Annotated in this window: 53 protein-coding genes (1 of these 53 running past the window's edge); 15 read left to right on the top strand and 38 right to left on the bottom strand. The window is 72.6% G+C overall.

What is annotated here, in order from left to right:
* Positions 1–996 carry the 5' end (the start) of a discoidin domain-containing protein gene (locus H9641_RS13830; protein ID WP_191804727.1) on the bottom strand. It extends 1,677 nt beyond the left edge of the window, so 996 of the gene's 2,673 nt are visible here — the first part of the coding sequence; it begins with the start codon at positions 994–996; its stop codon lies off the left edge, out of view.
* Between the two features lie 310 nt (positions 997–1,306).
* Here H9641_RS13830 and H9641_RS13825 point away from each other — a divergent pair, with 310 nt between their 5' ends.
* Together H9641_RS13825 and H9641_RS13820 are read left to right on the top strand one after the other, a co-directional pair.
* Positions 1,307–1,852: a YbhB/YbcL family Raf kinase inhibitor-like protein gene (locus tag H9641_RS13825; protein WP_191804725.1), complete on the top strand. Its 546-nt coding sequence runs from the start codon at positions 1,307–1,309 to the stop codon at positions 1,850–1,852.
* Positions 1,849–2,442, top strand: coding sequence for a YbaK/EbsC family protein (locus H9641_RS13820; RefSeq protein WP_191804723.1), 594 nt, complete (start codon positions 1,849–1,851; stop codon positions 2,440–2,442). The genes H9641_RS13825 and H9641_RS13820 overlap by 4 nt, the downstream gene beginning before the upstream one ends.
* 44 nt (positions 2,443–2,486) lie before the next feature.
* Here H9641_RS13820 and H9641_RS13815 read toward each other — a convergent pair whose 3' ends face one another.
* The 6 genes from H9641_RS13815 to H9641_RS13790 form a co-directional block, all read right to left on the bottom strand.
* Positions 2,487–3,437 (bottom strand): siderophore-interacting protein, encoded by a 951-nt coding sequence (locus tag H9641_RS13815; protein WP_191804878.1) that lies wholly within the window; start codon positions 3,435–3,437, stop codon positions 2,487–2,489.
* A gap of 117 nt (positions 3,438–3,554) precedes the next feature.
* Positions 3,555–5,717 (bottom strand): iron ABC transporter permease, encoded by a 2,163-nt coding sequence (locus H9641_RS13810; protein WP_318244589.1) that lies wholly within the window; start codon positions 5,715–5,717, stop codon positions 3,555–3,557.
* Positions 5,714–6,703 carry an ABC transporter substrate-binding protein gene (locus tag H9641_RS13805; protein WP_191804721.1) on the bottom strand — a complete coding sequence of 330 codons (990 nt, stop codon included), beginning with the start codon at positions 6,701–6,703 and terminating at the stop codon, positions 5,714–5,716. The genes H9641_RS13810 and H9641_RS13805 overlap by 4 nt, the downstream gene beginning before the upstream one ends.
* A gap of 104 nt (positions 6,704–6,807) precedes the next feature.
* Entirely contained in the window at positions 6,808–7,674 is an 867-nt protein-coding gene (locus H9641_RS13800; RefSeq protein ID WP_191804719.1) for an ABC transporter ATP-binding protein, read from the bottom strand.
* An 87-nt stretch (positions 7,675–7,761) separates the two neighbouring features.
* The gene (locus tag H9641_RS13795) at positions 7,762–8,631 is read right to left on the bottom strand and encodes a universal stress protein (protein WP_191804716.1); all 870 of its coding nucleotides are present in this window, start codon (positions 8,629–8,631) and stop codon (positions 7,762–7,764) included.
* 100 nt (positions 8,632–8,731) lie between these two features.
* Positions 8,732–10,018: an APC family permease gene (locus H9641_RS13790; protein WP_318244588.1), complete on the bottom strand. Its 1,287-nt coding sequence runs from the start codon at positions 10,016–10,018 to the stop codon at positions 8,732–8,734.
* 329 nt (positions 10,019–10,347) lie between these two features.
* Between H9641_RS13790 and aspS the strand changes: the two genes are divergently transcribed.
* Positions 10,348–11,661, top strand: coding sequence for an aspartate--tRNA(Asn) ligase (gene aspS / locus H9641_RS13785; RefSeq protein ID WP_191804711.1), 1,314 nt, complete (start codon positions 10,348–10,350; stop codon positions 11,659–11,661).
* A 69-nt stretch (positions 11,662–11,730) separates the two neighbouring features.
* Here aspS and H9641_RS13780 read toward each other — a convergent pair whose 3' ends face one another.
* From H9641_RS13780 to H9641_RS13755, 6 genes are all read right to left on the bottom strand, one after another.
* On the bottom strand, positions 11,731–13,167 hold the full coding sequence (locus H9641_RS13780; RefSeq protein WP_225220491.1) for a sodium/solute symporter: 1,437 nt from the start codon (positions 13,165–13,167) through the stop codon (positions 11,731–11,733).
* A gap of 29 nt (positions 13,168–13,196) precedes the next feature.
* A complete protein-coding gene (locus H9641_RS13775) occupies positions 13,197–13,622 on the bottom strand; it encodes a heavy metal transporter (RefSeq protein ID WP_191804708.1) in 426 nt (141 codons plus the stop codon).
* On the bottom strand, positions 13,619–14,368 hold the full coding sequence (locus H9641_RS13770; RefSeq protein WP_318244598.1) for a LytR/AlgR family response regulator transcription factor: 750 nt from the start codon (positions 14,366–14,368) through the stop codon (positions 13,619–13,621). The genes H9641_RS13775 and H9641_RS13770 overlap by 4 nt, the downstream gene beginning before the upstream one ends.
* 83 nt (positions 14,369–14,451) lie before the next feature.
* Positions 14,452–15,660: a sensor histidine kinase gene (locus H9641_RS13765; RefSeq protein ID WP_191804705.1), complete on the bottom strand. Its 1,209-nt coding sequence runs from the start codon at positions 15,658–15,660 to the stop codon at positions 14,452–14,454.
* 156 nt (positions 15,661–15,816) lie between these two features.
* On the bottom strand, positions 15,817–16,014 hold the full coding sequence (locus H9641_RS13760) for a YbdD/YjiX family protein (RefSeq protein WP_318244587.1): 198 nt from the start codon (positions 16,012–16,014) through the stop codon (positions 15,817–15,819).
* Positions 16,015–16,024: 10 nt separating this feature from the next.
* Positions 16,025–18,310 (bottom strand): carbon starvation CstA family protein, encoded by a 2,286-nt coding sequence (locus H9641_RS13755; protein ID WP_191804701.1) that lies wholly within the window; start codon positions 18,308–18,310, stop codon positions 16,025–16,027.
* 226 nt (positions 18,311–18,536) lie between these two features.
* Between H9641_RS13755 and H9641_RS13750 the strand changes: the two genes are divergently transcribed.
* The gene (locus tag H9641_RS13750) at positions 18,537–20,141 is read left to right on the top strand and encodes an ABC-F family ATP-binding cassette domain-containing protein (protein WP_191804699.1); all 1,605 of its coding nucleotides are present in this window, start codon (positions 18,537–18,539) and stop codon (positions 20,139–20,141) included.
* A gap of 1 nt (position 20,142) precedes the next feature.
* Here H9641_RS13750 and H9641_RS13745 read toward each other — a convergent pair whose 3' ends face one another.
* Positions 20,143–21,039 (bottom strand): glycosyltransferase family 2 protein, encoded by an 897-nt coding sequence (locus tag H9641_RS13745; RefSeq protein ID WP_191804697.1) that lies wholly within the window; start codon positions 21,037–21,039, stop codon positions 20,143–20,145.
* 93 nt (positions 21,040–21,132) lie between these two features.
* On the opposite strand from H9641_RS13745, the gene H9641_RS13740 reads away from it, so the two are divergent.
* Positions 21,133–21,726 carry a DUF4240 domain-containing protein gene (locus H9641_RS13740; protein ID WP_191804695.1) on the top strand — a complete coding sequence of 198 codons (594 nt, stop codon included), beginning with the start codon at positions 21,133–21,135 and terminating at the stop codon, positions 21,724–21,726.
* Between the two features lie 117 nt (positions 21,727–21,843).
* Here H9641_RS13740 and H9641_RS13735 read toward each other — a convergent pair whose 3' ends face one another.
* Complete coding sequence (locus H9641_RS13735) at positions 21,844–22,434, bottom strand: hypothetical protein (RefSeq protein WP_191804902.1); 591 nt, start codon at positions 22,432–22,434, stop codon at positions 21,844–21,846.
* Positions 22,435–22,724: 290 nt separating this feature from the next.
* Between H9641_RS13735 and H9641_RS13730 the strand changes: the two genes are divergently transcribed.
* Positions 22,725–23,654, top strand: coding sequence for a ketopantoate reductase family protein (locus tag H9641_RS13730; RefSeq protein ID WP_318244586.1), 930 nt, complete (start codon positions 22,725–22,727; stop codon positions 23,652–23,654).
* 86 nt (positions 23,655–23,740) lie between these two features.
* Here H9641_RS13730 and H9641_RS13725 read toward each other — a convergent pair whose 3' ends face one another.
* The 8 genes from H9641_RS13725 to H9641_RS13690 are packed head-to-tail and all read right to left on the bottom strand — an operon-like array spanning position 23,741 to position 32,809.
* Complete coding sequence (locus H9641_RS13725) at positions 23,741–24,166, bottom strand: hypothetical protein (RefSeq protein ID WP_191804691.1); 426 nt, start codon at positions 24,164–24,166, stop codon at positions 23,741–23,743.
* Positions 24,167–24,172: 6 nt separating this feature from the next.
* Positions 24,173–24,427 (bottom strand): MoaD/ThiS family protein, encoded by a 255-nt coding sequence (locus H9641_RS13720; protein WP_191804689.1) that lies wholly within the window; start codon positions 24,425–24,427, stop codon positions 24,173–24,175.
* A 41-nt stretch (positions 24,428–24,468) separates the two neighbouring features.
* A complete protein-coding gene (gene moaA, locus H9641_RS13715; protein WP_404821950.1) occupies positions 24,469–25,545 on the bottom strand; it encodes a GTP 3',8-cyclase MoaA in 1,077 nt (358 codons plus the stop codon).
* A 38-nt stretch (positions 25,546–25,583) separates the two neighbouring features.
* Positions 25,584–26,054, bottom strand: a complete 471-nt coding sequence (locus H9641_RS13710; protein ID WP_318244585.1) for a molybdenum cofactor biosynthesis protein MoaE — start codon at positions 26,052–26,054, stop codon at positions 25,584–25,586.
* Complete coding sequence (gene narI / locus H9641_RS13705; RefSeq protein ID WP_191804685.1) at positions 26,051–26,758, bottom strand: respiratory nitrate reductase subunit gamma; 708 nt, start codon at positions 26,756–26,758, stop codon at positions 26,051–26,053. The genes H9641_RS13710 and narI overlap by 4 nt, the downstream gene beginning before the upstream one ends.
* A gap of 3 nt (positions 26,759–26,761) precedes the next feature.
* The gene (gene narJ / locus H9641_RS13700) at positions 26,762–27,520 is read right to left on the bottom strand and encodes a nitrate reductase molybdenum cofactor assembly chaperone (protein ID WP_191804682.1); all 759 of its coding nucleotides are present in this window, start codon (positions 27,518–27,520) and stop codon (positions 26,762–26,764) included.
* Complete coding sequence (gene narH / locus H9641_RS13695; protein WP_191804680.1) at positions 27,517–29,043, bottom strand: nitrate reductase subunit beta; 1,527 nt, start codon at positions 29,041–29,043, stop codon at positions 27,517–27,519. The genes narJ and narH overlap by 4 nt, the downstream gene beginning before the upstream one ends.
* 1 nt (position 29,044) lies before the next feature.
* The gene (locus H9641_RS13690; RefSeq protein WP_225220473.1) at positions 29,045–32,809 is read right to left on the bottom strand and encodes a nitrate reductase subunit alpha; all 3,765 of its coding nucleotides are present in this window, start codon (positions 32,807–32,809) and stop codon (positions 29,045–29,047) included.
* 185 nt (positions 32,810–32,994) lie between these two features.
* Between H9641_RS13690 and H9641_RS13685 the strand changes: the two genes are divergently transcribed.
* Positions 32,995–33,783 (top strand): helix-turn-helix transcriptional regulator, encoded by a 789-nt coding sequence (locus H9641_RS13685; RefSeq protein ID WP_191804678.1) that lies wholly within the window; start codon positions 32,995–32,997, stop codon positions 33,781–33,783.
* 113 nt (positions 33,784–33,896) lie between these two features.
* On the opposite strand, the gene H9641_RS13680 is transcribed toward H9641_RS13685, so the two are convergent.
* From H9641_RS13680 to H9641_RS13665, 4 genes are all read right to left on the bottom strand, one after another.
* On the bottom strand, positions 33,897–35,201 hold the full coding sequence (locus H9641_RS13680) for an MFS transporter (protein WP_191804676.1): 1,305 nt from the start codon (positions 35,199–35,201) through the stop codon (positions 33,897–33,899).
* Between the two features lie 792 nt (positions 35,202–35,993).
* Positions 35,994–36,845 carry a TrmH family RNA methyltransferase gene (locus tag H9641_RS13675; RefSeq protein WP_318244584.1) on the bottom strand — a complete coding sequence of 284 codons (852 nt, stop codon included), beginning with the start codon at positions 36,843–36,845 and terminating at the stop codon, positions 35,994–35,996.
* Between the two features lie 391 nt (positions 36,846–37,236).
* Positions 37,237–38,472: a glycosyltransferase family 2 protein gene (locus H9641_RS13670; RefSeq protein WP_191804674.1), complete on the bottom strand. Its 1,236-nt coding sequence runs from the start codon at positions 38,470–38,472 to the stop codon at positions 37,237–37,239.
* 6 nt (positions 38,473–38,478) lie between these two features.
* Positions 38,479–39,486 (bottom strand): phosphodiester glycosidase family protein, encoded by a 1,008-nt coding sequence (locus H9641_RS13665; RefSeq protein WP_191804672.1) that lies wholly within the window; start codon positions 39,484–39,486, stop codon positions 38,479–38,481.
* Between the two features lie 203 nt (positions 39,487–39,689).
* Between H9641_RS13665 and H9641_RS13660 the strand changes: the two genes are divergently transcribed.
* Positions 39,690–40,133: a hypothetical protein gene (locus tag H9641_RS13660; RefSeq protein WP_157257392.1), complete on the top strand. Its 444-nt coding sequence runs from the start codon at positions 39,690–39,692 to the stop codon at positions 40,131–40,133.
* A 203-nt stretch (positions 40,134–40,336) separates the two neighbouring features.
* On the opposite strand, the gene H9641_RS13655 is transcribed toward H9641_RS13660, so the two are convergent.
* The 6 genes from H9641_RS13655 to H9641_RS13630 all read right to left on the bottom strand — a co-directional run bounded on the left by H9641_RS13655 (position 40,337) and on the right by H9641_RS13630 (position 47,946).
* Complete coding sequence (locus H9641_RS13655) at positions 40,337–42,271, bottom strand: ABC transporter ATP-binding protein (RefSeq protein WP_377617039.1); 1,935 nt, start codon at positions 42,269–42,271, stop codon at positions 40,337–40,339.
* 200 nt (positions 42,272–42,471) lie between these two features.
* Complete coding sequence (locus H9641_RS13650) at positions 42,472–44,211, bottom strand: ABC transporter ATP-binding protein (RefSeq protein ID WP_191804670.1); 1,740 nt, start codon at positions 44,209–44,211, stop codon at positions 42,472–42,474.
* A 146-nt stretch (positions 44,212–44,357) separates the two neighbouring features.
* Positions 44,358–45,131, bottom strand: a complete 774-nt coding sequence (locus tag H9641_RS20235) for a TetR/AcrR family transcriptional regulator (RefSeq protein WP_318244583.1) — start codon at positions 45,129–45,131, stop codon at positions 44,358–44,360.
* A 129-nt stretch (positions 45,132–45,260) separates the two neighbouring features.
* Positions 45,261–46,493, bottom strand: coding sequence for an SPFH domain-containing protein (locus H9641_RS13640; protein WP_191804668.1), 1,233 nt, complete (start codon positions 46,491–46,493; stop codon positions 45,261–45,263).
* A gap of 61 nt (positions 46,494–46,554) precedes the next feature.
* A complete protein-coding gene (locus H9641_RS13635) occupies positions 46,555–47,004 on the bottom strand; it encodes an NfeD family protein (protein WP_191804666.1) in 450 nt (149 codons plus the stop codon).
* Between the two features lie 156 nt (positions 47,005–47,160).
* The gene (locus H9641_RS13630) at positions 47,161–47,946 is read right to left on the bottom strand and encodes an ABC transporter ATP-binding protein (RefSeq protein WP_191804664.1); all 786 of its coding nucleotides are present in this window, start codon (positions 47,944–47,946) and stop codon (positions 47,161–47,163) included.
* Positions 47,947–47,973: 27 nt separating this feature from the next.
* On the opposite strand from H9641_RS13630, the gene H9641_RS13625 reads away from it, so the two are divergent.
* The gene (locus tag H9641_RS13625; protein ID WP_191804662.1) at positions 47,974–48,813 is read left to right on the top strand and encodes a hypothetical protein; all 840 of its coding nucleotides are present in this window, start codon (positions 47,974–47,976) and stop codon (positions 48,811–48,813) included.
* Here the strand turns inward: H9641_RS13625 and glgA are convergent.
* On the bottom strand, positions 48,777–49,997 hold the full coding sequence (gene glgA / locus H9641_RS13620; protein ID WP_191804660.1) for a glycogen synthase: 1,221 nt from the start codon (positions 49,995–49,997) through the stop codon (positions 48,777–48,779). The genes H9641_RS13625 and glgA overlap by 37 nt on opposite strands.
* Positions 49,998–50,133: 136 nt before the next feature.
* On the opposite strand from glgA, the gene H9641_RS13615 reads away from it, so the two are divergent.
* From H9641_RS13615 to H9641_RS13605, 3 genes are read left to right on the top strand one after another with little or no spacing between them, the layout of a single operon-like run.
* A complete protein-coding gene (locus H9641_RS13615; protein WP_056647129.1) occupies positions 50,134–51,372 on the top strand; it encodes a glucose-1-phosphate adenylyltransferase in 1,239 nt (412 codons plus the stop codon).
* Entirely contained in the window at positions 51,365–52,042 is a 678-nt protein-coding gene (gene serB / locus H9641_RS13610) for a phosphoserine phosphatase SerB (protein ID WP_225220472.1), read from the top strand. Before H9641_RS13615 ends, serB begins: the two co-directional genes overlap by 8 nt.
* Before the next feature lie 14 nt (positions 52,043–52,056).
* Positions 52,057–52,563 (top strand): HAD domain-containing protein, encoded by a 507-nt coding sequence (locus H9641_RS13605; RefSeq protein WP_191804656.1) that lies wholly within the window; start codon positions 52,057–52,059, stop codon positions 52,561–52,563.
* Positions 52,564–52,607: 44 nt separating this feature from the next.
* On the opposite strand, the gene H9641_RS13600 is transcribed toward H9641_RS13605, so the two are convergent.
* From H9641_RS13600 to fabG, 4 genes are all read right to left on the bottom strand, one after another.
* Positions 52,608–52,913 (bottom strand): thioredoxin family protein, encoded by a 306-nt coding sequence (locus tag H9641_RS13600; protein ID WP_191804654.1) that lies wholly within the window; start codon positions 52,911–52,913, stop codon positions 52,608–52,610.
* A 141-nt stretch (positions 52,914–53,054) separates the two neighbouring features.
* A complete protein-coding gene (locus H9641_RS13595) occupies positions 53,055–53,624 on the bottom strand; it encodes a SixA phosphatase family protein (protein ID WP_318244582.1) in 570 nt (189 codons plus the stop codon).
* Between the two features lie 14 nt (positions 53,625–53,638).
* Positions 53,639–54,406 carry an enoyl-ACP reductase FabI gene (fabI, locus tag H9641_RS13590; RefSeq protein ID WP_191804652.1) on the bottom strand — a complete coding sequence of 256 codons (768 nt, stop codon included), beginning with the start codon at positions 54,404–54,406 and terminating at the stop codon, positions 53,639–53,641.
* A 130-nt stretch (positions 54,407–54,536) separates the two neighbouring features.
* Positions 54,537–55,265: a beta-ketoacyl-ACP reductase gene (gene fabG, locus H9641_RS13585; RefSeq protein ID WP_191804650.1), complete on the bottom strand. Its 729-nt coding sequence runs from the start codon at positions 55,263–55,265 to the stop codon at positions 54,537–54,539.
* Positions 55,266–55,437: 172 nt separating this feature from the next.
* On the opposite strand from fabG, the gene H9641_RS13580 reads away from it, so the two are divergent.
* Genes H9641_RS13580 through H9641_RS13570 form a run of 3 tightly spaced genes read left to right on the top strand, consistent with a single transcriptional unit; the run spans position 55,438 to position 57,183 of the window.
* Positions 55,438–55,875, top strand: coding sequence for a DUF3099 domain-containing protein (locus H9641_RS13580; protein WP_318244581.1), 438 nt, complete (start codon positions 55,438–55,440; stop codon positions 55,873–55,875).
* The gene (locus H9641_RS13575) at positions 55,868–56,116 is read left to right on the top strand and encodes a hypothetical protein (protein ID WP_056647148.1); all 249 of its coding nucleotides are present in this window, start codon (positions 55,868–55,870) and stop codon (positions 56,114–56,116) included. The genes H9641_RS13580 and H9641_RS13575 overlap by 8 nt, the downstream gene beginning before the upstream one ends.
* Positions 56,113–57,183 (top strand): SURF1 family cytochrome oxidase biogenesis protein, encoded by a 1,071-nt coding sequence (locus H9641_RS13570; protein WP_318244580.1) that lies wholly within the window; start codon positions 56,113–56,115, stop codon positions 57,181–57,183. Before H9641_RS13575 ends, H9641_RS13570 begins: the two co-directional genes overlap by 4 nt.
* Positions 57,184–57,263: the final 80 nt, after the last annotated feature.

The following is a 57,263-nucleotide window of genomic DNA, read 5'->3' as shown; positions in this document are numbered from 1 at the left end:
CGGCGCGAACTCGGTGAAGATCGACTTCATGACCGCCGTCGCCTCGGGCTTGCTCAGGTCCAGGTGGTCGGAGTTGCCGCCGTTCGTGCCGAGCTCGGGCTTCCAGCGGACGACCGAGCGCGCATGGGCGGGCCCCTCGATCTCCGGGATGATCGTCACGGCGTGGGCTGCGGCGGTGTCCTCGAAGGACTGCCAGTCCGCCCGGTCGTAGGCTCCGTCGGTCGACGCGAGACCCGCGAACGCGGGGTTGTCGGACTGGAGCCGGAAGCCGGCCTGAGCGTCGGCCCAGTTGCCGCCCGCGGGGCTGATCTCGTTGTCCATGAGGTGGATCTGGAACTCGTTGAGCTTGAACCAGCTCATCATCGAGATGTAGTCGCGGACGAACTCGGGCGTGAAGAAGCGCCGCCCCACGTCGAGCATGAAGCCGCGCGAGGCGTAGTCGGGCCAGTCGACCGACTCCCCGACGGGCACGCTTCCGCGGCCCGGGCTCTGGACCAGCACCTGCAGGAGGCTCCGGGTCCCGTAGAAGGCCCCCTGCTCGGTCGGTGCGGCCACGGTCACGCGTCCCGGGTCGACGTCGAGGACGTAGCCTTCCTCGTCGAAGCGCTCGCCGCCCGCGGCGTGGACGAGCGTCGGGTCGACGACCAGCACGATGTCGCCCTCGTCCGGTGCCGCGTCCACGGCGACGGGGACCGTGCGGGCCGTGAGGTCGGCGATGTCCGCCGCGACCTGCGCGCCCATCTCCTCGAGCGCGGCAGGGACGACGATCCGGGTCGAGGAGTCGAGATCGAACGACCCGCTGCCTCCCGTCCACTCCTTGAGCGTCGGGACGACCGCGGGCTTGGCGTTGGTGGCGTCGGCGGCCGCGGGAGCCGTCAGGGCGACGCTCCCGGCGGCCGTGCCGAGCGCGAGGGCGAGGGCGGTGGCCGAGGCGACCGCCCGTCGTCGGGCACCGGACGACCTGCGTCCGGACAGGGGCCCTCTGGTGGGGCTCACGGGTGGTGGGACTGCGTGCATGGCGACCTGCTCTCTGGTCGGCGATGCGCCCGGGGGTCTGCCGGGACCGGTGGCGATCGACGCTCGTGACATGGCATCTGTGGCACTCACTGCGTGGCCCGAGGATCGCCCGGGCAGTCACCAGATTTGCAGTGGTGACGGAGTTTGTCAATAGCGGGGCCTAAACAAGCACAATCCTGCAAAGTGTGGTTCGCTGGGCGGGCAAGGGGGGACAATTCACCGCGCGCTTCCGACGCCACCGACGACCCCGCACCTGGCCCCTCCCCCGCCCACCGGGCACGATGGGACGATGAACCTCGCCGACCGGCCCCTCGCTCCCGACCCCTACTCGCTCCTGCCCCAGGTCCCACGCTTCAGCGTCACGAGCGACGACGTCGCGCACGGCGAACCCATGGCACGCACGCACGCGGCCGGCGGCGACAACCGGTCGCCCGAGCTGTCCTGGAACCACTTCCCCGCGGCCACACGCTCGTTCCTCGTGAGCTGCTTCGACATGGACGCGCCGACCCCGGCGGGCTACTGGCACTGGACCGTCGTCAACGTGCCCGCGTCCACCGTGACGCTCGCGCAGGGCGCAGGGTCGCCCGGAGGCGGTTACCTCCCGCCGGGAGCGGTGCAGACCCGGCACGACGGCGGTGGGCCGGGCTACCTGGGCGCCGCACCCCCGCCCGGCGACAGACCACACCGGTACGTGTTCGCGGTGCACGCACTCGACGTCGAGACGCTCGACGTCACCCCCTCGACGACCGCGACCGCGGTCGCCATGGCGGCCGTGTTCCACACGATCGGGCGAGCGACCATCACGCCGACCTACCAGGTCCTGGTCGCCGCATGAGCCACGACGGGATCGACCGCCTCACCCTTCCGACCCTCGGCGACCTCGACTGGGTCCCCGCGACGACCCGGCCCGACCTGCTCGCACCGGCGGTCGCCGAGGCCCTCGCCCGGTGGACCGCTCAGGACCCCCGCGTCGCCGAGCAGGTCGCCGTCGTCGAGATCGACCCGGACCTCGCCGACACCGCGACGCTCAACGCGGCCCACGACCTGCCGCCCGCGGTCTCCGCGAACTGCGTCCTGGTCGCCGGGCGGCGCGGCGGCGACGAGCGGATCGCCGCGGCCGTCGTGCGGGCCACGACCCGGGCCGACGTGAACACGCGCGTGCGGTCGCTGCTCGACGTGCGCAAGGCCTCGTTCCTGCCCATGGACCGCGCGGTCGCCGAGTCCGGCATGGAGTACGGCGGGATCACCCCGATCGGGCTCCCCGAGGGATGGCGCGTGCTGCTCGACGCCGCCGTCGCCACGGACGGCGAGGCCGCGCTGATCGGGAGCGGGCTGCGCCGCTCCAAGCTGCTGCTGCCGGGGGCCCTGCTCGCGCGGCTGCCCGGGGTCGAGCTGGTCGAGGGGCTGGGCGTGCCGGTGGGGTGAGCAGCCCTCACGGCCGTCAGCCCTCGGCGCGGCCCTCACGACCGTCAACCCTCGGCGCGGCCCTCACGCCAGTAGCCCATGAACGCGACCGACCGACGGTCCACACCGCGCTCGGACACGAGGTAGCGCCGCAGCGTCTTGATGACCGAGGCCTCCCCGGCGAGCCACGCGTAGAGCTCGGCGCACGCGACCAGGGGTGCGCCGTCGTCGTCCACGGGAACCTCCCAGAGGATGTCCGTGTCGACGTCGACATCCTCGAGCTCGGCCACCTCGCCGGCCGTGCCGGGGCGCGCCGCGAGCCCGCGCGCGGCGCAGGTCAACGAGTGGGTCGCACCGCACACGTTGCGCTCGAGCAGGCGGTCCGCGGCCTCGCGGACGGCGGGCACGAGCAGGTCGCCGTGCACCCGGCCCTCGCGGGCGAGCCAGGTGACGTTCACGCCGGCGGGCGCCGTGACGGGCAGGACGTCACCGGCGTGCGGGACCTCGAGGAAGACCTCGCCGACCTCGTCGGCCGGGAGGGACTCGAGGATCGAGGCGATGGCCGGGACCGCGGTCTCGTCCCCGGCGAGCAGCAGCGCGTGGCTGCGGACCGGGCGCGAGAACTCGACGCCGCCGTGAGCACCGTGCCACAGCCCGTTGGGGCCCAGCAGGACGACCTCGGTACCGGGGCGCGCAGCGAGCGCCCACCGGGACGCGGGGCCCGCGTCGCCGTGCAGGACGAGGTCGACGTCCACCTCGGAGACCTCAGGACGCACCGCGCGCACGGTGTAGGTGCGCAGCGGGTTGCGACGCTCCTCGGGCTGGGCGCGCCACGCGGCGTACCACTCTCCCGTGCGGTCGAGGTGCTCGAAGCCGCCGTCGGTCGCGGGCAGGACGAGCTTGATGCGCTGGTCCAGGCCGTTGTCGGCGAACTCGTGCAGGTCGTGGCCCGTGAAGGTCACGCGCAGGAAGCTGGGGGCCAGGCGCTCGACCCGTCGCACCTGCACGTCGAACATGCGGAACGGGGAGATCTCCTGCTCGGTCACGACACTGGTCTGGCTCACGTAGGCGAGCCTAACCAAACATCGGGCTCGGGTGAACCCCCGGACCCGTCCCTGTGGTCGGGATCACTCTCACGCCTCACGGCCGCGGCTGCGCCACAGGAGCCACACGAAGTACGGCGCACCGATGAGCGCCGTCGTCAGGCCCGCGGGGATCTGGGCGGGTGCGATGACCGTGCGGCCCACGGTGTCGGCGACGCTCACGAGGACGGCCCCGAGCAGCATCGAGACCGGGATGACGCGACCGTTGCGGGACCCGACGAGGGCCCGCGCGGCGTGCGGGGCGACGAGACCCACGAAGCCCACGACGCCGACCGCGCACACCGCCGCGGCCGTCAGCACCGCGCTCGCGCCCAGGAGCAGCAGGCGCGTGCGGTCGAGGCGCAGACCCAGGACCCGCGGGGTGTCCTCGTCGAGCGCCAGGACGTCCATCTCGCGCCGGTGGAGCACCGCGACGGGCACGACCACGAGCAGCGCGAGCACGACGGGGACCACGTGCTCGAGCGTGCGCCCGTACGTGGACCCGGACAGCCAGGTGAGCGCGAGGTTGAGGTTCCACGGGGCCACGACGACGATCACGAGCGTGGTCAGGGCCGTGGCCCCCGCACTCATGCCGATACCGATGAGCACGAGGCGGTCCGAGCTCAGCCCGCCCCGGTACGCCAGGCGGTAGACGATCGCGAACGTCCCGAGCGCGCCGACGACGGCCGCCACGGACATCCCCACGATGCCGACGCCGGGCACGAGCAGGACGACCGCGACGGCCCCCAGGCCCGCGCCCGCGGTCACGCCGAGCAGCCCCGGCTCGGCCAGCGGGTTGCGGCACACGGCCTGCACCACGGTTCCCGCCAGGCCCAGCGCGGCGCCCGCGAGGATCGCGGCGAGCGCGCGCGGGAAGCGCTGGTCGAGCACGAAGCTCACCTGCTTGCCCGCCCGGTCGGCGGCCCAGTTGAGGACGTCGCCCGTGAGCAGGAGCCGGTCGCCCAGCAGGAGCGCCGCGATCGTGGCCGCGACCAGGAGCGCGACCAGGACGGCCATGACCACCAGCGCGCGGCGCGAGGTGCGCGGCCGGACGTGCGCGGCCCGGGTCCCCGCAGCAGGTCCCGAGTCCTTGAGGCGGCGCGCGAGCCACACGAGCGTCGCGGCGCCGAACACGGTCGTGATGACGCCCGTCGGGACGGCGACGCCGTAGGTGCCGGGCAGCACGAGGCGCAGCAGGACGTCGGCGCCCAGGATGACGATCACGCCCGCGATCCCCGAGAGCGGGATGAGCACACGGTGCCGGTTGAGGCCCGGCACCTTGCGCGCCACGAGGCGCACGATCACCGGGGCGCACAGCCCGACGAACCCGACCGGGCCCGCGACCGTGACGGCCGTCGCGGACAGCAGGACCGCGAGCAGGATGGTCACGACGCGCGTGGCGCGCACGTCGATCCCGAGCACGGTCGCGGTGTCGTCGCCCAGCGCCAGGAGGTCCAGCCGGTGGGCCACGAAGACCAGCCCGCCGAGGCCCACGACCACGAGCGGGGCCGCGAGCGCGACCTGCGACGTGCCGGACTGGACGATCGAGCCGCTCCCCCACGCGAAGAGCCCCATGGTCTCCTGCTGGAACAGCACGAGCAGCACGGTCGTCAGCGAGTGCAGGGCCAGGGTGATCGCGGAGCCCGCGAGGATCAGCCGGGTGGGCCCTGCCGCACCGCCGCGCGCCAGGACGAGCACCAGGCCCGAGGCCGCGAGGCCACCGATCAGCGCCAGGGTCCCCGAGAGGTAGAACGGGAGCGTCACGCCGACCACGGCCGCGCCCACGACCGCGACGTAGGCGCCCGCGTTGACCGCGAGCGTGTCGGGCGAGGCCAGCGGGTTGCGCGCCACGGACTGGAGCGCGGCTCCGGCCGCGCCGAGCGAGACGCCCACGAGGAGGCCCGCGAGCAGGCGGGGCAGGCGCGAGGCGACCAGGACGGCGGCCACGGTCCGGTCCGCGTCGGCATCGCCGCCGGTCCCGCCCACGACGAGCCTCAGCAGGTCGCCGAGGCCGACGTCGGCCGTCCCCTGCGTGAGGTGGATCGCGGCCAGCACCAGGACGACGAGGATCGCGACGACGAACGCCGAGGCGACCGTCAGGCGGAACCGGACGCGCGAGCGCCCCAGGGGAACCGGCGGGGCCAGGAGCCCCGAGGAGTCGTCCGGGACCTCGCTCTGGGCCGTCGAGAGTCCCCCCGGGGCGCTCGTGCTCACTGGGTCAGTGCCGCGACGAGCGCGTCGACGTAGGCGCCCGCCGAGGCCGGGCCGCCGAACATCCAGATGCCGTCGGGGATGCGGTGCACGTCACCGGCGACGACGAACGGGAGCTGCTGCCAGATCGCGTTGTCCTTGAGCCCGTCCGCGAACGGGTCGGCCTCGGAGTCGCTCGCGGCGTAGACGAACTGGACGTCGCTCAGCGCCGTGAGGCCCTCGACGTCGGTCTGCGCGAGGCCGTAGTCGGGGTCGCCCTCGCCGGTCCAGGCGTTCTCGAGGCCCAGCTCGGCGCCGACCGCCCCCAGGAACGAACCGGGCGTGTACATGCGCACCGAGACGGTGCCGTTGTTGACCCAGCCGTCGGCCATGACGTACGAGGCGCCCGCGACGCCGGCCTCGTCGAGGGCCTTCTTGCCCTCGGCGACCTTGGTGTCGAAGCCCGCGAGCAGCTCGGCACCCTTGTCCTCGGTACCCGTCGCGGTCGCGAGGGTCTCGACGGTCTGACGCATGTACCCGATCGGGTCGGTGCCGTCCGAGCCGCGCAGGGTGACGACGGGCGCGATGTCCTCGAGCTGGTCGATCACGTTGTCGGCCGTGTCCGTGGTGACGGCGATGAGGTCGGGCTCGAGCGCGGAGATCGCGTCGAGGCTCGCCTCGCCGCGCGTGCCGACGTCCGGGGTGGAGGCGTCGAGGGGCACCGAGGTGTCCCAGGTGTTGTAGCCCTCGACGTCGGCCTGGCCGACGATGTCGACGCCGAGCGCGAGCAGGTTCTCGGTCAGGCCCCACTCGAGCGAGACGACCTCGGTCGCAGGAGCGTCGAGCGTCTGCTCGCCGCGCTCGTCGGTGAAGGTGACGGGGCCCGCGTCGGAGGCGGCGGTCGCGTCGGCCGTGCCGGCGTCGGCCTCCTCCGTGGTGCCGCACGCGGTGAGGGTGAGCGCTGTCACGAGCAGGACGGCGGGCAGGCCGGTCCGGAGGGTCGTTCGCATGGGGGTCCTGTGTCCTTGAGGTGCGGCCCGCGCCGGGACGGCGTCGGGCTCGGTGGGCCACCGCGCGGGGGTGCGCGGCGGCACGGGGTGCGTCGGCCCGGCCGTCAGGGGACGGCGACGAGCCTGCGGGTCGTGTGCCGCCCGACGGGCGCGGTCTGCACCGTGCCGGTCAGCGGGTCGTGCGTGACCTCGATCCGGATGCCGTAGGTCTCGCTCAGGGCGTCGGCCGTCAGGACGTCCGCGGCCTCGCCCGCGGCGCGGACGACGCCGCGCTGGAGCAGGACCACGTGGTCGGCGACCGCGGCCGCCTGGTTGAGGTCGTGCAGCACGACGCCCACGGCCACGCCGTGGTCGTCCGCGAGGTCGCGCACGAGGTCGAGGATCTCGACCTGGTAGCGCAGGTCCAGGTAGGTCGTGGGCTCGTCGAGGAGCAGCACGCCCGTGTCCTGCGCGAGGCACGTCGCGAGCCACACGCGCTGGAGCTCGCCTCCCGACAGCTCGTCGACGCCGCGCCCGGCCATGGCCGCGACGCCCGTGACGTCCATGGCCCACGCGATCGCGCGGGCGCCGTCGGGGTCCGTGGAGCGGAAGCGCGCCCGGTGCGGGTGCCGTCCGTACCCGACGACGTCGCGCACGCTCACGCCGTTGGGCGTGGGCCTGCTCTGCGAGAGCAGCGTGACGCGGCGCGCGAAGTCCTTGGGGTGCAGCGCGAGCGCGTCGGGTACGTCGGGCAGGCTCACGGTCCCGTCGAGCGGCTTGTGCAGCCGGGCGAGCGAGCGCAGGAGCGTCGACTTGCCGCTCCCGTTGGGCCCGATCAGCGCGGTGACCTGTCCGGGGAGCAGACGCAGCGAGGCGTCGTGCACGACGGCGTTCCCGTCGTACCCGAGGCTCAGCCCGGTCCCGGCGAGGGCCGGGAGGGCGGGGTCCTGGGCTGCCGTGGTGTCGTCGGCTCCCGATAAGGTCTGGCTCACGGAGGTGAGCCTAACCAAACATCCCCACCGGGTGAAAGTCTCAGGACCGAACCTGTGGCGGGGATCACGCGACCGTGGACGCCGGGGTCAGCGCACGATCGTCACGGGGCAGTGCGCCTCGCGCACCAGCGCGTGGCTCACCGAACCCAGGACGAGCGCCGCGAACCCACCCCGGCCGCGCGAGCCCACGACGAGCCGCTCGGCCCCCTCCGAGGCCCTGACCAGTGCGGGAGCCGGGTAGGCCTCGACCGTCTCGCCCTCGACGTCGATCCCGTCGAACGCCTCGCGCACCTGGGCGAGCGCCGCGGCGAGCTGCCGCTCGGCGCCCTGCTCGGCGCGCTCGCGCGGGAACTCCGCGGCGACATAGCTCTCGAGGTGGGCCGAGGCCCGCGTCCACCAGGCGACCACGACACGCAGGGACGCCTCGCGCGAGACGGCCACCTCGGCCGCGTGCAGCAGCGCGTCGGTCGAGGCCGCAGACCCGTCGACCCCCACGACGACGGGCAGGTTCACGTCGCGCAGCGCCTCGACGTCGCCGTGCACCACGACGACCGGGCAGTGCGCGTGCGCCGCGACCGCGAGCGCCACCGAACCGCCCAGCTCACCGCGCACCCGACCGTGGTCCCCCGATCCGACGACCACGACCGAGGCGTCGAGCGACGTCCCGACCAGGGCCGCGGCCGGCGTCGCGTACTCGAGCGACGCCTCGACCTCGACGTCCGGCTCGACCTCGAGCGCCTTGCCCCGACCCCGCTCGGCCAGGGCGCGGGCGCCGGCCTGCGCGTTCTCGCCACCGCCCGGCAGGGAGGGTTCGAGGTGGGTGTCGTGCGCGTCACGCGCGAAGACGACGTCGAGCCGCGTGCTGCGCCGTCGGGCTTCACGCGCAGCCCACCGCACCGCGGAGGTCGCCGAGGGCGACCCGTCATACCCGACAACGACCGGTCCGACGCTGGACATACGTCCATGGTCACCCCGCGGGCGCCCCGGCGCCAGGCGCGACGGCCGCGCGCACCGGTGGCCTGGTCCGGCGGCGACGCCCCGGGCGGGCTGCCGCCGGTCACGCCCCCGGCTCTCGGTGGACCGCCGCCCGAGCGACGGCACGTCCGACCAGTCCCCCGACGAGCACCGCCGCCCCCGCGAGCACGGACGCGAGCGGGAGCGAGGCCGCGAGCGTCAGGCAGCCGACGAGCCCCAGGACCTGGAGGGCGCGGGGCCACCGACGGTCGTCGGGCCCCTGCGTGAGGGCCGCCAGGTTGGCGACCGCGTAGTACGTCAGCACCGCGAAGGACGAGAACCCGACGGCCGCGCGGAGGTCTGCCACCAGGACGAGGACGACGAGGACGGTCCCCAGCACGGCCTCGGCCCGCGCCGGCACCCGATGCACCGGGTGCACCGCCGCGAGCGGGCCAGGCAGGTCGCCCTCGCGAGCCATCGCGAGCGTCGTCCGTCCCACCCCGGCGACCAGCCCCAGGAGCGCTCCCCCGCAGGCTGCGGCGGCACCGACCCGCACGACCACGTCCCCTCCGGGCCACCCGGCCGCGCCGACGACGTCGGCGAGCGGCGCCGTCGACCCCGCGAGGCCGTCCGCGCCGAGCGCCCGCAGCGCGCCGAACCCGACCACCGCGTAGACGACCACCACGATCCCGAGCGCGAGCTGGATCGCGCGCGGGATCGTCACGCGCGGGTCGCGCACCTCTTCCCCGAGCGTCGCGACCCGCGCGTACCCGGCGAACGCGAAGAACAGCAGCCCGGCGCTCTGGAGCACGCCGTGCGACCCCTGCGGTGCCCCCACCTCCGACGGGGACTCAGCGACAGGAACCTGCCACGCGACGACGACCACGAGCACCAGCACGAGCACCGTCACGGCGACCAGGACGCGCGTGACCTGGGCCGTGCGGGTCACCCCCCGGGCGTTGACCGCGACCAGCGCCACGACGACGAGCGCGGCCACGGGGCGCTGCGCGCCGGGGGCGGCATAGGCCGCGAAGGTCAGGGCCATGGCCGCGCACGAGGCCGTCTTCCCGACGACGAACGACCACCCCGCGGCGAACCCCCACCACGGTCCCAGGCGTTCACGCCCGTACGCGTAGGCCCCGCCCGACGTCGGGTAGCGGGCCGCGAGCTGCGCGGTGGACGTCGCGTTGGCGTAGGCGACCAGGGCCGCGACCGCGAGCCCCGCGAGCAGCCACCACCCGGCCGCGGCGGCCGCCGGGGCGAAGACCGCGAACACCCCGGCGCCGAGCATCGAGCCGACGCCGATCACGACGCTGTCGGCCAGCCCCAGGCGGCGGGCGAGCGCGGCGGGACGAGGGGGCTGGGCGGGCTCTGCGGGCTGTGCGGTCACGGTGCGACCGTAGCGAGAGCGGGTGAACGGAAGGTGCCGCGCACCGCTGGGTGCATGGTTCCGCTGCTGCTCGCCGAGCATGTCGCAGCCGAACCACGCGCTCGACGTCCGCCCGGAGAATTCCCGCGACGAACGGATGCACCGTGGGTAGGGTCGGAACCGGTGGACGTGAGGCGTGACGACCCTCGGCCCGGCTCTCGCAGCACGGGCGGACGTGCCCCGCGCGTGCGGCGTACCGACGAGAGGTCGGGACCTCCCGGCGAAGGAGTGGTGGCACAGCGACCTAGCCCCCGCCCGCTCCTCCAGGGCCTTCGCCTGCTGGAGGAACCATGAGACCACCCACCCCACCCGTCGCGCTTCCCGGCTCCCGCACCCTCGCCGCCGACCTCTCCTCCGTGCCCCCTGGCACGTCCGTGACGCTCGACGGCTGGGTGCACCGCCGCCGGGAGCTCGCCACGGTCACCTTCCTGGTGCTGCGCGACCGGTCGGGCCTGGCCCAGGTCGTCGTGCGTGCCGGCGACGAGCAGGACGTGCCGCCCGAGGAGACCGTGGTCGAGGTCACGGGCACCGCCACGGCGAACGCCCAGGCGCCCGGCGGGATCGAGGTGACCTCACCGACCCTCGTCCTCCTCACCGACCCCGCGGTGACCCCACCCGTCGAGCTCTGGCGCCCCACGCTCGACGTGGCGCTGCCGACGCTGCTCGACCACGCGGCCGTCGCGTGGCGCCACCCCGCCCAGCGTGCGCGGTGGGAGGTCGCGGCCGCGTCGTTGCGGGGCTTCCGCGAGGTGCTCGACGCGCAGGGGTTCACCGAGGTCCACTCGCCCAAGATCGTCGCGTCGGCGACCGAGTCGGGGGCGAACGTGTTCGCGGTCGACTACTTCGGCGGTCCCGCCTTCCTGGCGCAGAGCCCCCAGCTGTACAAGCAGCAGCTCGTCGGGGTGTTCGAGCGCGTGTACGAGGTGGGACCGGTCTTCCGCGCCGAGCCGCACGACACGGTCCGCCACCTCGCCGAGTACGTCTCGCTCGACGTCGAGCTCGGGTTCGTGCACGACCATCGCGACGTGCTGCGGGTCCTGCGCGACGTCCTGGCGGGCATGGTCGCGGGGGTGCACGAGCTCGCGGCCGGGGCGGTCGCGGCCCAGGGCTTCACCGTCCCGGTCGTGCCCGACGAGATCCCCGTGATCCACTTCGCCGAGGCGCTGGCCCTGGTCGGCGCACCCTCGGACGAGCCCGACCTGGCCCCCGAGCACGAACGCGCCCTGGGGAGGTGGGCGCTCGCCGAGCACGGGAGCGACTTCCTCGCCGTCGAGGGCTATCCGATGGCCAAGCGCCCCTTCTACACGCACCCTCAGCCCGACGACGCGCGGTGGAGCAACAGCTTCGACCTGCTCTTCCGCGGTCTCGAGCTCGTCACGGGCGGTCAGCGGCTGCACCGGCACGCCGACTACGTCGCGGCGATCACGGCCCGCGGCGAGGACCCGGCCGCCTACGCGACCTACCTCGAGGCGTTCGAGCACGGCATGCCGCCGCACGGCGGCTTCGCGATCGGCCTCGAGCGCTGGACGGCTCGCCTGACCGGGGCGACGAACGTCCGGGAGGTCACGCTGCTCCCGCGCGACCTGCACCGGCTCGTGCCGTAGCCCACCGCCCGACGTCGAGTGCATCGTTCGGCCGCGACACGCCCGGCGAGTCGCGGCCGAACCACGCACTCAACGCTCGGGCGCCCGCTCCGGCACGTGCAACCGTCGCAGGAACCGGTCGGTGCGGGGCTGCGGCCCGCGCCGGTCGCGCAGGGACACGACGACGGTCGTGGCGGTCGCGAGCGGGATCGTCCAGGCCGCGGGCTGGGCCAGGAGGCTGCGCGCGAGCCCGTCGCCCGGACCGAGCGCCGAGGTCACGAGCAGCGCACCGGCGCACAGCGCGCTCCCGACGACCATGCCCGCGATCGCGCCGCGCGCGGTGAGCCGACGCCACCACACGCCCAGCAGGATGGTCGGGGACAGCGCCGAGGCCGCGAACACGAACACCGTCCCGACGCTCGTCACGAGCCCCTGCGGGATCGTCACGAGCGCGAACGCGAGCGGCACGAGCGTGCACGCGACCGCGGACCACCGGAACGAGCGGACCGTGCCGCCGAACAGGTCCTGGCTCACGACGCCCGCGAGCGAGACCACGAGCCCGGACGAGGTCCCGAGGAACGCGGCGAACGCCCCCGCGATCACGAGAGCGGAGAGCAGCTCACCGCCCAGGCCGGGCACCAGGCGCGCGGGCAGCACGAGCGCCACCGTGTCGGCGACACCGGGCGCGGCGAGGTCGGGCGCGACGACGCGGGCGACGAGCCCCATGGTGCTCGAGACCATGTAGAAGACGCTGATCATGCCGATCACCACGACCGTGGTCCACCGCGCCGAGACCCCGTCGGGGCTCGTGTAGAAGCGCACGAGGACGTGCGGCAGGCCGATCGTGCCGAGCAGGAGAGCGAGCAGCAGCGAGGCCGTCGTGTAGGTGTCGTAGGAGCGCGGCCCGGCCTCGGGCGGGAAGACCTGGGCCGGGTCGAGCGCCAGGTCCTGCCCGCCGAGGACGACCAGCAGGAAGACCACGGGGATCGCGAGGGCCGTGAGCTTGACCCAGAACTGGAAGGCCTGGACGAACGTGACCGAGCGCATGCCGCCCGCGGCGACCACGGCGCTCACGACCGCGGCAACCCCGACCGACCCGACCCACGGCGGCACGGGGGCCACGGTCGTGATGACGAGCGCGGCCCCGTGGAGCTGCGGGACGACGTACAGCCACCCGATGACGAGCACCAGGACGCTCGTGACGCGCCGGGCGGCGAGCGAGTCGAGCCGCGCCTGGACGAAGTCGGGGATCGTGTAGGCCCCGCTGCGGCGCAGCGGCCCGGCGACGAACAGCAGGACGAGCAGGTAGCCCGCGGCGTACCCGACGGGGAACCAGAAGGCCTCGGCCCCCGAGAGCAGCACGAGCCCGGACAGGCCCAGGAACGTCCCGGCCGACAGGTACTCACCGCTGATGGCCGAGGCGTTCCACACGGGTTGCACGGTGCGCGAGGCGACGAAGAAGTCGCTCGTGGTCCGCGAGATCCGCAGCCCGTAGAACCCGATGAGCCCGGTCGCGAGCAGGAGCATCCCGACGGCGACGAGCGGCAGCGCCGAGGTCACTCGTCCTCCACGAGGGCGCGGAAGCGTCGTTCGTTGCGCGCCGCGGCGAGCGCGAACACGAGCGCGAACGCCGCGATGACGGGGTAGAACCCGTAGGCGTGCAGGAGCCACGGGAGCGGCACGCCCAGCACGTGCACGTCGCCCAGCGTGGGCACGGCGCTCATGGTGACCGTGAGCAGCGTGACGACCGCCAGGAACGACACGACGCACGCGAGCGCGAGCCGCAGCTGTGCCCGCGCGAGGCTGCGGGCGTACACGGCCGCGGGTTCGCTCGCGTCGTCGGGCCCGGAGGCCTGTGCGCCGCGGGGTGCCCCGCTGCCCGACGGCGCCCCCTCCCCTGGTCCCGTCGCGGCGGCCGGGTCGCTCGCCGGGTCGTCCGTCGAGCGGACGACGACCCGCGGCGGCGCCTCGTCGCTGCTCACGGACGTCCCCCGGGGCGGCCCAGGAACGCGTCGCGCACGGCCGGTGCCATGCGTCGGCTCACGGGGACCTCGTGCCCCGCGACGACCACGACGGGGTGCGCGCCGCCCAGGCGGACCGCGGTCACGGCCGAGCGGTCGACGAGGTAGGAGCGGTGCACGCGCAGGAACCCCGCGGGCGCCCACCGTTCCTCGAGGTCGGAGAGGGGCTCGCGCACGAGGTAGCTGTCTGTGCCGGTCACGAGGCGCGAGTAGTCCCCCTGCGCCTGGACCCACCGCACGGCCGAGCGCAGCACGACGCGCGTCGTAGTGCCGACCGTCACGGCGATGGTCTCGTCGGCCGGGGCGCGGTCGTCGGGCACCGCCCGGCCCGCATCGCCCCGCGAGGAGCTTCCCGCCGCGGCGTGCCCCGCGACCGCACGCTCGACCGCCCGTGCCAGGCGCTCGCGCCGCACGGGCTTGAGCACGTAGTCGACGGCCTCGACCTCGAAGGCCTCGATGGCCCGGGCCTCGTCGGCCGTCACGAACACCACGGCGGGCCGGACCGAGAACCGTGACAGCGCGCGGGCGAGGTCGAGCCCCGTGAGGCCGGGCATGTGGATGTCGAGGAACGCGACGTGCACGGGGTGCTCGGACAGCCAGCGCAGAGCCTCGGACCCCGACGCGACGGCGTGCACCGAGCGCACGTGCGGGTCGCGGCGCAGGAGCTGGACCAGCTCGTCGAGCACCGGCCGTTCGTCGTCGGCCACGAGGACGTCGACGCCGTCGGGCCGGACCCCGCCCGGGCTCTCGCCCGGCGCACCGGACCCGGTGGCCCGGGGACCGTCGTCGTTCACGGCCTGCTCACCTCGGTCTCGTGCTGGGGCTGGGACTTGGGGACGCGCATCCGCACGAGGGTACCCGCGCCCTCGTTCGTCTCGATCTCGAGCGCATGCTGGTCGCCGTAGAGCTGGCGCACGCGCGTGTCGACGTTGCGCAGCCCGACGTTGGTCGCGCGCGAGCCCGAGGCGAGCAGGGCCCGCAGCCTCTCGGGCGACATCCCGACGCCGTCGTCCTCGACCGTGATCTCCGTCTGGGTGCCCTCGTCACGCGCGCTGATGACGATCGTGCCCCCGGCCTCGCGGGGCTCGAGGCCGTGCCGGACGGCGTTCTCGACGAGCGGCTGCACGCTGAGGAACGGGATGACGGTCGAGAGCGACTCGGGCGCGATCTGGAGCGTCACGGTGAGCCGGTCGCCGAACCGGGCTCGCTCGAGCTCGACGTAGGAGTGGATGCTGTGCAGCTCGTCGGCGAGCGTCGTGAAGTCGCCGCGACCCCGGAACGAGTACCTCGTGAAGTCCGCGAAGTCGAGCACCAGGTCCCGCGCCCGCTCGGGGTCGGTGCTGATGAACGAGGCGATCGCGCCGAGCGAGTTGTAGATGAAGTGCGGGCTGATCTGGGCGCGCAGGGCGCGCAGCTCGGCCTGGGCCAGCGCGGTGCGCGAGGCCTCGAGCTCGCCGAGCTCGAGCTGGGCCGCGCACCACTGCGCGACCTCGCCCGTGGCGCGCACGAGCGGCGGGCGCACGCGTGTCGCGAACGCGACCACGGCGCCGGCCACGGCTCCCCCGGCGAGCACGGGGGCCCCGACGGCCTCGAGCGGTGCGTCCTGCACGGACGTGCCCGACGACGGCTCGCGGCTCCCGTAGACCTGTCGCCTGCCCGTCCCGACGGTCCGCGCCCCCACCCGCTCGGCCTCGGCCCGGAGGGTGGCCGGGCCGTCGAGCGCCACGACGCCGTCGGCCGTCACGACCGCGAGCGCGTCGCAGCCGAGCAGCGCACGCAGGTGGCGCGCCGCTCGGCCGACGTCGTCGCCCTCGAGGCCGTCCCGCAGGTGCGTGGCCGCGCGCGACGCGAGGTGCAGGGTGCGGAACGTCGCCCGCTCCGAGTCGCTGCCGAGCTCGCGGGTGCCGCGGGCCAGCCGCCAGGCGAGGACCAGCGCACCCGTGAGGAAAACGCCGACGACCAGGCCGACCACGGCACCGGTGAACGCGGGTCCGGACATGTCGAGATCCTCTTCCGGAAGGTCGCAGGGCGAGCGGGCTCGGCGACGACGCCGGGCTCGGGAGGACCCCCCACCGCGGGCGGGGGGCCCCCCCGACGATATCGCCGTCGCGCCTCTTGTCGGGGCGGGACGGTGGCCGTTGCCGCCCGCTCCGGTTCAGCAGCAGCGCGCGCCGGGGTTGCGGTCCTGGTCGTCCATGCGCTGGCGCCAGAACTGGCGCTCGGTCACGACGGCGACGTCGGGCCCGTGCGCGGCACGGCGGTGCTCCACGTAGACCCGGTAGGCGTCGTCGCCCATGAGCTGGCGGACGTACCAGGCCGTGCCCCTCGCCGCGCGGGCGAGCGCGTCGCGCACGGGCCCCACGTCAGTGCCCCGCGCCCGAGGACACGGGCTGCTTCTCGGGCGGGAGCTGGGCCCACTCGGCCTCGATCTCCTTCTCGGTCGCCGTGGTCAGGAGCCCAGCGGGGGCGAAGCGGCGCGAGGCCACGGGCTCGTCCTCGTGGTTCTCCCCGCCGCCCGCCCGCAGCGCCTTGACCGTCGTCACGAGGGCCGCGATCATCACGACGATCGCGAGGACCACGAAGATGATCGACAGCGTGCCCTGGACGAACGTGTTGCGCACGACCGCCTCCATGGCCTCGACCGACTTCGCGGTGCCGAACGACGTCTCGCCCGCGGCGAGGGCCTCCTTGAACGCGTTGTGGTTGGCCCAGTACCCGACCGCCGGGACGGGCGAGAAGATCTTCTCGAACGACGCGGTGATGGTCACGACCGCGGTGAACGCGAGCGGCACCGCGACGATCCAGAGCCAGCGGAAGTACGACCGGCCACGCTTGGCCACGATCGCCAGGACGACCGCGAGCGCGATGGCCGCGAGGAGCTGGTTGGCGATGCCGAACAGCGGGAAGAACGTGTTGATCCCGCCGAGGGGGTCGGTCACGCCGAGGTAGAGGATGCTCCCCCACCCCGCGACCATGACCAGGGTGCAGAACCACACGCCGGGGCGCCACGTGACGTCCCGGAACTTCGGGACGACGTTGCCGAGCGAGTCCTGGAGCATGAAGCGCGCGACGCGCGTGCCCGCGTCGACCGCCGTGAGGATGAACAGCGCCTCGAACATGATCGCGAAGTGGTACCAGAAGCCCATCATCGAGGCGCCGCCGAACAGCTGCTGCATGATGTGCGCGAGGCCCAGCGCCAGGGTCGGGGCGCCACCCGTGCGGGACACGATGGACTCCTCCCCGACGGCCGCCGCGGTCGAGGACAGCATGTCGGGCGTGAGGTTCACCCCTGCCAGGCCGAGCGAGTTGACGAACGCGACCGCGCCCTCGATGGTCCCGCCGGTCGCGGCGGCCGAGGCGTTCATGGCGAAGTAGATGCCGCGGTCGAGCGAGATCGCCGCGACGAGAGCCATGATCGCGACGAACGACTCCATGAGCATGCCGCCGTACCCGATGAAGCGCGTCTGCCGCTCCTTCTCGAGCAGCTTGGGCGTCGTGCCCGAGGCGATGAGCGCGTGGAAGCCCGAGAGCGCGCCGCACGCGATCGTCACGAACAGGAACGGGAAGAGCGACCCGGAGAACACCGGACCGGTCTCGCCGCTCGCGAACTCGCTGACCGCGGGGACCGAGATCTCGGGGCGCACGATCACGATCGCACCCGCGAGCATCACGATCACGCCGACCTTCATGAAGGTCGACAGGTAGTCGCGCGGTGCCAGGAGCAGCCACACGGGCAGGACCGCGGCGATGAAGCCGTAGACGATGATGCCGATCGCGATGGTCGTGCGGTCGAGGTGGAACAGGTCCGCGCCCCACGGGGTGTTCGCGACCCAGCCGCCGCCCACGATCGCGGCCATGAGGAGCACGAAGCCGATGATCGAGACCTCGGTGATGCGCCCGGGGCGCAGGTAGCGCAGGTAGACGCCCATGAACAGGGCGATCGGGATGGTCATCGCGACGCTGAAGACGCCCCAGGGGCTCTCGCCCAGGGAGTTGACGACCACGAGCGCGAGGATCGCGACGATGATCAGCATGATGAGCAGCGACGCGACGATCGCGGCCGTGCCACCGATGCGCCCGAGCTCCTGGCGTGCCATCTGACCGATCGTGCGGCCGCCGCGGCGCATCGAGAAGAACAGGACGACGTAGTCCTGCACGGCTCCGGCGAAGATGACGCCGACGATGATCCAGACCGTGCCGGGCAGGTAGCCCATCTGCGCGGCCAGGACCGGGCCGACCAGCGGGCCGGCGCCCGCGATCGCGGCGAAGTGGTGCCCGAACAGCACGCGGCGGTCGGTCGGGACGTAGTCCTTGCCGTCCGAGCGCACCTCGGCGGGTGTCGCACGCCGGTCGTCGGGGCGCGTGATGTACCGCTCGATGACCTTCGAGTAGAAGCGGTAGCCGATGAGGTAGCTGCACACCGCGGCGAACACGAACCAGATGGCGTTGACGGTCTCGCCGCGCACGAGCGCGAGCATGACCCAGGCCACGCCGCCGAGCAGCGCGGTCCCCGTCCACAGCGCGATCTTCTGCCAGGTCCAGCGAGGCTTGAGCGCGGACTCCGGGACCGCGGTCGGCGGGAGCGTCGGGTCGGGCGAGAGCCCGTCGTCCGGGACGGCCTCCGCGGTCGATCGGATGTCTGTGGTCATCGGTTCTCTCTCCCTCAGGTCGCGTCGTTGCGTCCGACCGGGAAAGGCTAGGGACACCGCAGGTCCGTGATCCACGTCACGTCGACGGGCGGTCGAGGTGTGCGACGAGCGGTAGCCGGCCTGCGACGAACGGTCGCCATCCGGCAGCCCGCAAGGGTGCGGACAGCCCGCCCGCGTAGTGTTCGGGGTCGTGCCGACGTCCGGCACGGTGCCCGAGAGGACCCCTGTGAGCCTGATCCGCCTGAACGCCGTGAGCATGCAGTTCGACGACAAGGTCGTGCTGCGCGACGCCTACCTCAAGCTCCGCGAGGGCGAGCGCGTCGGGCTCGTGGGTCGCAACGGCACGGGCAAGACGACGTTCCTCGAGCTGATCCTGGGGCGCAAGGAGCCCACGGCCGGGACGGTCGACGTCAACCTCGGGGTCACGATCGGGTACTTCTCGCAGTTCTCGGAGCTCGCGGGCCACCGCAGCGCGGCCGAGGAGCTCAGCGCGTTGTTCGCCGACGTCCACGCGACGCAGGAACGCCTGGACGCGATCGGCGAGCGTCTCGCCGAGCCCGACCTGATGGACGACGGCGGCGACGAGATGACCCGCCTCCTGACCGAGCAGGCCGACCTGTTCGAGCGCATGGACGCGATCGACGGGTGGTCGTACGAGAACACGATCGACACGGTCCTCACGCGCCTCGGGTTCGACGCCGAGCGGCGCGACCTGCCCGTCGACCAGCTCTCGGGCGGCTGGCGCAACCGCGCGGCGCTCGCACGGATCCTCGTGCAGCGCCCCGACGTGCTGCTCCTCGACGAGCCCACCAACTTCCTCGACCTCGACGGCGTGCGCTGGATCGAGAACTGGCTCCAGACCTACCCGGGCGCGGTGCTCGTGGTCTCTCACGACCGTCAGTTCCTCGACGGGGCCGTCAACCGGATCGTCGAGATCGAGAACCGTCGCCTGCACGAGTACGAGGGTGGGTACTCCGACTACGTGCACGCCAAGCAGTCGCGCCTCAAGACCATCGAGCGGCAGTTCGCGCACGAGGAGGAGCTGCTCGCGTACGAGGTCGAGGCCAGCGACGCCCGCAAGCAGGCCGCGAAGGACAAGAGCCGCGGCCTCAAGCGCAAGCTCGCCGACATCAAGAAGCGCCAGGCCCCGCGCCCGGTCGACCAGATCATCACCACGATCTACGCGGACCTCCACGTGAGCGACCGCCTGGTCGAGGTCGAAGGACTGACCAAGGGGTTCGGGGGCGCTCCGCTGTTCAGCGACCTGACCTTCTCGCTGCACCGCGGGGACCGCGTGGCCGTCGTCGGCGCGAACGGGTCCGGCAAGTCGACGCTCCTCGACGTGCTCACCGAGGTCACCCCGCCCGACGCCGGGCAGATCACCTGGAAGAAGAACTCGACGTTCGTCTCCTACAACCAGGTCGTGGCCGACCTCGACCTGGACGACACGGTCGCCCACGCCGTCAGCGCGGCGCCCGGCACGCTCGCCTACTCGGCGACCAAGAAGAACGTCAACCGGTTCCTGACCATGCTGCAGTTCTCCGAGATGGAGCTCAAGCAGAAGATCGGCACGCTCTCGGGCGGCCAGCGCGCCCGCGTCGCGATCGCGCAGTGCCTGCTGTCGGGCGCCTCGGTGATCGTGCTCGACGAGCCGACCAACCACCTCGACCTCACGAGCGCCCAGGTCATGGAGCGCGCGCTCGCGCACTTCCCCGGCGCCGTGGTCGTCGTGAGCCACGACCGCTACTTCATCGACAAGGTCGCCGACCGCCTCCTGACGTTCGACGGTGCGGGCGGCGTCGTCGAGACGGCCGCGAGCGGCGCGCTCTGACTCAGGGCTCCGGGAGGACGGCGGCACGGGCCGTCTGCGCACCGGCGCCCTCGGCGCGGGCCGTCGCGATCCGCACGACCGCGGCCATGCCGCCGTCGCCGTAGGTGGCGTCGCCGACCGGGACCTCCGGGTGGTCGAGCACCAGACGCTCCCAGGCGTCGAGCCGCGCGATCGACGCCGCTTCCTGGGCCAGGAGCACCGCACGCAGGTGCTCCTCGAACAGGGGGCGGTGCCGGTCGACCAGGTGACCGTAGAGCGCGACCCGCTTGTCCATGCTGCGCACGTTGGCCGAGGTCGGGGACGTGCGGTACTCGACGAGCGGCTCGGGCACGATCTCGATCCGAGCGCCCGCCGCGAGCAGCGCGAGGAAGAAGTCCCAGTCCTCGAAGCCGTCCCGCATGCGCTCGTCGTAGCCTCCGGCCGCGCGCCAGCGGTCGCGTCGCAGCATCACGGTGGCCGGCGAGGCGTTGCGGTGGAGGAAGTCGACCGCCGCTCCCCCGGCGGGGCGGGCGATCGCGTGGGCGACGCCGTGCATGCGCAGCCAGGACGAGGCGCCGACGACGTCGGCGTCCTCCTCGAGGAGGGCCGCGGTCCGCTCGACGAAGGTCTCGGCGAGGCGGTCGTCGCCGTCCAGCACGACCGCGAGCTCGGTGGTCAGCAAGGACAGCCCGGCGTTGCGGGCCGCGCTCACACCCGCGTTCTCCTGGCGCAGGACCTGCACCAGGCCGTCGGCACGGAGCACGTCGAGAACCTCGAGCGACCATGCGTCCGTCGACCCGTCGTCGACCACGACGACCTGGTCCGGGGCCCGGGTCTGCCTCAGCACCGACTCGACGGCCTCTCGCACCAGGTCTCCCTGGTCGAACCCGGTCACGACCACGCCCACGGAAGCTCGCACGCCACGATGCTAGCGACCTCCCGGCGGGCCGATCACCGTGCCCCCGGACAGCCATGACCGTGCTTGTCAGTGGCGGTCCCTACATTTCCCGCCATGGACCACGACACCTTCTGGCAGCTCGTCGACGACGCCCGGACCCGTGCGGGGCAGGGTGCCGACGACCGCGGCGCACAGGACGACCCTCTTCCCGGCACGCTGACCACCCTGCTCGTCGAACGGCTGACGCCCGACGAGATCCTCGCGTTCGCGACCGTGGCCGACGCGGTGAGCTCAGCCGCCTACGCCTGGCCCGTGTGGGGAGCGGCCTACCTGATCGAGGGCGGGTGCAGCGACGACGGCTTCATGGACTTCCGCGACGGGCTCGTCCTCGCGGGGCGCGAGGTGTTCACCCGGACGGTCGCGGACCCGGACTCGCTCGCGGGGCACCCGGTCGTCCTCGGCATGGGCGGAGAGGGCTCCGGCTGGTTCGGGTACGAGTCGCTCGACTCGCTCGTGGGCGAAGCCTGGACGCAGGCGACCGGCCGCGACGACGAGGAGTACTACGCGGCGCGGGCGGCGGGGGCGTCGTCCTCCGGGCACGGCAACGAGGAGGTCTCCTCGGCCGACCCGCGCGGCGAGGTCTGGGACTTCGACGACGAGGACGAGAACCGCCGTCGGCTCCCGCGCCTCGCGGCGCTCTTCGACTGACCAGCGCTCAGGGCGTCGGCCCGCCACCGGGCCGGTCACGTCAGGCGGCCCGGCAGGGGGCGGGTCGGTGGTCGGTCCGGAGCAGCACAGGTCGGACCGACCGGGACCCGGCCCGGCCTAGGCGACCGAGAGGTCCTCTTCCGCCTCGGACGCCGGCGCCAGCCCGCCCAGGACCGCTGCTGCCGCGCCGAGGACCAGCCCCACGCGCGCGTGCGGCGCCCGCACCCCGCGAGCGCGCAGGCGCTCACCCCACCGGTAGGCCACCTTCTCCCCCACAACGGCGAGCGCCGTCGTGACCCCGAGGACCACGACCGCTCCGGTGGCGACCGCGGCCTTGCCGGCGGGCGTGATCTCGACGGGCGTCAGCCCGTGCAGCGTGTTGTCCGGGACGTCACCCGAGTCGGCCTCGCACGGGGCGGTCGCGCCGGCCACGGACGCGGAGGTGCCGGCGAGCGCGTCGTCGTGCCCGGGCTCGCGCATGGCGTCACGCAGCCGCCGGACGCCCTCGAGCGCTTCCCGACCGTCCCCGGTCCGCAGGAGCAGGGCGATCCCGGACACCCCGCACACGGTCTTGAGCAGGGCTCTGGTGCTGCGCCGCTCGACGAGATCGGGCACGGTGTACCACGCGGCCGTCACGAGCCCGTAGACCGCGGCCGAGCGCGCGTCGAAGGTCCATGGGTGGGTGGTCTCGGTCTGGTTCACCGGCATCGCTGCGTCCCTGCTGTGCGTCGTCCGCACGTCGTCCGTCCCGGACGCGCGCCGGCACCTGCGTACCGGAACACGCCCACGGGCTGTCGTGCAGACACCAACGAGGCACCCCCACGGATCGTTCCACCGACGCGCACGCCCGGGGTCTGCCCGCCCGCGCAGCCCGGGCGCGCACGCCCACGCCGGCGCCGGGCCGTGACGACCCTCACCCCCACCGGGGCCGCGCCTCGGGCCGGGTCGACGCCCCGGCGTGGTCTCCTGGGACCTCGATCGTCGGGACGAGGGAGACCGTGGTGGGACAGGACGTGGCAGGGATCGTGGACGAGGCGGAGAACGTGGACCGGACGAGCGTCGCGGTCCTGGGTGCCGGCGGTGTCGGGGGGCTCGTCGGCGCTCTCCTGAGCCGGGCGGGCTCGGACGTGCGGTTCGTGGCCCGCGACGCCACGGTCGAGTCGCTGCGCGCGCACGGCCTGCGGGTCCGGAGCGGTCTGCTCGGGGACTTCGACGTCCCCGCCCGGGCGACGATGCACCTCGACTCCCCCGTCGACGTGCTGCTCGTCGCGGTCAAGCAGACCGGCCTGGCGGCTGCTCTCGACCTCGTCCCTCGGGAGGCCCTCGGCGACGGGGTCGTCGTGCCGCTCCTCAACGGCCTCGAGCACCTGGACGTGCTGCGAGCCCGGTACGGCTCAGAACGCGTCGTGCCCGCGACGATCCGGGTCGAGTCGACCCGCGTCGCGCCGGGAGAGATCGTGCACGGCAGCCCGTTCGTCGAGATCGACCTCGTGGCGGGCGACGTGCCCGACGAGAGCGTCGAGGCGGTGCGCGCCCTGCTCACGGACGCGGGCATCACGACGACCGTGCGCACCGACGAGGCGGCGCTCGTGTGGGCCAAGCTCTTGTTCCTGGCCCCGCTCGCCCTGCTCACCACGCGGTACGCGACGACCATCGGCGAGGTGCGCACGACCCACCGGTCCGAGCTCGAGACGCTCGTCGCCGAGATCGCGGCCGTGGCGGCGGCCTCGGGTGCTCCCGCGGACCCCGCCGCCTCGCTGGCGCTCTACGACAGGTTCCCTCCGGGCGCCCGGTCCTCGATGGAGCGCGACGCCCAGGCGGGGCGCCCCCTCGAGGTCGACGCGATCGGCGGCGCGGTCGTGCGCGCGGCGGAGCGCCTCGGGGTCGCGGTCCCGCTCACCTCGCGGCTCGTCGCCGAGCTCGGCTGACCGCCGGGCGGGGGCCGTCGGTGCCCGTCGACCGCCCGCCGACTGACCGCCGCCTGACCGCCGAGCACCGGTCGGGTACCGGACGACTACCAGTCGGCGGGCACGACCCAGTGCCGCGGTGCCGCCTCGTGCTCCAGGAGCCGGGCCCGGACCTGCCGACCGTGCAGCACCCTCTGCTCGGCCGTGAGCCCGTCGAGCCAGGCGACGTAGCGCCGCTCGAGGTGCCGGAACCGCGTTCTCCCGAGCGCGAGGACGACGACCGACACGAGCCAGGGGGCCGCGAGCAGCACCCCGGCGATGCTCACGGCCGCGGGGACCGTCAGGACCGGATGGGCGCTGAGGCCCCACCACAGGACGGCGACGGCCACGGCGAGCTGGCTCACGCTCGCCGCGAGCAGCCACCCGCTCGTGACAGGCCCGTGGAGCCCCGCACGCCGGTGACCGCACGGCACGAACGTCGCGGTCGGCGCATCGAGGGGCGGGAACCGCTCGTGCGTCGCAGCGCTCTGCACGACGGGTCACCCACCCGCGAACGGTGGGAGGACGTCGATCGTCACGGGCTCGTCGACGGGGAGGGCGGCGGCCTCGGGCCGCAGCGCGCGCCCGTCCTGGAGGTAGGAGGAGACGACCTGCACCCGGCGCATGGCCTCGCCGTGGCGTCGCGCGCTCGCGCGGAGGGCGGCGGCCGGGCTCTCGGTCTCGATCACCTCCTCGTCCAGACCGTTCGCCGCGGCGCGGGCCGCGGCGTAGTAGCGCAGGGTGATGGCGGGCATCTCGGTGCTCCTTCTCGGGGGCGGGTCGGGGGAAGGGTGGGTCAGCCGCCGATCGCGGACATGCCGCGGGCGGGCTGCTCGAAGCCGGCGCTGCCGATGGTGTGGCCGGCGGCCTTGGTGCGGACCGCGAGGCCGAGCGCCGCCGCGATCCGGTCGTCGTCGGCTCCTGCGCGCAGGAGCGCCCGCAGGTCGGTCTCCTCGCGCGCGAACAGGCAACTGCGGAGCTGACCGTCGGCCGTGAGCCGGATCCGGTCGCACGCCCCGCAGAAGGGCCGCGTCACCGAGGCGACGATCCCGACGACGGCGTCTGTCCCGTCGACCCTCCAGCGCTCGGCGGGTGCCGCGCCGCGCGTCGGTACGGGTTCCAGGTCGAACTCCCCGGTGAGCGACGCGAGCACCTCGTCGGCCGTGACCATGCCCTCGCGGGTCCAGGTCCGGCCCGCGTCGAGCGGCATCTGCTCGATGAAGCGCAGCTCGTAGCCGCGGTCGACCGCGAACCGCAGGAGGTCGACCGTCTCGTCGTCGTTGACCCCGCGCACGAGCACGGCGTTGAGCTTGGTGCCCGTGAAGCCCGCCCGGTCGGCCGCCGCGAGCCCGTCGAGGGCCTGGCCGAGCCGGTCGCGTCGGGTCAGCCGCTCGTACCGGTCGCGGCGCAGGGTGTCGAGGGACACGTTGAGGCGGGCCAGCCCCGCCGCGCGGAGCGGGTCCGCGAGCGCCGCGAGGCGCAGCCCGTTGGTGGTCATCGACACCTCGGGGGCACCGGGGAGCGCGGCCAGCCCGGCCACGATCTCGACGATGTCGGGCCGCAGCAGCGGTTCGCCACCCGTGAGGCGGATCTCCTCGATCCCGTGGCGCACCGCCACGGCGGCGACCCGCGTCATCTCGGCGACCGTGAGGAGCTCGTCGGAGGGCAGCCACGGCATGCCCTCGGCGGGCATGCAGTAGGTGCACCGGAGCGAGCAGCGGTCGGTGAGCGAGATCCGCAGGTCGCGATGACGCCGCCCGAACCCGTCGACGAGCCCGGGGGCGTCCCGTCGGTAAGTGCCCGACGGCGTCGCGCGCCCGGGCACCGCACGACCGGACTCGACGTGGCCGGCGTGCGCGGCGCCGTCGGGCACCTCGCTGCCGACCGGACGCTCGACCGTGACGACCGCGCTCACAGCGCCCCGACCCACTCGTGCGTCCCGTCGACGAAGACCTGTCGCTTCCACACGGGCAGGGAGGCCTTGACCTCCTCGACCAGCTCGCCGCACACCGCGAAGGCCTGGGCACGGTGCGCGGCGGACACGCTCGCGACGAGCGCGACGTCACCGATCGCCAGGTAGCCCACGCGGTGCGACACCGCGACCCGGACCGCACCCGAACGGGCTGCGACCCGCGCCGCGATCTCGCCGACGAGCCGGTCGGCGTCGGGGTGCGCCTCGTAGGTGAGCGCGGACACCGAGCGGCCGTCGTCGTGGTCGCGCACCACGCCCGCGAACGTCACGACCGCCCCGGCGCGGTCCGAGGCAACCGCGCGCTCGTGCTCGGCCACGTCGAGCACGGACTCCCCCACGCCCGCGAGCACCACGAGCGCGTCGGCCAGCACCTCTGGCACGGCGTCCGCCGGGGCGCCGCCCGCGCTCACGCCCGCACCTTGCCGCGCCCCGGCGCCGCGGAGCGCTGGCGGTAGACCACGTACGGCCGGGCGAGGTACGCCACGGGCACCGACCACACGTGCACGAGCCGCGTGAAGGGCCAGATCGCGAGGAGCAGGCACGCGAGCACCGCGTGCCAGCCGTAGACCGCGGGCGCCGCGGTGATGAGCGACGGGTCGGGCTGGAGGACGAAGAGCTGACGGAACCAGACGGAGACCGTGCCGCGGTACTCGTAGCCCGAGCCGAACACGTTGATCGCGACGGTCTGCCACATGCCGACCCCGATCTCGACCGTGAGCAGGGCGTACAGGACCCGGTCCATGGGCGTCGTGACCACGCGGATGCGGTCCGAGACGTAGAACCGGCGCAGCAGCAGGATCACGAGGCCCGCGCACAGCACGATCCCCGCGACCGTCCCGGCCGCGACCGCGACGACGTGGTAGACGTGGTCGGAGATCCCGAGGGCCCGGGTCCACGACGTCGGGATCAGGAGCCCCGCGGCGTGGCCGAGGATCGCGAACAGGGCCCCGAAGTGGAACAGGGGCGATCCCCAGGCGAGCCAGCGCTTCTCGAGCACCTGGCTCGTGCGGGTCGTCCAGCCGAACTGGTCGTTGCGGTACCTCCAGACGTGCCCCACGACGAAGATCGCGAGGCAGACGTACGGCAGCACCACGAAGAGGAGGGTGTCCCACATGAGTCAGCGTCCTTCCGGGGCGCAGGTGAATTCCGGGGGGCCGAACGGCGCGCCGGGCGTGTCGGTCCAGCTCGCACCCCCGTAGGGCATCGAGGCGATCTCGAGCCCCGCGTCGTCGGTGGGCGGTCCGCTGAGCGCGAGCTGGTCGACCTCGGTGCGCTGACGGTCGGAGACCGGGCCCAGGAGGTCGCTCACCGCCTCGAGGATCTCGCGGTAGTGCGAGCCGCGGTCGGCGAGCGAGCGACGGATGAGCTCGATCCCGCCGCGGTGGGTCCGCAGCGGCGCCTCGCCCGCCCCGGTCCCGGCGCGCGACGCGAACTCGAGCACCATGGGCAGGTAGTCGGGCAGCTCGCCGTCGTCGGGGGCGAACCCGCACGCGCGGTAGCGCTGCTTGAGCGCGAGGAGCGCCATGCCGCGCTGGCGCGTGTCGCCGTGCAGGTAGTAGCTGAGGAACAGCGACGACTTGCGGCGCAGGTCGAACGTCTCGACGTAGTGAGCCCGCGCGGCGCGCGGCTCCAGCCGCGCGTGCTGGTCCCAGAACGTCTGCAGGTGCGCCGCGGGGGCCGAGGCGGGCAGGGCCGCGACGGCCGCGCCGATCTCCTCGGCGTCGGCGTACCAGGCGTCGTCGGGGTAGGCCAGCAGGATGCTGGCGAGCGCAAGGACGTCGGACCGGGCGGGGACCTCGACGAGGTCCTTGCGCCGCGAGCGCCGCAGGAGCGGGATGATCGCGCGCCTGCCCGACGGCGGAGCCTGGGTCGTCATGACGGCCTCCGGACCTGCAGGGGTACGGACACGGGGCCGCCGCGTGTCGCGGCCGCGCTCATGCCGGGCCCGCCCGGGTTGTCGAGCGAGCAGCCCGAGGCCCACGAGGCCATCTCGGCCGCGTCCTCCTTGTGCGCCGCGGGGATCACGTAGCGGTCCTCCATCTTGGCGATCGCCAGGAGGCGGTACAGCTCCTCGACGTCCTCGGCCGTGTACCCGACCTGGTCGAGCAGGGCCTGGTCCACGTCGCCGTCGAGCGTGCGCCGGCGCATGTGGCTGCGCATCGCGGCGAGCTTCATGAGGACCCCCGCGACGACGTCGACGTCCCCGGCCGAGAAGAGGCTCGCAAGGTACTCGAGCGGGATGCGCAGCGACGCGATGGTGTGGAACACGTCGTCGGCGTCGGCATCGTCCTTGCCGAGCTCGGTCGTGACGTCCAGGACGGGCGAGAGCGGCGGCACGTACCAGACCATGGGCATGGTGCGGTACTCGGGGTGCAGCGGCAGCGCGACCTTGAACTTCTGGATGAGCTTCCAGATGGGCGAGCGCTGCGCGGCGCCGATCCAGTCCTCGGCGATGCCGGCCGCCCGTGCCGCCGCGATCACCTCGGGGTCCGTGGGGTCGAGGAAGACGTCGCGCTGGGCGTCGAGCAGGTCCTTCGGGTCCTCGACGGACGCCGCGGCCTCGACCGCGTCGGCGTCGTAGAGCACGAGGCCGATGTACCGCAGGCGGCCCACGCACGTCTCGGCGCAGACGGTCGGCTGCCCCGCCTCGATGCGCGGGAAGCAGAACGTGCACTTCTCGGCCTTGCCCGTCTGGTGGTTGACGTAGACCTTCTTGTAGGGGCACGCCGAGACGCACATGCGCCACCCGCGGCACTTGTCCTGGTCGACCAGCACGATCCCGTCCTCGACACGCTTGTACATGGCCGACGACGGGCAGGCCGAGACGCACGCGGGGTTGAGGCAGTGCTCGCAGATCCGGGGCAGGTGGAACATGAACGTCTGCTCGAACGAGAGCTTGACCTTGTCGACCATCGACGCGAGGTTGGGGTCCTTCGAGGCGATCTGCGGGGAGCCGCCCAGGTCGTCGTCCCAGTTGGGCCCCCACGTGATCTTCATGTCCTTGCCCGTGATCGCGCTCTTGGGGCGTGCGACCGGGATCTGCGGCGAGTTCGCCGGCGCGGAGATCAGCTGGTCGAAGTCGTACGTCGCGGGTTCGTAGTAGTCGTCGAGGCCCGGGAGGTCGGGGTTCGCGAAGATCGACGCGAGACGGCGCAGCCTGCCTCCCGAGCGGAGCCGGAGCCGCCCCTTGCGGTCGAGCTCCCACCCGCCGTGCCACCGGTCCTGGTCCTCGTACCCGCGCGGGTACCCCGTCCCGGGCTTGGTCTCCACGTTGTTGAACCACACGTACTCGACGCCGTCGCGGTTCGTCCACGTCTGCTTGCACGTGACCGAGCACGTGTGGCACCCGATGCACTTGTCGAGGTTCATGACCATCGCTACCTGCGACATGACCCGCATCTCAGTACTCCACTTCCTGGTTGCGCCGACGGATGACCGTGTACTCGTCGCGCTGGTTGCCGGTCGGCCCGTAGTAGTTGAAGGCGTACGTGAGCTGCCCGTACCCGCCCAGGAGGTGCGTGGGCTTCATCATGATCATCGTCAGCGCGTTGTGGATGCCCCCTCGCTTGCCCGACGCCTCGGCCTTGGGCACGTCGATGTTGCGGTCCTTCGAGTGGTACATGTAGACCGTGCCCGTGGGCATGCGGTGCGAGACCACGGCGCGGGCCACGACCACGCCGTTGCGGTTGACCGCCTCGATCCAGTCGTTGTCCGCGATCCCCGCGGTCCGTGCGTCCTCCTCCGAGATCCAGATCGTGGGGCCCCCGCGCGAGAGCGCGAGCATGTACGGGTTGTCCTGGAACTGCGAGTGCATCGACCACTTGGAGTGCGGCGTCAGGTAGCGCACCGTGACCTCGGTCGAGCCGGGCTCGCTGAAGCCCTGGTGACCGAAGTGGCGCGCCATGTCGAGCGGCGGCCGGTAGACCGGGAGCTGCTCGCCGAGCTCGGTCATCCAGTCGTGGTCGACGAAGAAGTGCTGGCGCCCCGTGAGCGTGTGCCACGGCTTGAGCCGCTCGACGTTGACCACGAACGGCGAGTAGCGCCGCCCGCCCTGCTCGGAACCCGACCACTCGTAGCTCGTGAAAACGTTCTGCGGGCCCGTGAGGGTCTGGGCGAACGTGACCTGGCGGTCGTGGTTCTCCTCGGCCAGGTCCGCGAGCGGCTTGCCGACCCGCTTCTCGAGGGCCTTGAAGCCCGCGACCGAGACCGCTCCGTTGGTCGTGCCCGACAGCGCGAGGATCGCCTCGCAGAAGTGCGCGGCGGTCTCGAGCGAGGGGCGGCCCTTCGCGACGCCGTCCTTGCGCACGCCGTTGGCCTTCGCGAGGAACTCGACGGCCTGCTCGGGGACCACCGTGACGCCCTTGGTCGTGGTGCCGACCTTCGAGATCAGCGGCCCGACGGCGCGCATCTTCTCCGCGATCTGGGTGTAGTCACGCTCGACCACCACGAGGCGCGGCATCGTCACGCCCGGCACGGGCTCGCACTCGCCCTTGCGCCAGTCGAGCACGACGCCGCCCGGCTGGGCCATCTCGTCGGGGGTGTCGTGCGTGAGCGGCGCCGCGATGACGTCGGTGCGGGTGCCCAGGTGGGTCTTGGCGAGCTCGGAGACCTTGTCGGCGAGCCCGAGGAACGCGTCGTAGTCGGTCCGGGCCTGCCACGGGGGTGCGATCGCGGCGTTGAGCGCGTGCACGAACGGGTGCATGTCCGTGGTCGAGATGTCCTGCTTCTCGTACCAGGTGGCCGCCGGCAGCACGACGTCCGCGAAGAGCGACGTCGAGGTCATGCGGAAGTCGATGTTGGTCAGCAGGTCGAGCTTGCCCTCGGGGGCCTCGTCCCGCCAGACGACCTCCTCCGGTCGACGCTCGGGCGGGGTCTCGTGCGCTCGCAGCGACGAGTCGGCGCCCAGCAGGTGCTTGAGGAAGTACTCGTTGCCCTTGGCCGAGTTGCCGATGAGGTTCGCGCGCCAGACGGTCAGGACACGCGGGAAGTTCTGCGGGTCGTCGGGGTCCTCGACCGCGAACTTGAGGTTCCCGCTGCGCAGCTCGGAGACCACGTGGTCGGCGACCGGGACGCCCGCGGCCGCGGCCTCGTCGCACAGGTCGAGCGGGTTGCGGTCGAACCCGGGGTGCGAGGGCGTCCAGCCCATGCGGGCCGCCTGGGTCAGGCAGTCCATCATGCTGCGGTCCTTGAGGGTGCCGGGCCCCGTCGGGGACGCGAGCTCGTCCGCCCCGAAGCCCTCGTAGCGCCACTGGTCGGTCGCGGTGTACCAGAACGCCGTGCCGGCCATGTGGCGGGTCGGTCGCTGCCAGTCGAGCGCGAAGCCCATGTGCTGCTGCCCCGTCACGGGTCGGGCCTTCTCCTGGCCCACGTAGTGCGCCCAGCCGCCACCGTTGACGCCCTGGCACCCCGTGAGCGTCAGGAGCGCGATGAACGTCCGGTAGATGGTGTCCGCGTGGTACCAGTGGTTGGTCCCCGCGCCCATGATGATCATGGACCTGCCCTTGCTCACCTCGGCGTTGCGCGTGAACTCGCGCGCGATCCGGGTGCACTGCTCGGCCGGGACCCCGGTCAGGGACTCCTGCCACGCAGGGGTCCCGGGCGACGTCGGGTCGTCGTAGCCCGTGGGCCACGCACCGGGCAGACCGTCGCGGCCCACCCCGTACTGGGCCATGAGCAGGTCGAACACGGTCGTCACGAGACGTCCGCCCACGCGGATCGCGGGGACACCGCGCAGGACCGAGGTCCCGCCCTCGGTCTCCCCCACGTCGAACCGAGGCAGCTCGACGACGACGCCGCGGGCCTCGGCGCCCGCGTGCGTCAGGCCCAGGAGGCTCAGCGCCGGGTCGTGGTCCTCGAGGTCGAGGTTCCAGCGACCCACGCCGTCCTCGGTCCACCGGTCGGCCAGCGTGCCGTTCGGCACCGTGAGCGCGTCGGCGGCCGTGTCGAGGAAGACCGGGCGGAACTCGGGGCGCTCGCCCGTCGCCCCCGCGACGGGCAGCCCGTCCAGGTCGGCCGCCGTGAGGAACTTGGCGGGCCGGAAGACCGGGGCGGGGGCGCCGTCGGGCCCTGTGGCGTCCGGGGACGCCGAGGGCGGAGCCTCGTCGAGCGTGACCAGGAAGGGCGCGTCCGTGTACGTGCGCGAGTACGCCTCGAAGTAGGGGACCTGACGGTCACGGTAGAACTCGGTGAGCAGCACGTGTCCCATGGCCTGCGCGAGCGCGCCGTCCGTGCCCGGGGCGGGCGCGAGCCAGTCGTCCGCGAACTTCACGTTGTCCGCGTAGTCGGGGCTGATCGCGACGACCTTGGTCCCCTTGTAGCGGGCCTCGGCGAGGAAGTGCGCGTCGGGCGTGCGCGTCACGGGGACGTTCGAGCCCCACATCATGATGTAGCTCGAGTTCCACCAGTCGCCCGACTCGGGGACGTCGGTCTGGTCCCCCCAGATCTGCGGGCTCGCGGGCGGCAGGTCCGCGTACCAGTCGTAGAAGCTCAGCAGCGTCCCGCCGATCATCGACAGGAAGCGGGTCCCGACGCCGAAGCTCGCCATCGACATGGCCGGGATCGGGGTGAAGCCGACGCAGCGGTCCGGCCCGTACGCCTTGATCGTGTAGACGTGGGCCGCGGCCATGATCTCGGTCGCGAGCTCCCAGTCCGCACGGACCAGGCCGCCCTTGCCGCGGGCCTTCTTGTAGAGCGTCGCCTTGAGCGGGCTCTCGACGACCTCGGCCCACGCGAGCACGGGGTCGCCCAGGCGGCAGCGCGCGTCGAGGTACATGTCGAGCAGGACGCCGCGCACGTACGGGTAGCGCACGCGCGACGGCGAGTACGTGTACCAGGAGAACGAGGCCCCGCGCGGGCAGCCGCGCGGCTCGTACTCGGGGCTGTCGAGCCCCGTCGTCGGGTAGTCGGTGCCCTGGTGCTCCCAGGTGATGAGTCCGTCCTTGACGTACACGTCCCACGCGCACGACCCCGTGCAGTTGACGCCGTGGGTCGAGCGCACCACCTTGTCGTGGGCCCAGCGGTCCCGGTAGAACCGGTCCCACTCCGAGGGGTTCGTCTCGATCATGGCGTGCGCCGAGTCGAACACCTCCGTCTGGGGGAAGTGGCTGCGCGTCGTGAGCAGCTTCCTCATCAGGGGCGACATGGCCGCCTGGTCGTCGATGGTCATGGCGAGAGCTCCTCGGGGACTGCGTGGGGGGCGTTCGACGCACGGGCGACGGAGGCACCCGGGAGGGTGCTCCGTGCGGCGGACCGGCCGCGCGTGCGAGAGTTGTCGTGTCGAGCGCAGCGGGCGGGGGCACCCCTGCGGCTCGGGACCAGAGATCCAGGAACGGGAAGAAGTGGGGCGAGCACGTGCCCAGACAGCACGTCAACGGTGGGTTCGACGGCACGACGGGTCGCAGCAACCACGGCGGACGGCGGACGCACGTCATCCAGCTGCTGCGCGACTCCAAGGCGCCGGTGTCCGTCCAGGACATCGCGGAACAGGTGGGCGTCCACCAGAACACCGCGCGGTTCCACCTCGAGTCGCTCGTCGACGCGGGCCTGGCCGAGCGCACCCAGCAGACCCGCACGACGCCCGGACGTCCCAAGGTCCTGTACCGCGGCACGCTGCCCAACCAGACGCACGAGCGCGCTCAGGCCTACCGCCTCCTGGCCGAGGCGCTGACGACCGCGGTCGCGGACAACGTGCCCGAGGCAGGAGCCGTGACGTACGCCGTGGGCCGCACGTGGGGCCGCAACCTCACCGAGGCGCCCGAGCCCGACGAGGTCGTCGACGAGCGCGAGGTCTCGGCCCGGCTCGTGTCCAAGCTCGACGCGCTCTGGTTCGCCCCCACGCTCGGCGACGAGCCGGCTGCGCAGGTCGCGTCGCCGGGAGGCGCGGGCATGGACGCGCTCGTCCTCAACAACTGCCCGTTCGTCGCGACGGCCCGCTGCACCCCGCAGGTCGTGTGCTCGCTGCACGCGGGGTTCATCAACGGCGCGCTCGCCGAGCTCGGGTCGAGCCGGCGCGCGACCGCCCTGGTCCCCCAGTTCGGGGAGCACCACTGCGTCGCCCGGCTCGAGACGGTGGACGTGGGGCGCCACGACGAGGCCGCGCAGATCCCGATCCTCGTGGCGGGCCGGGTAGCGCCCGCCTGACCGGGGCGCTCCCGACCGGGGCGCTCCCGGCGTGGCCGCACCCGGCCGGGCCTCGCCCGAGGGGGCGAGGCCGGGCGCGGGGCGTGCAGGACGCACTGCTGACGGGCGCACGGTCAGCTCTTGGCCTCGGCGCCGGGGCGTGCGTAGAAGTGCCAGGCGATGCCCGCGCACAGGAGCGCGTAGGCGATGATCCCGCCGAACACGGCCGTCCTCGGCAGGTAGTTGAACAGCATCGAGAACAGGAACGGTCCGAACGCGGCGATCGCGGCCGTCCAGCCGATCACGCCACCCGCCTGGCGGGCCGGGAAGATCATGGGCATCTGCTTGAACGTCGCGGCGTTGCCGACCCCGCAGAAGAAGAAGATCAGGACCATCCCGGTCATGAAGATCGGGAGGCTGGGCGTCTCGCCGTCCGCGACCGTGACCTGCCCGAACAGCACGAGCCCGGCCGAGGCTGCGACGCCGATCCCGGACACCACGGTCCACACGCCACCGCCGAAGCGGTCGCAGAGCGGCCCCCAGCACATGCGGGCGAGCGAACCGACGAGCGCGCCGAGGAACACCCAGGTCAGGTACTCCGGGCCGAACTGCTGCTTGAGCAGCATGCCGAACGTGCCGGCGAGGCCGGAGAAGATCCCGAACGTCAGGACGTACTCCATGGTCATGAGCCAGGTGTGCTTGTTCTGGAAGATGTCGAACTGCTGCTTGAGGTTGGCCTTGACCGGCACCGACCTGAGCAGGGTCCAGGCGAGCACGACCCCGACGACCGCGAACGGGATGAAGATGAGCCCGGGGTTCTGGAGCCAGACCTGGCGCGGCTCGGCGTTCTGCGGGTGCGCGAGCTGTCCGGCGAGGCCGAACATCCCGAACCCGATGACCCACGGGACGACGAACTGGACGACCGAGACGCCGAAGTTGCCGATCCCGGCCTGCAGGCCCAGAGCCGTGCCCTGCTTGCTCTTGGGGAAGAAGTACGACGTCGAGGGCATGTAGCCCGAGAAGACGCCGCCACCGAGGCCGGCCGCGAGGGCCAGCGCGACGAGCAGCGCGTACGAGGGCTGCGTCGGGAGCATCACGACCCAGGTCCACCCGACGAACGGGATGATCATGAGGAGCGCGGACAGCGTGAGCATCTTGCGGGTGCCGAGCATGGGCGGCAGCATCATCCAGACGATGCGGAGCAGACCGCCCGTCAGGCCGGGCATGGCGAGCAGCCAGTACGACTGGCTCTCGCTCAGGTCCCACCCGGTGACCGTGCCGAGCGTGGGGATGAGGGCCCCGGGCAGGTACCAGATGATGAACGCGAGCATGAGGTTGAACGTCGTGACCCAGAGCGTGCTCCAGGCGACCTTTGAGTCCCAGCGCTGGGGGTCGTTGGGGTCCCAGTCGAGGAGGTCGCGGCGCGCGTCGGTGCTCACCTGGTGTGCTGGTCTGGGGGCTACGTCGGCTGTGACCACCGGGTGTCTCCGTCCGAGAAGTGGGGGCGTGGGGCACCCAGAACTTATGAACGAATCGACTCGTGGGTAACGGGACCTTGGTCCTGACCGCGCGCCCTTGGTCCTGAACCGGGACAGCGGCTTCCGAGCCCGCCTGACCTGCTGCTTTGCAGGGGCGGGGCGTTGTTGCGGATCAACTCGGGCGGGCTGGGGGCCGGGACGCCTGTGGGGCCCGACGGCGGGCCGGGCCAGGCCCGCGGGCGGCGGGTCGAGGAGGGCGTTTCGCCCGAAGAACGGCTGCTGACCGAGGGGCTCGGCGAGGAGCCCGCCACTTTGTGCCTTCCGTCACAATCGACGTCCTGCGAGGTCAGGCGGCGTGATGGGGCTCTGTACCGGGGCCGGTTCCCGGGTGCCCGACGGCGTCGCTCACGCCAGGCTGGAGCCTCGCCTGCGCGGGAGCGCATCGCGGGCTGCGCCGGTTGCGCTGGTCGAGGTGAGCCCGTCGAGCGGGCCCAGCGAGCGGGCCCGGCAAGCGGGCCCGGCGAGCGGGCCCCGATACAAGGTTCGCGACCGGTCGTCGGCCAGGAGGAGTGCCTTCTGCGGGGGCCACCTCGTCGTGGCGGCTCGCTCGACATCAGCGGCACGAGCGGTGCTCAGCCCGCCAACGATGGGTGCGCCTTCTGCGGAGCCACCACCATTGTTGCGGCTCCGTGAGAACCCCTCCCGCCCTCACGACCCGGCGCGGCCCACGGGACTGCGCCAGTCAGGCGACCACTACGTGCGCGTCGCCCAGAACACGACCGCGGCGCTCGCCGCGACGTTGAGCGAGTCCACTCCCCCGCTCATCGGGATCTTCACGACGTGGTCGACGGCCGCGAGCGTCGAGCGGTGCAGGCCGTGCCCCTCGGTCCCGAACACGAACGCCGACCTCTCGTCCCCGCGCGCGACGTACTCGTCGAGCGTCAGCGAGTCGTCCGACAGCGCGAGCGCCGCGACCGTGAACCCGTGCTCGCGCAGCTCCTCGACACCGCCCGGCCACGACTCGAGCCGCGTCCACGGGACCTGGAACACCGTCCCCATCGAGACCCGGACGCTGCGCCGGTACAGCGGGTCCGAGCACCGCGGCGACACCAGGACGGCGTCCACCCCGAGCCCCGCCGCTCCCCGGAAGATCGCGCCGACGTTGGTGTGGTCGACGATGTCCTCCAGGATCGCGACCCGTCGTGCGCCCTGCCCGTCCCGGGCGGTCGTGAGCAGCTCGTGCACGCTCGGCAGCACGGGCCGGTGCATGGCCGCGAGCGCGCCGCGGTGCAGGTTGAAGCCGGTGATCGACTCCAGGACGGCGGGCTCGGCGATGTACACGGGCACGGGCTCGCCCGTGCCTCCGGGCCCGTCGTCCAGCCCGACGGCGGAGATCGCCTCCTCGAGACCCGGCAGCCACTTCTCGGCCATGAGGAACGACCGCGGCCGGTGCCCGGCACGGAGCGCACGGTGGATCACCGTGGTGCTCTCGGCGATGTACATGCCCTTCTCCGGCTCGTTCTTCGAGCGGAGCTCGACGTCCGTGAGGTTTGTGTAGTCGGCGAGGCGCGGGTCGGCCGGGTCGGTCACATGGATGATCTGCACGCTCAGATTCTCCCGCACGGACGGAGCGGGTCTGCATCGGGTGACTGCCGCTCCCCTCCCGCACCGACCCTCCACCGTGCTCGGTGCTCGGTGCCCCACCTGTGCCGAGCACGAGGTTGCGGTCGTTCTGACGACCTTCGCGACCTCAACCTCGTGGTCGAGCCCGCGGAACCTCGTGCTCGACGGTGAGCCTCGTGGGGTCCCGGATCTCGGCCCGCTGCCGAGCATGCGGTGGGCGTCGATGTTCGGGCCGATCACGACGAGAACCGCATGGTCGGCCGACGCCAACCGCATGCTCGGCGCCGAGTCAGCGCCGCCCCACGGTGACCTTGCCGCGGTCCGCCCCTGCGCCGAGCACGAGGTTGCGGTCGTTCTGACGACGTTCGCGAGCTCAACCTCGTGGTCGAGCGCGCGGAACCTCGTGCTCGACGACCGACCGCCCAGAGGCCGCGACCGACCCGACCGGTGCAGGCGTCCCGGTCGGCACCGTCGACGCACGGGCCGTCGGCCCTTCTCCGTCGCCTGGCACCGGGGCACCACCCAGCACCCCCGGGCGGAACACCACGCGCCTCTGCACCTGATAGCTCGTCGCGAACAGCAGCACCTCGGTCAGGACCTTCGCCGGCAGCAGCGCGAGCCCCAGCCCGGTCAGACCCCAGAGCATCCCGTACCCCGCGACCAGCAGCCCGACCGCGAGCGCCGCGTACCGCAGCGCGGCCCGCCGCCCGTGACCGGGCCCCTGCCCGCGCCCCCGGTCGCCCGCCGTCCCAGCACCAGCACCAGCACCAGCACCAGCACCAGCACCAGCACCAGCGAACACCCGCCGGTTCACCAGGAAGTTCACGGCGCCGCTGAGCCCCCGCGCTCCCACGACGGACACGAGCAGCGACCCGGTCACGGCGTCGAGCACCAGCAGCGCCGCGGTGTCGATCCCGAACGCGAGCAGCGACGACAGCGAGAACGCGAGCAGCGGCGCGTAGATGCGGGCGGAGTCGGCGAGCGGCCGGAAGTGGGACGAGGCGTTGTCGTCGAGGTAGATGGTCTCGATCTCGACCTCGACCACGGGGCGCCCCTCGCGCGCAGCGGACAGCAGCACGTTGAGCTCGTACTCGTACCGGTCGCCGTGCACGTCGAGCAGCCACCCGATCATCGAGGCGGGGTACCCGCGCAGGCCGGTCTGGGTGTCCTGGACGCGCAGCCCGGTCGCCGCCCGGAACAGCCACCGCGTCACGGTGTTGCCGAGCCGGCTGCGCACGGGCACGTCGCCGGCGAACGCGCGCGCCCCGAGGACCACGGCCCCCTCGCCGTCGGACACCCGCTCCCCGACCCGCAGGACATCAGCGACGCGGTGCTGCCCGTCGGCGTCGGCGCACACCACGTCCTCGCCGGGCCAGCGCCGCGCGACCTCGGCGAGACCGCGCCGCAGCGCCGCGCCCTTGCCACGGTTGGCCGCGAACCCGACGACGACCGCTCCGAGGCGTGCGACGTCGTCGAACACGGGGCGGAACCTCGCCCCGCTGCCGTCGTCGACCACGACGATCCCCCGCACCGCGCCCGTGGCACGCAGGTCGGAGACCAGCTGCACGAGCTTCCCGTCCGGCTCGTAGGCCGGGACCAGCACGATCACGGCCGGTCACTCCCCGACGTACAGGATGTCGGAGGTGCCTCGTTCGGCGCCGCGGCCGAGGGGGTCGTTGACGAGCTCGCCGTCGTAGTACATGGTCGAGGACCCGCCGCCGTCGAGGTTGTACGCGGTCGTGGCGCCCAGGTCCTGCATGATCTCGGCGAGCTCGGTCATGGTCACGCCGCGGCTGTACCCGGCGCTGCGTCCGTCGACCACGACGAAGACGAGGTGGTTCTCGTCGATCACCCCCACGGCGGTCCGCGGCTGCTCGCCCTGGATCGAGTGGTTGCCGACGTTGGTGTCGACCTCGATGTCGTCGATCCCGTCGATCACCTCGCCGCCGTCGAGCAGCGCGGGCCCGAACGACAGCGTGTTCCACACACCCGCGTCCACGAGCTCCTGGGCGGACGTGGTGGTCTCGTCGTAGACCTCGACGCTCCCGTCGCGGTAGAACGCGAGCCCCTCGCGAGCCCCTTCGTCGCGGTAGACGACGCCGTTGCGGATCACGATGCCCGTGGACCGGAAGCCGTAGTAGTCGCCGTTGATCGCGAAGAGCGCGTCGTTGTCGGCCGCGATGTCGGAGGTCTTCTCGGTGATGTTCTCGCCGTACGCGTCCTGGGCGAACGCCGAGCGCAGGTCGGTCGCGTCCCCCAGGACGACGTCCGCGACGTAGTACGTCACGGTGTCGTCGCCCGTGCCCTCGACGACCTGGCGCACGCTCACGCTCGTCCCGTCGGAGGACGAGGCCGCCCCCGCGTCCGAGGTGCCCGACGACGTCGCCGCCTCCGCGGAGCCGCTCGCCGAGGCCTGGCTCGCCTCGTAGGCCGAGACGTCGGCGATCTCGACGTGCTCGACCACGAACCGGTCGAGCGCCCACGCGGTCGTCCCGCCGAGGGCCAGGGTGAGGGCCAGCCCTCCGCCGAGCAGGAGCCGCCGTCGACGCCGTCGGGGTGGCGGCGCGACGACGGGCGGCTCGGGGGCGGACGAGGTGCTGGGCTGCGGGTCGTGGAAGGTCATGCCTCTGGTCTACGGACCTGGCGTGTGCCCTCCGCAGGTGCGGGCTGAGCGGTCGCTGTGAGGTCCGACCTGACAGCATCGCGTGATCCCGATCACGCGGAATCGCTCCCAGGGTGACCGCGGAATGAGACGTCGCTCACTCTTGGACATCCGTCCCCCTTATGCATACTTTCACCCGGGTTCCCGCGTGATTTCATGGATGCATGAGAAAGCAGATGCTGGCACTTGCGGCTGTGGGCGCTATCGCGCTCCTGAGCGCGTGCGCGACCGACACGGCAACCGACAGCGGTTCCTCGCCCGACGAGACCCCCACCGGCGCCACGAGCGCCGAGGTGTGCGCGAAGTACTTCGACGGCGGCGACCAGTCGCTCGCGCAGCGCGTCACCGACGAGCTCGAGTACGACATGACCGCCCTCACCGAGGACGAGTCGAACGCCATGCGCAGCACCAACATCCAGCTCGAGGCCGTCCTGCGCCTCGCTGGACCCGAGGACGCCAACGCCCTCATCAGCAGCATCAAGACCCCGTTCCAGATGGCCGACGACCTCTTCAAGGGCACCGGCGACAGCATCGACACGACGGGCGTCACCGAGGCCGTGGCCGAGCTCGAGTCGCTCTGCGCCGGCGCGGGCTACACCGCTTCCTGATCGCTCCACCCCAAGATCACGCCCGCGACCCGGGCGACACCTCGAACGCCGGTTCCGCCCAGAAGGCGGGGCCGGCGTTCGTCGTCCCCGGACAGACGCGCCCCGGCGACGACGTGGGGCCCCGGCGACGACGTCACCAGGGCCCCACGGTCACCATCTCAGGCGGCCACCTTCGCAGGTCGACGCCTCACGCGCTCACGGGGTCACCGCGTCATCTCCCCCTCGACGGCCTCCTCGACCGCCGCGGCCGCGAACTGGCTCTCGTAGAGCCGCGCGTACGCGCCGCCCTTCTCGATGAGCACCTCGTGGTTGCCCATCTCGACGATCGCGCCGTCCTCCATGACGAGGATGACGTCCGCGTCGCGGATCGTGGACAGCCGGTGCGCGATCACGAACGAGGTCCGTCCGGCGCGCAGCGCGTTCATGGCCTGCTGCACGAGCACCTCGGTGCGGGTGTCGACCGAGCTGGTCGCCTCGTCGAGGATGAGGATCGCCGGGTCGGCGAGGAACGCGCGCGCGATCGTCAGGAGCTGCTTCTCGCCCGCGCTCACGCCCGAGCCCTCGTCGTCGATCACGGTCGCGTAGCCGTCGGGAAGCGTGCGCACGAACGGGTCCACGTGCGTGGCCCGCGTGGCCTCGAGGAACTGCTCCTCGGTGACCTCGACGCCGTCGGGCACGCCGTAGCGCAGGTTCTCCTCGATGGTGCCCTTGAAGAGCCAGGTGTCCTGCAGGACCATGCCGATGTTGGACCGCAGCCCGTCGCGGGTCATGGTCCGGACGTCGACGCCGTCGAGCGTGATGCGCCCGCCGTCGACCTCGTAGAACCGCATGATGAGGTTCACGAGCGTCGTCTTGCCGGCGCCCGTGGGGCCGACGATCGCGACGGTCTGGCCGGGCTCGGCCACGATCGACAGGTCGTCGATGAGCGGGCGGTCGGGCACGTAGCGGAACGAGACGTCCTCGAACGCGACCCGGCCCTGCACGTCCGTGAGCACGGCCGCGGGCGAGGGGTCCGGGGACTGCTCCTCGGCGTCGAGCAGCTCGAACACGCGCTCCGCGGAGGCGACGCCCGACTGCAGGAGGTTCATCATCGACGCGATCTGCGTGATGGGCTGCGTGAACTGGCGCGAGTACTGGATGAACGCCTGGACGTCACCCAGCGACAGGGTTCCCGACGCGACGCGCAGGCCGCCGACCACGGCCACGATCACGTAGTTGAGGTTCGCGACGAAGCCCATCGCGGGCTGGATGATCCCGGAGATGAACTGCGCCTTGAAGCTCGCCTCGTAGAGCTCGGCGTTCTCGGTCTCGAACGTGTCGACGGCCGTCTGCTGGTGGCCGTAGACCTTGACGAGCGCGTGGCCCGTGTACATCTCCTCGACGTGCGCGTTGAGGCGTCCGGTCGCGGCCCACTGCTTGATGAACTGGGGCTGCGAGCGCTTGGCGATCATGGCCGTGACCAGCACCGACAGGGGCACGGTCACGAGCGCGATGACCGCGAGCAGCGGCGAGATCCAGAACATCATGGCGAGCACGCCGACCACGGTCAGGACCGAGGTCACGAGCTGCGACAGCGTCTGCTGGAGCGTCTGCGCGACGTTGTCGATGTCGTTGGTGACGCGGCTGAGGACCTCGCCCTTCTTCTGCCGGTCGAAGTAGGACAGCGGCAGGCGGCCGAGCTTGGCCTCGACCTCGGCGCGCAGGCGGCGCACGGTGCGCTGGACCACGGACGTGGTCACGCGTCCCTGGATCCACCCGAACAGGAAGGACCCGACGTAGATCGCGAGGACCAGCAGCAGGATCGTGCGCAGGGCCGCGAAGTCGATGCCCTGCCCGGGCACGACGTCCATGGCCGCGAGCATGTCCGCCTGCGTCCCCTGGCCGTTGGCGCGCAGGTTCTCGACGGCCTGCTCCTTGGTGACGCCTGCGGGCATCTGCGAGCCGATCACGCCCGCGAAGATCACGTTGGTGCCGTTGCCGAGGAGCTTGGGCCCCAGCACGGCGAGCGTCACGGACAGGACCGACAGGACCGTGATGACCGCGACGGCGAGCCGCTCGACGCGCAGGTAGCCCGCGAAGCGCTTGAGCGAGCCCGTGAAGTCCATGGCCTTCTCGGTGGGCATGCCCATGCCGCCCATGGGGCCGTGGCCGCCGCCCTGCGGGCGTCCCTTGAGGCGCGTGGCGGACAGGTCGGGCTTGTCGCCCGCCGCGTCAGCCCCGTCCTGGGAGGCGGGGGCGTCGTGGCTCGGCACCGCGTCCTGCGCACCGCCCGACGGCGTCACGAAGGTCTCGGCGTTCTTGTCGCCCGGGTTGTCGCCCGGGCGGGGGGTCTGGGTGCTCATGCTGCCTCCTGCGCCGAGAGCTGCGAGTACACGATCTCCTGGTACGTCTCGCACGTCTCCAGGAGCTCGTCGTGGGTGCCGGTGCCGACGATGCGCCCGTGCTCGAGCACGACGATCTGCTCGGCGTGGCGGATGGTCGCGACGCGCTGGGCGACCAGGAGGACCGTGGCCTCGCGGGTGCGGGGCGCGAGCGCGAGCCGCAGGGCGGCGTCGGTCGCGTAGTCGAGGGCCGAGAACGAGTCGTCGAACAGGTACACGCTGGGCTTGCGCACGATCGCCCGGGCGATCGCGAGCCGCTGGCGCTGGCCGCCCGAGAAGTTGGTGCCGCCCTGGGACACAGGAGCGTCGAGCTGTCCTTCGAGCTGCTCGACGAAGTCGCGGGCCTGCGCGACCTCGAGCGCCTCCCAGACCTCCTCGTCGGTCGCGTCCTCCTTGCCGTAGCGCACGTTGTCACGCACGGTCCCGGAGAACAGGTAGGCCTTCTGGGGGACGTAGCCGATCATCGACCACAGGTCCTGGAGCGCGACGTCACGGACGTCGGTGCCGTCGATGCGGACCGACCCCTTGGTCGCGTCGAAGAGCCGCGGGACGAGCTGGAGCAGCGTCGTCTTGCCCGATCCCGTGGACCCGATGATCGCGGTCGTGCCACCGGGACGCGCCGTGAACGTGAGGCCGTGGAGCACGGGATCCTCGGCCCCGGGGTACCGGAAGTCGACGTCCTCGAACGTGATGACCCCGGTGCGGTCCTCGCGGGGCGCGAGGCGCACCGGTGCCGGGGACTCGACCACGGTGGTCTCGGTGTCGAGGACCTCGCCGATGCGCTCGGCCGAGACGGCCGCGCGCGGGACCATCATGAAGATCATGGTCGACATCATCACGGCCATGAGGATGTACATGATGTAGCTGAGGAACGCCGTGAGCGCCCCGATCTGCATCCCGTCCTCGACGCGGTACGCGCCGAACCACAGGACCGCGACGCTGGTCGCGTTCATGACGAGCATGACGGTCGGGAACATGAGCGCCATGAGCTTGCCGACGCGCAGCGAGGTGTCGTACAGCCGGTCGTTGGCGACCGCGAAGCGTTCCTCCTCGCGACGCTCGCGCACGAACGCCCGGATGACACGGATGCCGGAGATCTGCTCGCGCAGCACCCCGTTGATCGCGTCGATGCGCTTCTGCATCTTGCGGAAGTACGGCACCATGCGCGAGATGATCAGCCCCACGACGACCCCGAGCACGGGCACCACGACCAGGAGCAGCGCCGAGAGCTCGACGTCCTCCTGGAGCGCCATGATGACGCCGCCCACGAGCATGATGGGCGCCATGACCATGATGGTGAAGCCCATGAGCACGACCATCTGGACCTGCTGCACGTCGTTCGTGGTGCGCGTGATGAGCGACGGGGCGCCGAGCACGCCCATCTCCTGCGCGGAGAACGACTGGACGCGCGTGAAGAGCCCGTTGCGCACGTCGCGCCCGAACGACATGGCGACCTTGGCGCCGAAGTACACCGCGACGATCGCGCAGATCACCTGACCGAGGCTGATCGCGAGCATGACGCCGCCCGTGCGCATGATGTAGGCGGTGTCGCCCTGCGTGACGCCCTTGTCGATGATGTCGGCGTTGAGGCTGGGCAGGTAGAGCGTCGCGATGGTCTGCACGAGCTGGAGCACGAGCAGGATCGATATGGGCGTCCAGTACGGGCGGAGGTAGGTCTTCAGGAGACGTTGGAGCATCTGGGGTGTCCTGTCGGAGGTGGGGGCGGGGCGAGCAGGTCTCAAGGTGCCCGACGGCGGAGCGCACGTCGAGCGATTTCGGCGACCTCGGCGAGAGGTCCAGCATGCGACGCGGCGGTGAGGTCCGCGACGGCAGGCCGAGCGCCTCAGGCGAGCGACGTCGTCGGGCCCGGGAGTGCGGGGCGTGCGTCCGGCGGACGGACCGCGGCGTGCGGTGGTCCCACCGCGTGGGGCGGGCCCGCTCCCTGGCACGGCGCCTCGAGGACGCCGTGGAGGAAGACGTCGACGATCTGGGTCGCGTCGAGGGGGCCGTCCTGGACCAGCAACGGGCTCGCGTGACCGTGCACGAGGAAGAAGAAGACGCTCGCGGCCACGCGGGGCTCGGTCCGCAGCTCGGCCGCGAACGGGGACAGGCGCGCCTCGATCGCCTGGACGATGTCCTGGACGGCCGACATCCGGGCGTCGCGGTGCGAGCCCGGGCCCTGCGTGCCGTGGTTGCGGTGGACGTCGTCCCGGTGACGACGGTGGGCCTCGCCCCCCGGACCGCCGGGCGGGCCGCCCCGGTCCCCCATGACCTGGTGGGCGACCTGGACGATCCTGGCGGTCGCGCGCTGGCTGTCCTGGATCAGCTCGGCCAGGGCCGTGAGCGTCTCGGCGAGCGAGCCACGCTCGCCCGTCTCGCTGATCGCGCGCACGAGCGGGGCCGGGTCGAGCGCGGCCACGAGGGCGGCGTGGATCAGCTCGTCCTTGTCCTCGAACGCGCGGAAGAGCGTGCCCTCGGCGACGTCCGCCGCCTGGGCGATCTGCCGGGTCGTCACGGCCGAGCCGTAGCGCGCGAGCAGGGGGACGGTCGCGGCGGCGATCGCCGCACGGCGGTCGTCACGGCTCATGGGTCGGGCGCGGCCCGAGGGTGTGGTCACGCCCACGAGCGTAAATGAGTGAGCACTCACTCGTCAAGGTTGCCCGACGCAACCAGATGCGCGAACGCCCGAGGGGGCACCGCGAGCGCGGCACCCCCTCGGGCGTTCGAGCACTGCTGCCGTGATGCCCTACGGGCGGTCCTCCGGCGTCTCCTCACCAGGCTCCGGCGCGTCGGCCGGCACGGCCGGCGGCCCGAGCGGGCGCGGGGACGCGGTGCCCGGCTCCGGGGCGGGAGCGAAGCGCTGACCGGGGCCACCGGGGCGCTGCCCGCTCTCCACCTGCGGGTCGAACGGCAGACCCGAGTGCGTGCCTGCGCTCGTCGCGTCGGCCGTCGCGGCCTCGGCCTGACGTCGCGCCTCGGCGAGCGCCTCGGCCGGGTCGACCAGGGCCGGGGTGCCGAACTTGACGCGGTCCCGGTCGCGCTCGCGACGAGCGGCCTCGGACGCCTCCGACCCGTCGCCGGACGGCGTGGGCAGCCCGCCGAAGCCCTGGGCGATCGACCCCAGTGCCGCCGTGAACTCGGTGGGGATGACCCACAGCTTGCTCGCGGTGCCGTCGGCGATCTTGGGCAGCATCTGCAGGTACTGGTAGGCGAGCAGCTTGGGGTCCGCGTCGCCCTCGTGGATCGCGTCGAAGACCTGCAGGATGGCCCGCGCCTCGCCCTCGGCGTTCAGGATCGCCGCCTGGGCGTTGCCCTCTGCGCGGAGGATCGCGGCCTGCTTCTCACCCTCGGCCGTCAGGACCTGGGACTGCTTGATGCCCTCGGCCGTGAGGATCGTGGCGCGGCGGTCACGCTCGGCGCGCATCTGCTGCTCCATGGAGCCCTGCACGCTCGCGGGCGGGTCGATCGACTTGAGCTCGACGCGGTTGACGCGCACGCCCCAGCGTCCCGTCGCCTCGTCGAGCACGCCGCGGAGCTGGCCGTTGATCTGGTCGCGGCTCGTCAGGGTCTGCTCGAGGTCCATGGAGCCGACGACGTTACGCAGCGTGGTGACCGTGAGCTGCTCGATGCCCTGGATGTAGTTGGCGATCTCGTAGACGGCCGACTTGGGCTCGGTGACCTGGAAGTAGATGACCGTGTCGATGCTGACCACGAGGTTGTCCGAGGTGATCACGGGCTGCGGGGGGAACGAGACCACCTGCTCGCGCAGGTCCACGCCCGCGCGCACCCGGTCCACGAAGGGGATCAGCAGGTGCAGGCCCGGCTCGAGCGTGCTCGAGTAGCGCCCCAGCCGCTCGATGATCAGCGCCGTGGCCTGCGGGACGATCCGCACCGCCTTGACGAGCGCGATGATCACGAACAGCAGGATCAGCCCGAGCACGATGTACACGGCGATCATTCCGGGTTCTGGTTCAGTCATCGATCTTCTCCTGAGGATGGTTCTCGGTGAGCGGGCGGTCGAGCGGACGGGCTGTGGCGGCTCAGACCGTGTGGCTGTCGGACGCGACCGACTGCACCACGGCCGTGGCTCCGTCGATGCGGACCACGCGGACCTCGGTACCGGTCGCCAGCTCGGGCGACCCGTCCACGGTCCGGGCGCTCCAGATCTCTCCCTGGAGCTTGACGCGGCCGCCCATCTCGGTCACCCGGGACACGACGACCGCCGAGCGACCCACCTGGGCGGCGGCGCCGGTCTCGGTGAGCGGCATCCGGTGGCGCAGGTGGCGCAGCAGCCACGGGCGCAACGAGAACAGGAGGGCGGCCGAGACGACCGCGAACGTGATGATCTGCAGCCACAAGGGACCGCCCGCCGCGTTGACCCCCGCGGCCGCGAACGCTCCCCCCGCGAACATGATGAGCACAAGGTCCAGGGAGATGATCTCGATCAGGACGAAGAGGAGACCTGCTCCGACCCACCACAACCAGTCCATGACGGTTCCTTCCGTCGTGCGGCTCGTCCTGCGCGTCGTCGACGCGTCGACATCACCTGCGTTGACACCACCTGCGTTCTTTGCCCAGATTTTACCGGAAGAACGAGGTCCGTGCACCTATCGGGCGTGTCGGACGTCGGCGCGTCCGGGGGCGCTTCAGCGCGCCGCGCGCGCCATCCAGCGGCCGCCGCCGTGCGCGACGAACAGGGGCAGACCGAACGCCTCGCTCAGGTTCTCGGCCGTCAGGACCTCGTGCAACGGACCGGCACGGTGGACACCGCCGTCCTTGAGCAGCAGGACGTGCGTGAAGCCTGGCGGGATCTCCTCGACGTGGTGCGTCACGAGGACGAGCACGGGCGAGGCAGGGTCCGAGGCGAGCTCCGAGAGCGCCCCCACGAGCTCCTCGCGCCCGCCCAGGTCCAGACCCGCGGCAGGCTCGTCGAGCAGCAGCAGCTCGGGGTCCGTCATGAGCGCGCGAGCGATCTGCACGCGCTTGCGCTCGCCCTCGCTCAGCGTGCCGAACAGCCGGTCCGCCAGCGACAGGACGTCGAACGCCGCGAGCAGGTCCTCGGCACGCTCGGTGTCGAAGTCCTCGTACGACTCGTTCCAGCGGCCCGTGACACCGTAGGCCGCGGTGACCACCACGTTGCGGACGGTCTCCGAGGCCGGGATCTGCTCCGCGAGCGCCGCGCTCGCCAGGCCGATGCGGGGCCGCAGCCCGAACACGTCGGTGCGGCCCATCCGCTCGCCGAGCAGGTCCGCGGTGCCCGCGCTGGGGTGCATGCGTGCTGCGGCGATCTGCAGCAGGGTGGTCTTCCCCGCGCCGTTGCGGCCCAGGATCACCCACCGCTCGCCCTCGTTCACCTGCCAGTCCACGGAGTCGAGGATGGTCTTCGTGCCACGGCGCACCGTGACTGCCTGCAGGTCCAGAACCGAGCTCATGGGACACGACCCTATAGGTTGGCGGACGTGGAATCCCACTCTGCCCTCGCGCTCCCCCGTACCGTCGTCCTCGCCCTGTGGTCGCAGGCGCTCGGCCCGCAGGGCGGCGAGCCCGTCGATCCCGACGGTCCCGGCGCGGCGCTCGTGCGCCGCGCGGTCGCCGCGGTGCGCCTCGACGACGAACCTCACACGGTCGAGGGTGACGAGACCGCCTCGAACCTGGCCGACCTGGTCGCCCGCTGGACCCGTTCGCCGTTCGAGGTGTGCGCGGTGCTGCCGGCCCCCGGCGACCCGCTCGGCGTCCCCTCGGTCGTGAGCGCCGACGCGACCGACGCCGAGGAGTGCCTGCTCGTGCAGTCGCCCGAGGGGGCCTGGGCGCTCGTGCCCGAGGTCACGGCGTTCGGCAGCGTGTACGAGACGGGGCACCTGGTCACGTGGCACGTGGCGACCGTGCCGACCTGGCGCACCCAGGTGCTCGCCGCCGTCGGGACCCTCGCGGACGCCGAACGAGACCTGCGCGTGGCCCTGCTCACCGCGACCGAGGCGCTGGCCTCGCTCGACGTCGCCCGTTGGCGCGAGGACGCCGCCGAGACGATCGCGGCGCTGCGGTCCACGACTCCCCCGGACTGGCCGCTGCCGGCCGCCCGCTCGGAGTCGGACGCGCGCCGCGTGCGCGTGCTCGCCCAGGCCGCACGGCTGCGGGCCATCGTGGACCTGGCCACGGCCGACGACGGCGGCGCGGTCAACCTCTGGCAGGCCGACCAGCGCTCGACCGCGCTGCGCGAGGTCGACCGGGCCGCACGGCGGGCCATGTCGGCCGCGACGGCCCGCTACGTGACGGGACCGGACCCGAGCACGCTGCGGTAGACCTCGAGCGTTCGGTCCGCGATCGCGTCCCACGCGAAGTGGTCCTCGACCCTGGTCCGGGCCGCGCGACCCATCTCGCGCGCCCGCTCCGGGTCCGAGACGACCGCGACGAGCGCCGCGGCGAGGTCGGCGACGAACCTGTCCGGGTCCACGGGCGTCCCCGTCCCGTCGTCGACCTGCTCGATGGGGACGAGGTGGCCCGTCACGCCGTCGTCGATGACCTCGGGGATGCCGCCGGTCGCAGAACCGACGACGGGCAGCCCCACGGCCATGGCCTCGAGGTTCACGATCCCCAGCGGCTCGTAGACCGAGGGGCACACGAACACGGTCGAGGCCGCCAGGACCGCGACGAGCTCCTCGCGCGGGAGCATCTGCTCGATCCACACGACCCCGGTGCGCTGCTCGGCGAGCCGCGCGACGGCCTCGCTCACCTCGGTCGCGATCTCGGGGGTGTCGGGCGCGCCCGCGCAGAGGACCAGCTGGACCTCGGGCGGGAGCTGTGCGGCCGCGCGCAGCAGGTACGGCAGGCCCTTCTGGCGCGTGATGCGTCCGACGAAGACCACGGCCGGGCGCCCGGGGTCGATCCCCAGGTCGCGGACCACGCGGTCCGCCGCGGCGACCTGCGCCTCGGACTCGGGGCGACGCCAGCCGTCGAGGTCGATCCCGTTGTGGACCACGTGCACCTTGGCCGGGTCGACGTCCGGGTAGCAGCGCAGGATGTCCGCGCGCATGCCCGCCGAGACGGCGATGATGCCCGCCGCGGCCTCGTAGGCCGTCTTCTCCGCCCAGCCGGACAGCGCGTAGCCGCCCCCGAGCTGCTCGGCCTTCCAGGGTCGCAGCGGCTCGAGCGAGTGAGCGCTGAGGACGTGCGGGATCCCGTGCAGGAGCGAGGCGAGGTGCCCGCCGAGGTTCGCGTACCAGGTGTGCGAGTGCACGAGGTCGGCTCCGGCCACGTCGTCGGCCATCGCCAGGTCCACGCCGAACGTCCCTAGCACGGGGTTCGCCGAGGACAGCGAGCCGGGCACCGAGTACCCCGTGACCCCCTCCTCGCTGCGGGGTCCGTCGAAGCTGCGCACGCGCACGTCGATGCGTTCGCGCAGCACACGGGACAGCTCGGCGACGTGGACGCCCGCGCCTCCGTAGACGTAGGGCGGGTACTCACGGGTCAGCAGGTCGACTCTCACGCGGCACACGCTAGCGCGCCCGGCGGGGCCCGTGCGCACGGCAGGCCGCCCGCGACGCTCTCGCACCGCGAATCACCCACGACCAACCCGTGGTTCGGTCCCCACGAACCTCGGCCGAGGCCATAAGGTTCTGCCCATGGCCGCCCCACGTGTCCTCGCAATCGTCCTCGCCGGTGGCGAGGGCAACCGGCTCATGCCGCTCACCGCCCACCGCGCCAAGCCGGCCGTACCGTTCGGCGGCATCTACCGCCTGGTCGACTTCGCGCTGTCGAACCTGGTGAACTCGCACTACCTGCACATCGTCGTGCTGACGCAGTACAAGTCCCACAGCCTCGACCGCCACATCACCAAGACGTGGCGCATGTCGTCGTTGCTCGGGAACTTCGTCGCGCCGGTCCCGGCACAGCAGCGGGTGGGCAAGCACTGGTACCTCGGCAGCGCCGACGCGATCTACCAGTGCCTCAACATCATCGAGGACGAGCGCCCCGACATCGTCGTGGTCGTCGGCGCGGACCACGTGTACCGCATGGACTTCTCCCAGATGGTCGACGCCCACATCGCGTCGGGCGCCGAGCTGACCGTCGCGGGCATCCGTCAGCCCATCTCGATGGCGGACCAGTTCGGGGTCATCGACACCGACCCCGAGGACCCCACCAAGATCCGTGCGTTCCTCGAGAAGCCGACCGACCCCGTCGGGCTCGCGGACTCGCCCCTCGAGGTCCTGGCGTCCATGGGCAACTACGTCATCAACGCCGACGCTCTGGTCGCGGCCGTCACGGCGGACGCGACCGACCCGGACTCGCGCCACGACATGGGCGGAGACATCGTCCCGGCCTTCGTCGCGCGCGGCACGGCCGGCGTCTACGACTTCATCCGCAACGACGTGCCCGGTTCCACGGACCGGGACCGTGACTACTGGCGGGACGTCGGGACCCTCGACGCGTACTACGACGCGAACAAGGACCTCATCTCGATCACGCCGGTCTTCAACCTCTACAACGACGAGTGGCCGCTGCACACCGGGTACGTGGGCCTGCCGCCCGCGAAGTTCGTCCACTCGGGGCAGGGCCGGCTGGGGCACGCCGCCGACTCGCTCGTCTCCCCCGGCGTGATCATCTCCGGAGCCACCGTGGTGGGCTCGGTCCTGTCCCCCGGCGTCTACCTGCACTCCTGGTCGTCCGTCTCCGACTCGGTCCTCATGGACGGGGTGCAGGTCGAGCGGCACGCCCAGGTCCACCGCGCGATCCTCGACAAGAACGTGATCGTCACCGAACGCGCCCGCATCGGGCTCGACCCGGCGCAGGACCGCGCCCGTGGGTTCACCGTCACCGAGTCGGGCATCACCGTCGTCCCCAAGGGAACCATCGTTGAATAGCACTGCCGCCCGTCCTGACGTCTCGACCCGCCGCCTGGTGGTCATGGACGTCGACTCGACCCTCATCACGCAGGAGGTCATCGAGCTCCTGGCGGACCACGCCGGGACCCGCGAGCTCGTCACCGAGGTCACCGAGCGTGCCATGCGCGGAGAGATCGACTTCGGCGAGTCCTTGCGCGAGCGAGTGGCGACCCTGGCCGGGGTCCCGGTCAGCGCGTTCGAGGACGTGCTCGAGCGGGTCACGCTCACGCCGGGCGCTCGCGAGCTGATCACCGAGCTCCAGGGCCGGGGCTGGACCGTGGCCCTGGTCTCGGGGGGCTTCGAGGAGATCGTCGCTCCCCTGGCCGAGAGCCTCGGGATCACGCACTTCCGGGCGAACCGGCTCGAGGTCGTCGACGGCCGGCTCACGGGACGGACGACCGGCCCCGTGATCGACCGCGCCACCAAGGAGGTCACGCTGCGCGAGCTCGCGGCCGCCCAGGGCGTGGACATGGCGCACACCGTCGCGATCGGCGACGGCGCCAACGACCTCGACATGATCGGCGCGGCCGGGATCGGGATCGCGTTCGCGGCCAAGCCGGTCGTGGTCGCCCAGGCCCCGCACTCGGTGCCGGGTCCCCGCCTCGACGCGGTGCTGGAGATCATCGACGCGCCCGGCCGGACGGCCTGAGGGCTCGTCCGACCTTGTCGCGACCGATCCTGTTCCTCGACGTCGACGGGACCCTGCTGCCGTTCGGGGGCCCGGGGATGCCCGCGGTCCCGGACGCACCGGAGTCCTGGACGGCGGCGTCGAACCCCCACCTGGCGCGGGTCGACCGGCGGCTCGGGCCCCTGCTGGCCGGGCTGGGTTGCGAGCTGGTGTGGGCCACGGCGTGGATGCACGACGCGAACGAGGTGATCGCGCCCCTGCTGGGCTTGCCGCACCTGCCGGTCGCTGATCTCCCCGCCTACGACGGCGACCGCGGTGCCGACGACCTGCAGTGGAAGACGAGGCCGCTGGTCCGGATCGCGGACGGCCGTCCGTTCGTCTGGGTCGACGACGTCATCGGGCATGCCGACCGCTGGTGGGTCGAGCTGGAGCATCCCGGCGCCGCCCTGCTCCACCAGGTCCAGCCCGCGGTCGGGGTGACCTCGACGGACATCGCCACGATCGCCGCCTGGCTGCGGGACGTGGAGCCTACGGTCGGCTGACGGGCCGTGGGTGAGGATCCCGGCCAGGACGCCTGCAACGGGTGCTAGCCCACGTTCGTGAGCGCATCGACGAGCTGTCCGACCGTGGGTGCCCCCGCGAGACCCTGCGGGGTCGGGTAGAGACGGCAGGCCAGCCCGCTCGCCTCCTGGTGCTCGAACAGGTCGCGCCCGTCGAGACGAAGCGTGGGTGACCCCGGGAAGGCGAGCGCCGCGGCGTGCTCGTCCGTCAGGACCTCGACGAGCTCGACGGGTCGACCGGGAACGCCCACGAGCTCCAGGGCCTGCGCGAGGTTGTCACGCGCGACCGTCCAGCTCGGACAACCTTCGAAGTACAGGAGCTCGATCGTCATGGCTCCATGATGGCCGATCCGCGCGCCGTCGCCGGGGCGGACGGCCTGAGGGCACAACGGACCGCGAGCAGGTACGTCGAAGCCCCTTCCTCCCGTCGATCGGGTGGAAGGGGCCTCGTGCTTCGCGCGGTGTGCTCCCCCTCAGCTCGAGGGGCGCCCGACGTACGACAGGTTGGCGACCGCGCCGTCCCACTCTCCCCACGGGGTCGAGGACTCCAGGACGCTGTACGTCGCCGTGGGGACCCCCACCCGGACCTGGGCGAGCGCGCCCGAGTCGGAGCCGGGGCCGGCCAGGTGCGCCGCGGTCGCGGCCATGGTCGGCTCGTGACCGACCACCAGGAGCGTGCGCACCCGGGAGTCGGCGCCGCGCACCATGTCCAGCACGTCCCGCACCCCGGCGGCGTACAGGGTGTCGGTCACCACGACCTCCGGGGCGACGTCACCGAGGTGCGCCGAGAGGAGGTCCCACGTCTGGCGTGTGCGCAGGGCCGAGGAGCACAGGACGAGCTCGGGGACGAGCGAGGAGTGCGCCAGCGCGGCACCGACCCGGCCGGCCTGACGCCGTCCGTTGAGCGCCAGCGGGCGAAGGACGTCGTCGACGCCCCCGGCAGGCTCCGCCTTGGCGTGCCGGAGCAGCACCAGGCGGTGCGTGCCGCCTGCCGCCCCGGAACCGACGGCGTCGGACGCCACCGACGATCTGCCGTCTCGCACGTTCGCCCCTCTCGTCACAGCCCCATGGCGTGCACGCCGCCGTCGACGTGCACGATCTCCCCCGTGGTCGCCGGGAACCAGTCTGACAGCAGCGCGACGACCGCGCGTGCGGCGGGCTCCGCGGTCAGCTGGTCCCAGCCGAGCGGTGCACGCGTGGGCCAGCCGTCCTCCATCTGCTCGAAGCCGGGGATCGACTTCGCCGCGGTCGTGCGGATGGGTCCGGCGGAGACGAGGTTGGTGCGGATGCCCTCCGGGCCCAGGTCGCGCGCGAGGTAGCGGTTCGCCGACTCGAGCCCGGCCTTCGCGACGCCCATCCAGTCGTACACGGGCCACGCGAACTGCGCGTCGAACGTGAGCCCGACGACGGCACCACCGTTGGTCATGAGCGGCTTGGCGGCCACGGCGAGGGACTTGTAGGAGAAGGTCGAGACCTGCAGCGCGGTCGCGACGTCCTCCCACTTCGCGGAGAGGAAGTTGCCGCCCATGACGCTCTGGGGCGCGAACCCGATCGAGTGCACGACGCCGTCGAGCGTGTCCACGTGCTCGCGGACCGCGTCGGCCAGTCCGGCCAGGTCCTCCTCGTTCGTCACGTCGAGCTGCACGACGGGCGCCTCGACCGGCAGACGCTTGGCGAACGCCTGCGTGAGCTTCATCTGGCGACCGAACGAGGAGAGCACGACCGTGGCCCCCTCCTCCTGCGCGAGCCGGGCCGCGTGGAACGCGATCGAGGAGTCGGTGAGGACGCCGGTGATCAGGAGCTTCTTGCCTTCGAGCAGACCCATCAGTTCTTCTTCCGTTCTTTCGTCGTGCGCTGCTTGAGCGTACTCATGGACGACCTGCCCGGGGTAGTTCTCGGGGGTCGTGCGGTGTGTCGAGGAGCACGCCGTGCGCCTCGACGACGTCAGGTGGTGGTCAGTGCCCCATGCCGAGGCCGCCGTCGACCGGGATCACGGCGCCGCTGATGTAGCCCGCGTCGGGGGACGCGAGGAACTGCACGACGCCCGCGACCTCGGTCGCCTGGGCGAAGCGTCCCGCGGGGATGTTCGCCTTGTACTGCTTCTGGCGCTCCTCGGGCAGCTCGGCGGTCATGGCCGTCTCGATGAACCCCGGGGCGACGACGTTGGCCGTGATGCCGCGACCGCCGAGCTCGCGCGTGATCGAGCGCGCCATGCCGACCAGCGCGGCCTTCGAGGCCGAGTAGTTGACCTGTCCGGGACCGCCGTAGAGGCCCACGACCGAGGAGATGAGGATGATGCGGCCGCGACGCAGGCGGATCATGCCCTTGGAGACGCGACGCACGCACCGGAAGGTCCCGGTGAGGTTGACGTCGATCACGGACTCGAACTCGTCGTCGGTCATGCGCATGAGGAGCTGGTCGCGGGTCACGCCCGCGTTCGCGACGAGGACCTCGACGGGGCCGAGCTCGGCCTCGATCGCGGTGAAGGCCGCGTCGACGGCCTCGGTGTCGGTGATGTCGCCCACGACGCCGAACACGCCCTCGGGCAGGTCGCCGCTGCGGTAGATCGTCGCGACACGGTCACCGTTGGCGACGAACCGCTCGGCGATCGAGCGACCGATGCCCCGGTTGGCGCCCGTGACGACCACGGTGCGCGGGCTGGGGGAAGCGGGGACTTCGGACACGACATCTCCTCGTTCGGGTGGCCTGGGAGGCGTCGTCCGCGGCGGGGTGTCCCCCGCTCGTCCGGCACGTCGCCGCAACGACCGTACCGCGAGCGCCCGACGACGTGCGCGCAGGGACCATCACAGGCGACCGGGGTCCTTTGTCGGGTTCCGACAAACGTAGGATGGAGGGGTGAGCAGCAACAACAAGGTGCCGAGCATCTCGGACGCACCGGAGTCGCTCGCGCAGGACCAGGCCCGGCGCACCAAGCGCTACCTCATCCAGATGGGGATCCGGCTCGTGTGCTTCGTCGGGGCCGTGATCGTCCACGGGTGGTTCTCGTTCGTCCTGATCGGGGCCGCGATCGTCCTCCCGTACGTCGCGGTGCTGCTCGTCAACGCCGGCCGCGACCAGCGGACCTACGACGTCTCGCCCATGGAGCGCCTCCAGGTGGAGGCCGCCCCCGACCACCCGAGCCTCGGGCGGGTCGTCGAGCTCGACGAGGACGGCCAGGTGCGCAGCGACGCCCCGGACTCCCCCGCCCACCCCGGCGACGGCACCGACGGGCCCGCCGACCCCACCGGCCGGACCACCGACCGAACGAACACGCAGGAGCCGCACGATGGTTGACCTCCTCCACCTCGCCGACCCCGTCGACGAGGGTGAGCTGCTGTGCAGCGCCAAGGGTTGCCGCGCCGAGGCGGCGTGGGGCCTGCTCTGGAACAACCCCAAGCTCCACACCCCTGAGCGCCGCAAGGTGTGGCTCGCGTGCGACGACCACCGCGAGCACCTCGAGACGTTCCTGGGCGCCCGGGACTTCTGGAAGCAGACCGTGCCGGTCGCCGACCTCGAGCGTCGGCCCGAGCTGTGACGCCTCCCTCCCCCGAGTTCCCGGACGCCCCGGTGAACCCCGAGCCGCCGACGCCCCCTGAGACCTCGGGACCGCAGGCGCGCACCCCCGACGCGGCCCAGCTCGCCCACGACGTCGCCCGCGACGCCAAGGCCGAGCCCCGGACCGTCCGCCAGTGGATCACGCTCGCGCTCGGCGTCCTGCTCGTGGCGGCGCTGTGCGTGCTCGCGGGGCGCTGGCAGTGGCACCGCTACGAGTCGCGCTCGGCCCAGATCGAGATCATCGAGTCCAACTACGACGCGACCCCGGTCCCGCTCGCCGACGTCCTGCCCGGGCCGGGCGCCGAGCTGGACCCGCAGCGGGTCTGGCAGCAGGTCACGCTCGAGGGCAGCTACGTCCCCGAGGCGACCGTGCTGCTGCGCAACCGTCCGGTCGCCAGCAAGGCCGGGTTCCACGTCCTGGTCCCGTTCGTCACCGAGCCCACGGCCGGCAGCGAGCCGGTCGTCATGGTCGTCGACCGCGGCTTCGTGCCGCTGGGCGCCGACGCGAGCGCACCCGACGAGGTGGCCGCTCCGCCGTCGGGCAGGGTCGAGGTGACCGTGAGCCTGCGCGTCGACGAGCCCGCGTCGAGCCGCGAGGCCCCGGACGGGCAGGTCCAGGCCATCAACACGGCCCAGGTGCTCGCCGAAGGGCCCGACGGCGGCGCGTGGGCCGACGGGATGACCGTCGGCGCCTACGGCTCGCTCCGCGCCGAGGACCCGGCCCCTGCCGCCTCGCTGAGGGCCCTGGCCGTCCCCGACACCGATCCCGGCTCGCACCTGTCGTACACGTTCCAGTGGTTCGTGTTCGCGGCAGGCGCGATCGGCGGCTTCCTCGTCCTGATCCGCCGGGAGAAGCGCGAGACCGTGACGGCGGGAGACCTCCTGGGCGAGCAGCGCGCGTCGGGCCGCACCCCCGGGGAGCCCGCTCCCCGGCGTCGTCGCGGACCGACCGCCGAGGAGGAGGAGGACGCCCTCCTCGACGCGCAGGCTGCCGCGCAGGAACCCGCTGCGCACGGGCCTTCGACGCACGACGACGCGCGGACCTGACCGGCGCGCCTGCGGCGCACGCTCCACCGGGAACGACGAACGGCCCCCCAGCGCCGCGGAGCGGCGGGCCGGTGGGGTCG

This window comes from Oerskovia merdavium, from assembly GCF_014836755.1.
Classification (GTDB): domain Bacteria; phylum Actinomycetota; class Actinomycetes; order Actinomycetales; family Cellulomonadaceae; genus Oerskovia; species Oerskovia merdavium.
The sequence above is the reverse complement of the archived record's forward strand: the minus strand, read 5'-3'. Positions and strand labels throughout refer to the sequence as shown.

Coding starts and splice junctions, on each gene's coding strand:
- narJ (WP_191804682.1), bottom strand. CDS start 27,520: ATGACGACCCAGGCTCCGCCGTCGGGCAGGCGCGCGATCATCCCGCTC.
- H9641_RS13795 (WP_191804716.1), bottom strand. CDS start 8,631: ATGTCCAGCGTCGGACCGGTCGTTGTCGGGTATGACGGGTCGCCCTCG.
- H9641_RS13820 (WP_191804723.1), top strand. CDS start 1,849: ATGAGCCACGACGGGATCGACCGCCTCACCCTTCCGACCCTCGGCGAC.
- H9641_RS13780 (WP_225220491.1), bottom strand. CDS start 13,167: ATGCTCCTGCTCGCGACCGGGCTCATCGGGTTCTACGGGCTGCGGATC.
- H9641_RS13690 (WP_225220473.1), bottom strand. CDS start 32,809: ATGACCATCGACGACCAGGCGGCCATGTCGCCCCTGATGAGGAAGCTG.
- H9641_RS13655 (WP_377617039.1), bottom strand. CDS start 42,271: ATGGGCGGCATGGGCATGCCCACCGAGAAGGCCATGGACTTCACGGGC.
- H9641_RS13615 (WP_056647129.1), top strand. CDS start 50,134: ATGGCCGCCCCACGTGTCCTCGCAATCGTCCTCGCCGGTGGCGAGGGC.
- fabI (WP_191804652.1), bottom strand. CDS start 54,406: ATGGGTCTGCTCGAAGGCAAGAAGCTCCTGATCACCGGCGTCCTCACC.
- H9641_RS13740 (WP_191804695.1), top strand. CDS start 21,133: ATGGACCACGACACCTTCTGGCAGCTCGTCGACGACGCCCGGACCCGT.
- narI (WP_191804685.1), bottom strand. CDS start 26,758: ATGTGGGACACCCTCCTCTTCGTGGTGCTGCCGTACGTCTGCCTCGCG.
- H9641_RS13735 (WP_191804902.1), bottom strand. CDS start 22,434: ATGCCGGTGAACCAGACCGAGACCACCCACCCATGGACCTTCGACGCG.
- H9641_RS13600 (WP_191804654.1), bottom strand. CDS start 52,913: ATGACGATCGAGCTCCTGTACTTCGAAGGTTGTCCGAGCTGGACGGTC.
- H9641_RS13815 (WP_191804878.1), bottom strand. CDS start 3,437: ATGTTCGACGTGCAGGTGCGACGGGTCGAGCGCCTGGCCCCCAGCTTC.
- H9641_RS13825 (WP_191804725.1), top strand. CDS start 1,307: ATGAACCTCGCCGACCGGCCCCTCGCTCCCGACCCCTACTCGCTCCTG.
- H9641_RS13665 (WP_191804672.1), bottom strand. CDS start 39,486: ATGACCTTCCACGACCCGCAGCCCAGCACCTCGTCCGCCCCCGAGCCG.
- H9641_RS13635 (WP_191804666.1), bottom strand. CDS start 47,004: ATGGACTGGTTGTGGTGGGTCGGAGCAGGTCTCCTCTTCGTCCTGATC.
- H9641_RS13640 (WP_191804668.1), bottom strand. CDS start 46,493: ATGACTGAACCAGAACCCGGAATGATCGCCGTGTACATCGTGCTCGGG.
- H9641_RS13805 (WP_191804721.1), bottom strand. CDS start 6,703: ATGCGAACGACCCTCCGGACCGGCCTGCCCGCCGTCCTGCTCGTGACA.
- H9641_RS13660 (WP_157257392.1), top strand. CDS start 39,690: ATGAGAAAGCAGATGCTGGCACTTGCGGCTGTGGGCGCTATCGCGCTC.
- H9641_RS13575 (WP_056647148.1), top strand. CDS start 55,868: ATGGTTGACCTCCTCCACCTCGCCGACCCCGTCGACGAGGGTGAGCTG.
- H9641_RS13755 (WP_191804701.1), bottom strand. CDS start 18,310: ATGACCACAGACATCCGATCGACCGCGGAGGCCGTCCCGGACGACGGG.
- H9641_RS13720 (WP_191804689.1), bottom strand. CDS start 24,427: ATGCCCGCCATCACCCTGCGCTACTACGCCGCGGCCCGCGCCGCGGCG.
- narH (WP_191804680.1), bottom strand. CDS start 29,043: ATGCGGGTCATGTCGCAGGTAGCGATGGTCATGAACCTCGACAAGTGC.
- aspS (WP_191804711.1), top strand. CDS start 10,348: ATGAGACCACCCACCCCACCCGTCGCGCTTCCCGGCTCCCGCACCCTC.
- H9641_RS13765 (WP_191804705.1), bottom strand. CDS start 15,660: ATGTCCGGACCCGCGTTCACCGGTGCCGTGGTCGGCCTGGTCGTCGGC.
- H9641_RS13650 (WP_191804670.1), bottom strand. CDS start 44,211: ATGCTCCAACGTCTCCTGAAGACCTACCTCCGCCCGTACTGGACGCCC.
- H9641_RS13630 (WP_191804664.1), bottom strand. CDS start 47,946: ATGAGCTCGGTTCTGGACCTGCAGGCAGTCACGGTGCGCCGTGGCACG.